Genomic DNA, 57,671 nt, shown 5'->3' with positions numbered 1-57,671 from the left:
CCCGGGGGCTGGGAGGCGTCGACGGCCTGCGGGATCACCTTGGCCCCGGGCCGGGCGCGCATCAGCCCGTTGACGATCACATTGTCCTCGGGCGCGAGCCCGCTGCGGACCACCCGCAGATGGCCCTGCAGCGGGCCGAGCTCGACGACCTTGGGAACGACGCCGTCGCCGTCGCCCACGGTCATGACGACCTTGCGCGTCTGGTCGGACTGGATCGCCACGTCCGGAACGAGCAGCGCCTCGTAGGGCGCGCTGGTGGCGAGCTGGACGCGCCCGAACAGGCCCGGGGTGATCATGCCGTCGGCGTTCGGCACGACGGCGCGCAGCTCCAGCGTCCCGCTCTGCGGGTCCAGGCGGATGTCGGCGAAGTCGATGGCGCCGTCCCGCTGGAACTCGGTCTCGTCGGAGAGCGCCAGCTTCACCGGGATCGGCTTGTCGGGGGTGCTGGAGCCCCCGCCGTTCCCGAGGCCGCGGCGGTAGCGCAGGTAGCTCTGCTCGTCGACGTCGAAGTAGAAGTAGATGGGATCGATGCCGACGATGGTGGTCAGCGGCGCCGCCCCGGCGCCGGCCGAGATCAGGTTGCCTTCCGTGATCAGCTTGCGCCCGATCTGGCCGGAGATCGGCGACTCGATGCGGGTGAAGCCCAGGTTGATCTCGGCCGCCTTGAGCGCGGCCTGGGCTGCCTGCAGGCTCGCCTGCGCCTCCAGGAAGGCCTGCTGGCGCTGCTGGAGCGCCGATTCCGAGAGCGACCCGCCCTGGCGCAGCTCCTGGCCGCGCCCGAGCTCCGAGCGGGTGAGATCGAAGCGCGTCTTCGCGACCTCGAGCTGGGCCCGCGCCTCGTCGACCGCCGCCTGGTAGGTCCGCGGGTCGATCGTGAACAGCAGGTCGCCCCGGCGCACGAAGGAGCCTTCCTTGAAGTGCACGGACTGCAGGGTTCCCGTCACCTGGGCCCGCACCTCCACCAGCGCCGAGGAGGCGAAGCGGCCCGTGAATTCCGAGAGGTCGGTCACCGTCCGGCGCACCGGGGGCGAGACGCTGACCGGCATCGGCGGTAGCTCCTGGGCGCGGGGCAGCGCAGGCAGCGCTCCGGCGACGCAGGCGAAAAGGCCGACCGCAAGCCCCGCACGAACCAGTGTACGGCTCATCCCACACTCCCTTGGACGGAAGCCGGCATAAGTGCCGGATCTGTCGCCGCATGTCGAGAGGTAGGATGGACAGGTCCTACAACAGTCTGTTGCATCGGCGGGGGCCTTGCCGATCGCGTAGGGCGCGCCGGGCTTCGCTTGCGCAGGCGCCGGGATCGGCTAGAGTCGGCGCCCGTTCATTTGCGGAGACCTCAGCCGTGACCGCGCTCGCCCAGACCCATGACGCATCGCTCGCCGCCGAGATGGAGGCGCTCGGCCGGGCCGCCAGGACGGCCGCGGCCGTCCTGGCGCAGGCGCCACGGGCGCGCAAGGACGCGGCGCTGCACGCCGCGGCGGTGGCCCTGCGCGCCGGCATTCCCGCGATCCTTGAGGCCAATGCCGCCGATCTCGCCGCGGCGCGGGCGCGGGGGATCCCCGCCTCCTTCATGGACCGGCTGTCGCTGGATGCCGGCCGCATCGAGGGCATCGCCCGCGGCCTCGAGGAGGTGGCGGCGCTGCCCGACCCCGTGGGCGATGTGATCGCCGAATGGACGCGGCCCAACGGGCTGCTGATCCAGCGGGTGCGCGTGCCGCTCGGCGTGATCGGCATCATCTACGAGAGCCGTCCCAACGTGACCGCCGATGCCGGGGGGCTGTGCCTGAAGGCCGGGAACGCCGCGATCCTGCGCGGCGGCTCCGAGAGCTTCCAGTCCTCGCGCGCCATCGTGGACTGCCTGCATGCCGGGCTGCGGGCGGCGGGACTGCCCGAGGCGGCGATCCAGCTCGTCCCGACCACCGACCGCGCGGCCGTAGGCATCCTGCTGTCCATGGACCGGCATGTGGACGTGATCGTGCCGCGCGGCGGCCGTTCGCTGATCGAGCGCGTCGCGGCCGAGAGCCGGATTCCCGTGATCAAGCACCTGGACGGCCTCTGCCACGTCTATGTCGACGGGGCTGCGGACGAGGCCAAGGCGCGCGCCGTGGTGCTGAACGCCAAGATGCGGCGCACCTCGGTCTGCGGCGCCGCCGAGACGCTCCTGGTCGACCGCGCGGCGGCGCCCCGCCTGCTGGCCCCTCTGGTGCGGGACCTGCTGGAGGCCGGCTGCGAGGTCCGCGGCGATGCCGCGGTTCAGGCGGTCGATGCGCGGGTGCGGCCGGCCGCCGAGGCCGACTGGGACACCGAGTACCTGGACGCGGTGATCGCGGCGCGGGTTGTCGACGGCGTGGAGGCGGCGGTCGAGCACATCGAGCGCCACGGCTCGCACCACACCGACTGCATCGTCACCGAGGACGCGCGTGCGGCCGAGATCTTCCTGAACCGCGTCGACAGCGCGATCGTGCTGCTGAACGCCTCGACCCAGTTCGCGGATGGCGGCGAGTTCGGCATGGGCGCCGAGATCGGCATCTCCACCGGGAAGATCCATGCCCGCGGCCCGGTCGGTGCCGAGCAGCTGACGAGCTACAAGTACATCGTCCGGGGTGACGGCCAGATCCGCCCGTGAGCACGCCGCGCCCGCCGCTCTTCCCCCCGCCCCGGCGCCTTGCCGGGCGGGCCTGGGACGGGCTCGCCGTCGGCCTGCTCGGTGGCTCCTTCAATCCCGCCCATGCGGGCCACCGGCACGCCAGCCTCGAGGCGCTGCGGCGGCTCGGCCTGGACGCCGTCTGGTGGCTGGTCAGCCCGCAGAACCCGCTGAAGGCCCGGGCGGGCATGGCGCCCCTGGCCGAGCGGCTGGCGGGCGCCCGCGCCGCGGCCCGCCATCCCCGGATCGTGCCCACCGCGATCGAGAGCAGCCTCGGCTCCGTCTACACCGCGGAAACATTGGCAAGGCTCCGAGCGTTCTTCCCGAGGACACGGTTCGTGTGGCTTATGGGAGCGGACAACCTGATCCAAATTCCGCGCTGGCAGCACTGGGAGCGAATCTTCCGGGATGTGCCTGTTGCCGTGATGGACCGGCCCCCATATTCTTCGAAGGCACTGGTCGGCAAGGCCGCCCAGCGCTTCCGCGGCCGGCGCCTCAAGGTGCCGCGGGCACGCCGGCTGGCCCGAACAGCCCCGCCGGCGTGGGTCTTCCTGACCCACCCGCTTCACCCGGCATCGGCTTCGGAGATCCGCAGGCGACGCGCGATCGCGTCCGCCCCAAACCGCGAGAGGTGAGCACATACCGACCGATACCCATACGGCGCCCGATTACGGCGCCATCGCCAAGCGCCTCAGCGACGTCGCCACGAAGTCGCTGGACGACGACAAGGCCGAGGACGTGGTCGTGATCGACCTGGCCGGCAAGACGACCATCGCCGATTACATGATCATCGCCTCGGGACGCTCGAACCGCCAGGTCGGCGCCATGGCCGAGCACCTGAACAGGAAGTTCAGGGAGGCCGGGGTCCACGCCGTGGAGGTCGAGGGCCTGCCGCAGGCGGACTGGGTCCTGATCGACGCGGGTGACGTGATCGTCCACCTGTTCCGGCCCGAGGTCCGGTCCTTCTACCAGCTCGAGAAGATGTGGGGCGTCGAGCCGCCTGCCATCGGCCAGACGGACGAGGCGATCTACCGCTACGCCTGAGCCGGAGGCTTGGCCGGAAGGGAGGCGGGCATGCGGGTCCTGGTGGCCGCGATCGGCAAGGCGCGGCCCGGCCCGGCGCGCGACCTCTATGAGGAGTACGCCGGGCGCCTGAGCTGGCCCCTGGCCCTGAGGGAGCTCGAGCTCCGCAGGAAGCTGCCGGCCGAGGAGGCCAAGCGGCAGGAAGGGGTGCTGCTGCTGGGAGCGGTGCCGCAGGGCGCGGTTCTGGTGGCGCTCGACGAGCGCGGCCGGCAGATGGGCAGCGAGGCCTTCGCCGCGCGCATCGGGACCTGGCGCGACGCCGGAGCGCAGGACCTCGCCTTCGTGATCGGCGGCGCGGACGGGCTGGATCCCGCGGTCACGGCGCGGGCCGATCTCGTCCTGGCGCTCGGCGCCATGACTTGGCCCCATATGATGGTGCGCGCCATGCTGGCGGAGCAGCTCTATCGCGCACAGACGATCCTTGCCGGACACCCCTACCATCGCGCTTGATTTTGGGCGCATATAGGTGCGCCGGGGGGCGCCCCGGCGGCCCGCGCCGCGACAACCAACCACCGGAAAAGATCATGGCCGCGACCTCAGACACTCGACGTCCCCGCCCTGTGATGCTCTGCGTGCTGGATGGATGGGGCTGGCGCGAAGAGACCGCGGACAATGCGGTGGCGCAGGCGCGCAAGCCCAACTTCGACCGGCTGTGGAAGGCCGGGCCGACCGCATTCCTCCAGGCTTCGGAAGAGGATGTGGGGCTGCCGCATGGCCAGATCGGCAACTCCGAGGTCGGGCACATGAATCTCGGGGCGGGGCGGGTGGTGTTCCAGGACCTGCCGATGATCGACAAGGCGATCGCCGGCGGCGAGCTCTCCCGCAATGCCGCGCTCGGTGCGCTGGTCGAGACACTGCGGCAGGGGCCGGGCACCTGCCACGTGATGGGGCTCGCCTCGCCGGGCGGCGTGCACAGCCACCAGAACCACATGGTGGCGCTGGCCAGGTTCGTCGCGGGAGCCGGGATTCCCGTGGCGCTCCACCTCTTTACCGACGGACGCGACGTCCCGCCGCAGAGCGCGCGCGAGCAGGTGGCCAAGCTGATGGCGGACCTGCGCGGGGTTCCGGGGGTGCGCTTCGCGACCGTGTCCGGCCGCTACTACGCCATGGACCGCGACAAGCGCTGGGAGCGCGTCGAGAAGGCCTATGCCGTGATCGCCGCGGCCCAGGGCCAGGCGGCCGCCGATCCCGTGGCGGCCATCGATGCTTCCTACGCGGCCGGGGTCAACGACGAGTTCATCCTGCCCACGGTGATCGACGGCTACACCGGCATGGTGGACGGCGATGCCGTGCTGATGACGAATTTCCGGGCGGACCGGGCGCGCGAGATCCTGACGGCGCTGCTGGATCCCGCCTTCAAGGGGTTCGAGCGCAACAAGCCCGTACGGATCTCCGCCGCGCTCGGCATGGTGGAGTATTCCGAGGCGCTGAACGCCTTCATGCGGGCGATCTTCCCGCCCAAGCAGCTCAGCCACACCCTGGGCGAGGTCGTGTCCGAGGCCGGGCTTGCCCAGCTCAGGATCGCCGAGACCGAGAAATACCCGCACGTCACCTTCTTCTTCAACGGTGGCGAGGAGCGCCAGTATCCCGGCGAGGAGCGCATCATGGTACCCTCGCCCAAGGTCGCGACCTATGACCTCCAGCCCGAGATGTCGGCGCCCGAGGTGACCGAAAAGGTCGTGGCCGCCATCGACAGCGGGAAGTTCGACCTGATCGTCCTGAACTACGCCAACCCCGACATGGTCGGCCATACCGGCGTCCTGGAGGCCGCGATCAAGGCCGTGGAGACCGTGGATGCCGGGCTCGGCCAGGTCGAGGCCGCGGTGCGGCGCCAGGGCGGCGCGCTCCTGGTGACGGCCGACCACGGCAATTGCGAGCTGATGCGCGACCCCGTCACCGGCGGGCCCCACACGGCCCATACGCTGAACAAGGTCCCCGTGATCCTGGTCAACGGGCCGGACGGGGCCCGGCTGCGCAACGGCCGCCTGGCGGACGTCGCGCCGACGCTCCTGTCCCTCATGGGGCTGCCGCAGCCGGCCGAGATGGACGGGCATTCCCTGATCCTGGACGACGCGGCGGCGAAGGCGGCCGAGTGAACTCCGGCCCCGCCGCGGCGGCGCTCGCGGGGCTGGCCCTCTGCCTGCCCGCAGCGCTTGCCGGCGCGGCGAAGGCGGCCGATCCCGGGGACCCGTCAGCCCAGCTCCAGCGTCTGGAGAGGGAGCTCTCGGCCGGCGGGCGCCGCGAGGCGGAGCTGGCGCGCGAGGCCGAGCGCCAGAACGCCGAGCTGGGCGCGCTGCGCAGCCGCCTGATCGAGGCCGCCGAGGCGGCCCGGCGCGCCGAGACCGAGCTGACCTCCTCCGAGGAGAAGCTTCGCATCCTGGAAGGCCAGGAGCGCGAGCAGGCCTCGCGCCTGGAGGCCGACCGCGAGCGGATCGCGAAGCTGCTGGAAGCGCTGGTGCGCGTCGCGCGCATGCCGCCCGAGGCCCTCGCCGCATCGCCTGGCAATCCCCTCGACACCTACCGGGGCGGCCGGCTGCTGGGTGCCGCGCTGCCCGACCTGCAGGCGCAGGCCGAGGGGCTGAGGCAGGCGCTGGACCGGTTCGCCGCGCTGCGGCGGAGCATTTCCGAGCGGCGGGTCCAGACGGCCCAGGGGCGGGACGAGCTGGTGCGCCGCCAGACCGAGCTCCGTCAGCTCGTCGCGGCGCGCGAGGCCGCCCTGGACCGCACGGAGCGGGAGCGCCGGCAGGCCGCTCAGCGCGTCGCGGCCCTGGCGGCGGAGGCGCGCGACCTGCGCGAGCTGATGGAGCGCCTGGAGGCCGAGCGCCGCGCCGAAGCCGCGCGCCGGGCCGAGGAGCGGCGGCGCCAGGCGGAGGCCGAGGCGCGCGCCGCGGCCGAGGCCCGGGCCGAGGCGACTCGTCGCGCGGAGGAGGAGCGCCGCCGTGGCGAGGCGGCGGAGCGGCAGCGCTCGGCGGCAAGGCCGCCCACGGCGCCGTCCCAGCAGGGGGCGCCGCTGCCGGCCGCCGGGCGCGTGGTGACGCGCTATGGCGAGGCCGATGCGCTGGGCGCGGTGAGCCGTGGGCTCACCATCGAGACCCGCGCGGGCGCCACAGTCACGTCACCTTTCGATGGTTCCGTCGTCTTCGCCGGCCCCTTCCGGGGCTACGGGCTCATCTTGATCGTCGAACACGCCAACGGATACCATAGCCTCATTGCGGGATTGGGCCGCATCGACGCACGGGTCGGACAGCAGGTTCTCGCCGGCGAGCCCGTCGGGGCCATGGCCTCGGCGGAGGGGAGCCCCGGCCTGTACTTCGAGTTGCGGCGCAACGGCCAGCCCATCAACCCGCAGCGCGGCATCGCCGTTTCGGATGGGAAAGGACAAGGCTAGATGATGAAGAAGCTTACCGCGGCGGGCCTCGTCGGCATCGCGTTCCTGCTCCCCGCCTGCATCGCGACGGCGGAGACGAACTCGTCCGAGACTTACCGTCAGCTCGACCTGTTCGGCGACGTCTTCGAGCGCGTGCGCTCGGAATACGTCGAGAAGGTCAGCGACGAGCAGCTGATCGAGAACGCGCTGAACGGCATGCTCAGCGCACTGGACCCGCATTCGAGCTACATGAGCCCGAAGAACTTCCAGGACATGCAGGTCCAGACCCGCGGCGAGTTCGGCGGCCTCGGCATCGAGGTCTCCATGGAGAACGGGCTGGTCAAGGTCGTCTCGCCCATCGACGACACCCCGGCCTTCCGCGCGGGCCTCAAGCCCGGCGACTTCATCACCCATCTGAACGGCGAGGCGGTTCTGGGCATGCAGCTCAGCGACGCCGTCGAGAAGATGCGCGGCCCGGTCGGCAGCGACATCAAGCTCACCATCCGCCGCGGCGACACCGCCGAGCCCTTCGACGTGACACTGCGGCGCGACGTGGTGCGGATCCAGTCCGTGCGCTCGCGGGCCGAGGGCGATGTCGGCTACATCCGCATCACCACGTTCAACGAGCAGACCCAGCAGGGCCTCGACCGCGCCGTCCAGCGCCTGAACGAAGAGATCGGCGGCAAGCTGATCGGGTACGTGCTGGACCTGCGGAACAACCCCGGTGGCCTGCTCGACCAGGCGGTCTCGGTGTCCGACAGCTTCCTCGACAAGGGCGAGATCGTCTCGACCCGCGGCAGGAATCCCGACGACGGGCAGCGCTACAACGCCAAGGGCGGCGACCTCGCGAAGGGCAAGCCCGTCGTGGTGCTGGTGAACGGCGGCTCCGCCTCGGCCTCCGAGATCGTCGCCGGCGCCCTGCAGGACCACAAGCGGGCGATCATCCTGGGCACCCAGTCCTTCGGCAAGGGATCGGTCCAGACCATCATCCCGCTGCGCAACCGCGGCGCGATGCGCCTGACCACCGCGCGCTACTACACGCCCTCCGGCCGCTCGATCCAGCAGCTCGGCATCACCCCGGACATCGAGGTGCAGCCCGCGAAGGTCGAGGAGATCGCCCAGGCCCAGTCCCAGCGGCGGCGCGAGGCGGACCTGCGCGGCTCGCTGCGCAACGACAACCCGACCGGACAGAGCCGGCCGCAGACGCCGCCCGGCGGGGCGGCGCCCACGCCGGGCACGCCTGTCCCGGTTCCCGGGGTTCCGGGCGCGACGGCCCCGGCCAATCCCCCGGCCAACCAGAACACGACGGCGCCGATGCCCGGCCAGCCAGGCAGCGATGACGTGGACTACCAGCTCGTTCGGGCGGTCGATCTGCTGCGCGGCGTGACCCTGTTCAACAGCGCCCGCCAGGGCGGCTGACCGGACCGGGGGGAGCATGGCTGCGGCCGTGGGCGCCGGGGGGCGCCGGAGAGCGGGGGGCGGCCTGCGCCGCCTGCTCCCGCTCCGCTGGCGCGGCGGCCGCACGGCCGAGGCGGCGGTGGAGCTCGACGAGCCGCCGAGCGGAAAGGCCCGGATAGCGCTGATCCTCGGCTTCGCTGCGGCCGTCGTGATCGGGGCCGGCGTGCTGTGGTACGTCTTCTCGGCCGGTGACGGCGCCGATTCCGCGGCCGAATCCACCGGCGAGACGGTGGAGCTCGAAGGGCCGCATGTGGTGGTGCCCGTCCAGGAGCGCCGGCCGCCCCCGCCCAAGCCGTCGCTGGCCGACATCAACCTGCCCGATGCGCAGGTGCCGCTGCTTGCCGCGCCCGCGGATGGGCTGGTCGAGCAGGGGCCGGCGGGACCGCTGCCGCGGGTCGCCGAGGACGGGCGGAGGCCGTGGCAGGCCTATGCGCGGCCCTTCGTGCAGGACGATCCACGACCGCGCATCGTGCTGGTGGTCGCGGACATGGGCGTCTCCGCCACCGCCACGGAGGCCGCGATCCGGCAGCTTCCGGGGGCCGTGACCATGGCCTTCCCGGCGGCGGCCCCCGGGATCCAGGCAGGCGTCGAGAAGGCCCGCGCCGACGGCCACGAGGTCCTGCTGGACCTGCCCATGGAACCGCAGGGCTATCCCGCCGACGATCCCGGGCCCAACACGCTGCTGACCGGGATCGGGGCGGACCAGAACCGCGAGCGCCTGCTCTGGGCCCTGTCGCGGGCCACCGGCTATGTGGGCGTCACCAGCCTGACCGGGTCGCGCTTCACGGGGCAGCGCGACGCGCTGCTGCCGGTCTCGCGCGAGATCGGGCAGCGGGGGCTGCTTGTCCTCGACGGCCGTGTGACCTCGCGCAGCCTTCTGGCGCGCCAGGCGACCGAGCTCGGAATTCCGCGCGCCCTGGGCGACGGCTTCCTGGACGCCGTACCGAGCGCCGCCGCGATCGACGCCGAACTGGGCGCCCTGGAGGAGATCGCCAAGCGCCGCACCGCCGCGGTCGGGATCGTCGGCGCCTATCCGCTGACGCTCCAGCGGCTGGCGGCCTGGATTCCGACGCTTCGGGACAAGGGCTTCGTCCTAGCGCCGGTCAGCGCCGTGGTGAACCGCCAGGCGGACCGCTGACCCGCACGGCGTAGCGCAAGACGCGATGAGAGGCCGATGACCAAAGCCGCCGATCTTCCCTACCGCCCCTGCGTCGGCATCATGCTTGCCAATGACGAGGGGCTCGTCTTCGTGGGCCGGCGCAAGGATACGCCGGAGGCCTGGCAGATGCCGCAGGGCGGCATCGACCCCGGCGAGACCCCCGGCCAGGCCGCGCTGCGCGAGCTGGAGGAGGAGATCGGAACCGCCAGGGCCGAGATCCTGGCCGAAACCCAGGGCTGGCTGCGCTACGACCTGCCGCCCGACCTGCTCGGCAAGGTCTGGGGCGGCCGCTGGCGAGGGCAGGAGCAAAAATGGGTGCTCTGCCGCTTCACGGGCCGCGATGCCGACGTGAACCTGGCCACCGCCCATCCCGAGTTCGACGCCTGGCGCTGGGTCCGCCCGGAGGAGACGGTCGAGCTGATCGTTCCCTTCAAGCGCGACATCTACCGTGCCGTCGTGGCCGAGCTGGCGCCGCGGATCCCGCGCTGACCCGTTCCTCGCCGATCGCTCCCGCGGACATGCGCCGCCCGCCGGCACCGCCTCGGGAACCCCGGCGCCCGGCGCGCGGTTGACCGGGCGAACCCTTCGCAGGAGGAGCGGCATGTCCCGCACGCCCGAGAACCCCGGCCCGACCCGCGCCGACGAGGATATCCCTGTCGCCACGATCCGCGGGCAGCAGCACACCTGGAACCACGAGGAGCGTCCCCAGAACGAGAAGGAGGGCAACGAAGCCTTCGGCGGCACCCGCAAGGGCGCCGAGAACGTGGAGTCCGGAAAGGTGGAAACCGGGGACGCCGGCAAGGACGGCTGAGGAGCGCCTGAGCCGGGATCAGGCGTCGGTCCAGCGGCGCCGTTCCCGGCGCCCCTCGAACCAGCGCGCCAGGGCGGCGATCGGCGGCCGCAGGACCGGCAGGTCGAGCGCGAGCAGCAGGACGCCGAGCGGCAGCATCCAGAAGCCCAGGATCGGCAGGAAGCCGAGGACGCCGCCCGCCATCAGCAGCACGGCCGCCGGCACCCGCACGCGCGTGCCGCGGCGGCCACGAAGCCAGCGGAGCCGGCCCGAGAAGCTCCGGGGCAGCCGGCGCTCGAGCCGCCGGAACAGCCCGTCTATCACCGCGTCATGATCCGTATACGCCAAGGGGTCCTCCTGCTGGGCGGAGGTGATGTGGGGGCTCGGCGCCCGTAGCGCCAGGGCGCGCGAGGTTGCGCAAGCGCGATCAAGGCCGGCCGGGCTAGGATCAGGTCCGTTTCGCAGGGGGCCCGCGGTGAGAAGCCGGATCACGACACGCCATGCGACCCGTATCGACTATGCCCGGAGGGTCGAGCGCGCGATCGCCCATATCGCCGCGCATCTGGACGCACCGCTGGACCTGGAGAGGCTTGCCGCCGTGGCCTGCTTCTCGCCCTGCCACTTCCACCGCATCTACCGCTACCTCGCCGGCGAGACGGCAGCCGAGACAGTGCGCCGGCTGCGCCTGAACCGTGCGGCCAAGGCGCTGGTCGACGGCGCGGAACCCGTCGGCGAGATCGCCAGGGGGGCCGGCTACGGCGACACCGTCGCCTTCACCCGCGCCTTCCGCTCGGCCTACGGCGTTCCGCCCGCGGCCTACCGCCAGCGCCGAAGGCTGGCCGTCCTCCATGGACAGGAGATCCACCCCATGTACCGCGTCGAGTTCCGCGAGATGGCGCCGCTGCGCCTGGCCGCCATCCGCCATGTCGGTCCCTATATCGGGATCGGACCCTGCTTCGACCGCCTCGGCGCCTGGGCCGAGGCCCGGAATATCACGCGCGGCGATGCGCGGATGGTCGGCATCTACCACGACGATCCCGGATCGGTGCCGGCGGCGGCGTTGCGTTCGGATGCCGGCGTGACGCTCGACGCGGCCGCGGAGGCCGCCGTCGCCGCGGAGTGCGCGGACGACGGCCCCATCCGCCTGCTGACCCTGGATGGCGGGCGCCATGCCGTGATTCTCCACCGCGGCCCCTATGCCGAGCTGGAGCGCGCCTATCGCTGGCTGTACCAGGACTGGCTGCCCGGCAGCGGTGAGGAGGCGGCCGACCGGCCCTGCTTCGAGGTCTACCTGAACAGCCCGCGCAGCCTGCCGCCCGCGGACTGGCTTACCGAGATCCACCTGCCCCTGGCCGGGACCGCGCCTCGGGCGGTCTGAAGAGGGGCCTCGTCCCGGCACGCCGGACGCGCTAGGTTGCGGCCAGGCGGGCGGGGTGGCATGGCGCAGTTCGATGTGGTGACGGCGAGGCTGGTCCTTGCCCTGGCTCGGGACGGGTCGATCGCCCGGGCGGCGGAGCGGGAGAGCATCGCGCCATCGGCCGTCAGCCGCCGCATCGCGGACCTGGAGGCGCGCCTCGGCGTCTCGCTGTTCGACCGCACGCCCCAGGGCGTGCGCCTGACCGATGCGGGGCAGGCCTATGCCGACGGCTGCCGTGCGATCCTGAGGCAGGTCGAGGACCTGGACGTCGTCATGGCCGACCATGCGACGGGGCGGCGCGGGTCCCTGCGGCTCGCCTCGACCAGCTCGGCCCTGTCCGGGCGCCTGCCCGAGCTGCTGGCGCTCTTCGCGCGCGAGCAGCCGACGGTCAGCCTGCAGATCCAGGAGATGACCGCGGCGGCGGCGCTCAGCGTGCTCGAGGACGCGCGCGCCGACGTGGCGATCGTCGCCGACTACTACGACTTCGCTGCCTTTGCGGTGGAGCCCTTCGAGGCCGACCGGGTCTGGGTGATCGCGCCGCCGGGCCATCCGCTGGCCGCGCGCATCGCCGAGGGCGGCGAGATCCCCTTCGCCGAGGCCACGGTCCACGAGGTCGTCGGGGTGCGGCAGACCGGCGCGCTCGACCGGCTGATCAACGAGGCCGCGCGCAAGCTGGGCCGGTCCCTGGGCGAGCGGGTGCGGGTCGACAGCTTCCCCGCCCTGGTCCGCATGGTCGAGGCAGGCTTCGGCATCGGCTTCCTGCGCCGCACCAGCCTTCACCTGCTGGCGGGAACCGACCTGGTCGCGGCGCCGCTGGGCGATGCCTGGGCCCAGCGGCGCCTGCTGATCGCGACCCGCAAGGATGCGCCGCTCGCCGCGCCGCTGCGGCGGTTCCTGGAACTCTGCCGCGAGACCCGCGATCCCGAGCTCGATCGCGAGGCCCCATAGGGCGGGGGGCCGTGGGATGAAGGCCCGCGCCGGCGGCCCGGGCATGAAAAAGCCCCGCCGGCAGGACCCGCGGCCCGGGCATGAAAAAGCCCCGCCGGCAGGACCGGCGGGGCGGGCAGGAAGGGGCCCCTTGCGGGGCCCCGGAAGGGCCGTCAGGCGGCCTTGACCATGTTCCGCAGCACGTACTGCAGGATCCCGCCGTTCTTGTAGTAGTCGACCTCGTCCAGCGTATCGATGCGGCAGGTGACCGCCAGCGTCTCGGTGCGGCCGTCGGCGCGGTGGATGCGCAGCGTCAGGTCCATGCGCGGCTTCAGCCCGGCCTCGACCCCCTCGATGTCGAAGGTCTCGGTGCCGTCCAGGCCCAGGGTCTGGCGGTTCACGCCGTCCTTGAACTGCAGCGGCAGCACGCCCATGCCGACCAGGTTCGAGCGGTGGATGCGCTCGAAGCTCTCGGCGATCACGGCCTTGACGCCCAGAAGGCGGGTGCCCTTGGCGGCCCAGTCGCGGGACGATCCGGTGCCGTACTCCTTGCCGGCGATCACCACCAGCGGCACGCCCTCCTCCTGGTAGCGCATGGAGGCGGTGTAGATCGGCAGCACCTCGCCCGAGGGCTGGTGCTTGGTGATGCCGCCCTCCTGGCCGGGGACCATCTCGTTCCGGATGCGGATGTTGGCGAAGGTGCCCCGCATCATGACTTCGTGGTTCCCGCGGCGCGCGCCGTAGGAGTTGAAGTCCGCCGGACGCACCTGATAGTCCATCAGGTACTCGCCCGCCGGGCTCGTCTTCTTGATGGAGCCGGCCGGCGAGATGTGGTCGGTGGTGATCGAGTCGCCGAGGATTGCCAGCGCGCGGGCGCGGTGCACGTCGCTGACGGGCGCGGGCTCGGGCTTCATGTCCTCGAAGAGCGGCGGCAGCTTCACGTAGGTGGAGCCGGCGGCCCACTGGTAAGTCTCGCCCGTCGCGGTCTCGATGCTCCGCCACTCGGCCGGGCCCTCGAAGACATTGGCGTAGCGGTTCCGGTACATCTCGGGCGTCAGGGCGCGCTGGATCGTCTCCTGCACCTCCTGGGCGCTCGGCCAGATGTCGGCGAGGTAGACGGGCTTGCCGTCGGATCCGGTGCCGATGGGCTCGCGCGTCAGGTCCAGCTTCACGTTGCCGGCGATGGCATAGGCCACGCAGAGCGGCGGCGAGGCCAGGTAGTTGGCGCGGGTGTGCGGGTTGACGCGGCCCTCGAAGTTGCGGTTGCCCGAGAGCACCGCCGCCACCACCAGGTCACCTTCCTCGACCGCCTGGGCGATCGGCTCGGGCAGGGGGCCCGAATTGCCGATGCAGGTGGTGCATCCGTAGCCGACCAGGTTGAAGCCGAGCTGGTCCAGGTAGGGCGTCAGGCCCGCGGCGGCCAGGTAGTCCGTCACGACCTGCGAACCGGGGGCCAGCGAGGTCTTCACCCAGGGCTTGCGCGTCAGGCCCTTCTCGGCGGCCTTCTTGGCGACGAGGCCCGCCGCCACCAGCACGCTCGGGTTCGAGGTGTTGGTGCAGGAGGTGATCGCGGCGATCACCACCGCGCCCTGGGGCAGGTCATAGCCCGCGCCATTGACCGGCGTCGCCTTGTCGTAGTCGGCGGCATTCATCTTGAAGGCGCCGGTGAACTCCTCCTTGAAGGAGGCGGAGACGTTCGAGAGCGGAACGCGGTCCTGCGGCCGGCGCGGGCCGGCGAGCGACGGCTCGACCGTCGCGAGGTCGAGCTCGAGCACGTCGGTGAAAACCGGCTCGGGCGAGGACGCGTCGCGCCACATGCCCTGGGCCTTGGCGTAGGCCTCGACCAGCGCGATGCGGTCGGCGTCGCGGCCGGTGAAGGCCAGGAACTTGATGGTCTCGGCGTCGATCGGGAAGATGCCACAGGTGGCGCCGTACTCGGGCGCCATGTTGGCGATCGTCGCCCGGTCGGCCAGCGGCAGGTTGTCGAGGCCGGGGCCGAAGAACTCCACGAACTTGCCGACCACGCCCTTCTTGCGCAGCATCTGGGTGACCGTGAGCACCAGGTCGGTGGCGGTCGAGCCCTCCTTCAGCCTGCCGGTCAGGCGGAAGCCGACGACCTCGGGGATCAGCATGGAGATCGGCTGGCCCAGCATGGCCGCCTCGGCCTCGATGCCGCCGACGCCCCAGCCGAGCACGCCCTGGCCGTTCACCATGGTGGTGTGGCTGTCGGTGCCGACCAGCGTGTCGGGATAGGCCACGGTCTTGCCGGTCTGGTCCTTGTCGGTCCAGACGGTCTGGGCGAGGTACTCGACGTTGACCTGGTGGCAGATGCCGGTGCCGGGGGGCACGACGCGGAAATTGTCGAAGGCGGTCTGGCCCCAGCGCAGGAACGCGTAGCGCTCGTTGTTGCGCTCGAACTCGAGCTGGACGTTCTTCTCGAAGGCCGTGGGATTGCCGAACTCGTCGACCATGACCGAGTGGTCGATCACCAGGTCGACGGGGCAGAGCGGGTTCACCTTCGAGACGTCGCCGCCCAGGGTCTTCACGGCCTCGCGCATTGCGGCCAGGTCGGCCACCGCGGGGACGCCCGTGAAGTCCTGCATCAGCACGCGCGCCGGACGGTAGGCGATCTCCGTATCGCTGCGGCGGTCCTTCAGCCAGGCAGCGCACGCCTTGACGTCGTCCACGGAAACCGTGCGCCCGTCCTCGAAGCGCAGCAGGTTCTCGAGCAGGATCTTCAGCGAGAAGGGCAGGCGGGACAGATCGCCCAGTCCGGCCGCCTCCGCAGCCTTCAGGCTGAAATAGTCGTAGGACTTGCCGCCCGCCTCGAGCGTGCGGCGCGTCTTGAGCGTGTCTTGGCCGGTGAACGTCGTCACTGTGGTTCCCCCAGTCTTCTGTAGGGCGGAGGTTCTGGTCGGCAGGCGACCTACCTTCTGCGGCCCGTCCTGTACCGCAGAATCGGGTGGAGTTCAAATGCCCCCATGCGCGGGGGGGCGTGCCGATCCGCGAAGGCCTGGGCGCGGGTGTGGGCGGCGCAGGAGCCGCGGAAATGCTTGGGTCCGGTGCCGGCTCAGCGGCCCTGTCCGGCCGCGGCACGGCCCCCGAGGACCTCGCCCGCGGCCTCGCCGCGGGTCTCGGCCGGGGCGCCGCTCTGCTGCATCAGAACCGCATCGGAGACGCGGCCGCGGTAGTGGATGGCCCCATCGGCGTCCATGAACGCCCAGTCGCCCGTGAGATAGTAGCGGGGGCCATGGCGGAAGCGGCGTGCCGTCAGCTCGGCGTCGTTGCTGTAGGCCTCGAACCAGAACAGCGGCGAGCGCTCCGTGTCGATGGCGATCTCGCCGGCGCCGCCGACCGGCGCCTCCCGCCCGTCCTGGTCGAGCACCACGATGCGGTAGCCCGGCATGGGCCGGCCCAGCGATCCCGCATCGGGCTGCGGCGCCCCGTCACGCCCGGACCTGTCGATTCCGTAGCGGTTGACGATGATGATTCCGGTCTCGCGCTGGCCGTACTGGTCGAGCAGCGGAACCTTCAGCGTCTGGGTCGCCCAGGTGATCAGCTCGGGCGGCAGCGGCTCGCCCACCACGGACATGATGCGCAGCGCCAGCTTGTGCGGGACCTGGAGCGGTCCCGCGCGGTGCCAGGCCCGAACCTGCGAGGGCGCTGCCGTCAGGTTGGTGACGCCGAACTTCGTCAGCATCCGGTAGCCCTGCCGCACGTCGTAGGGACCGTCGCAGAAGATCGTGGTGCGGCCCAGCAGCAGCGGGCCGACCAGCCCGTAATACGCGCCGTAGGCCCAGCCGGGATCGGCCATGTTCCAGTAGATGTCGTCGTCGCGGAGGTCGAGGCCGACGCGCATGTACTGCTCGATGCCGGCGAGTGCCTTGACGGGGACGCCGACGCCCAGCGGCTTGGCCTCGGCCTCCGAGGTGTAGATCTGCAGGAAGGCCTCGTCCTCGCCGTAGCGCGCCACGTGTTCGGCCGGCGCGGCGGTGTGCAGCGCCGACCAGAAGAGGACGGCATCGGTGCTCTCGCCGAGCACCTCCTCGTCCTCGACCGTCACCACGGCCGGCGGGCGCGCGTCCGGTGCGGCCGGCAGCTTCCGGCTCAGGAAGCCGTTGGTGACCACGGCCCGGGCTCCGCTGTCCGCCAGCCGGAACGAGATGGCGGCCGGGCTGTAGGTCGTGAAGAGCGGCGTGTAGACCCCGCCGAGCCTCCAGATCGCGAGGGCCGCGATCAGCAGTTCGGGCCCCTTGGGCAGCAGCACCGCCACCCGGTCCCCGCGGCCGACGCCGAGTCCGGCCAGGACGCTCGCGAAGCGCGCCGAATCCTGCGCGAGGCGCGCGAAGCTGAGCTCGGTCGTCTGCCCGGCGACGCTCTCGTGAAGAAGGGCAGGATGGGCTCCGCCGGCCCTGGCATGGCGGTCGCACAGCAGCTGCGCCAGGGCGATCGCGCCGCCGCGGTATTCCGGGCGCAGGAAGGCCGAGGAGGGCGCATCCGGGCGGGCCTCGCCGGGGGCGCCAGCCGGCGCCGGGCCGGGCGAGGCGGCGATAAGTCCCAGCGCGGCCAGCTCGGGGCCGAGATGATAGCGTCGGCTGCGCTCGTCCTGGCGCACGAGCCCCTCGCGGGCGAGCGCCGTCAGCAGCCGGTGCGCTGTCGGCTTGGACAGGCCGGCCGCGGCCATCAGCTCGACGAGGCGGGCGCCGTCGGGCGCGCGGGCCGCGACCGCGCGCAGAAGCGCGATGGCCCTTTCCAGGCTCTGGGTCCCACCGGCCGGTGATGCGGCTGTCGCGCTGCTGGTCGTCATGAAGGTCCATAATATGGACGTTCCTGGCCGTGTCACGCAGGAAAACTGCGAGCGCTGATTATCAGCATTGAAAACATTCCCGACGCGTGGCTATAGTTTTCCGAGCCGGCCGTCCCGGATGGTTCCATATCGTGGAACTCCGTCGTCGGATCGGCACCGGCACCCAGAAGGCCGGGCGAAACGGAACGGAGGAGACATGTCCGGCGAGCCCGTGAAGCGGCCTGGCGCATCCCCGCCCGCCCAGGCGACCGACCCCGTGGCCCCCATGGCCGGGGCGCCCATCTTCGAGGCCCGGGACGTCTCGCTCCGCTTCGGCGGCGTGCGCGCGCTGACCGAGGTGGGGTTCTCGATCCTGCCGGGCGAGCTGTTCTCGATCATCGGCCCGAACGGCGCCGGCAAGACCTCCATGGTCAACTGCATCTCCGGGCGCTACCGGCCGACGCAGGGGGCGGTCTTCTACAAGGGGCGCGACATCACCGCGCTGACGCCGAACCAGCGTGCCACCATCGGAATCGGCCGCACCTTCCAGAATCTGGCGCTGTTCGGGCACATGACCGTGCTCGACAACATCATGGTCGGGCGCCACCACCTGCTGCGGAACAACTTCCTGACGGGCTCGCTCTACTGGCTGAGCCGCGCGCGCCGCGAGGAGCTGGAGCACCGCCGGGCCGTCGAGGAGATCATCGATTTCCTGGACCTCCAGAACGTCCGCAAGGCGGTCGCGGGCACCCTGAGCTACGGCGTGCGCAAGCGGGTGGAGCTCGCGCGCGCCATGGCACTGAAGCCGGACCTGATCCTCCTGGACGAGCCCATGGCCGGCATGAACCTCGAGGAGAAGGAGGACATGGCCCGGTACATCGTCGACCTCAACGAGGAGTTCGGCATGACCGTCGTGATGATCGAGCACGACATGGGCGTCGTGATGGACATCTCGCACCGGGTGATGGTGCTGGATTTCGGCCGGAAGATCGCCGAGGGCCTGCCTGAGGCGGTGCTGCGCGACGAGCATGTCCGCCGCGCCTATCTCGGCGAGGAGGACGAGGTCCTGGTCGATCCCGAGGACGCGGCCCTGCGGCCGGGGAGGGTGGCGTGAGCGCGCCCCCGGAAATGCCGGACCTCCGCCGGCTAGACACGCTGCCGAAGCTGCTGGCCCACAACGCCCGCGCCCATGGCGCCGAGACCGCGCTGCGCGAGAAGCACTTCGGGATCTGGCGCAGCCTGACCTGGGCGCAGTACCACGACCGCGTGCGTGCCTTCGCGCTGGGCCTGCGGCGCCTCGGCATCGGGTCCGGCGACGTCGTGGCGCTGATCGGCGACAACCGGCCTGACTGGGTCTGCGGCGAGATCGCGACCCATGCCGCGGGCGCGATGAGCCTCGGCATGTACCGCGACGCCCTCGACGAGGAGGTTGCCTACCTCGTGAACTACGCCGAGGTGCGCCTCGTCTTCGCCGAAGACGAGGAGCAGGTGGACAAGCTGCTGGGCCTTGGCGACCGCATCCCGAGCCTGCGCCACATCGTCTATTCCGATCCCCGCGGCATGCGGAAGTACCGGGATCCCCGGCTTCTTTCGGTGGATGCGCTGGTCGGCTTGGGCGCGGAGGCCGAGGCCGCCGAGCCAGGCCTCTACGAGAGGCTGGTGGAGGCGGGGGACGGCTCGCAGGTCGCGATCCTGTGCACGACCTCGGGCACGACCGCCAATCCCAAGCTCGCCATGCTGACCTCCGCGGCCCTGCTGCGCCACTGCGCGAGCTACCTGAAGGCCGATCCGCGCGCGCCGGGCGACGAATACGTCTCCATGCTGCCGCTGCCCTGGATCATGGAGCAGATCTACGGGCTCGGTAAGGCGCTGCAGGCCCGGATGGTCGTGAACTTCGTCGAGGAACCCGAGACGGCGATGAACGACTTCCGCGAGATCGGGCCCAGCTTCGTGCTCTTCGCGCCGCGGGTGTGGGAGCAGATCGCGGCCGATGTCCGCTCGCGGGTTATGGATGCCTCGCCGCTGAAGCAGCGCCTGTACGAACTCGGCATGCGCCTGGGGCTGAAGGCCCTGGCCGAGAGCCGGCGCTCGCGCCTTGCCGAGCTGCTGCTGTTCCGCGCGTTGCGCGACCGGCTGGGCTTCACGCGGCTCAGGAGCGCCGCGACCGGCGGCGCCGCCCTCGGGCCCGACACCTTCCGCTTCTTCCAGGCCATGGGCGTCCCGCTGCGCCAGCTCTACGGCCAGACCGAGCTGATCGGCGCCTACACCGTGCACCGGGCGGGCGAGGTCGACTTCGACACGGTCGGCGTGCCCTTCGACGAGGGGATCGAGGTCCGCATCGAGAACCCCGACCACAACGGCGTCGGCGAGATCGTGACGCGCCACCCGCACATGTTCTCGGGCTACTACAGGAACGAGGAGGCGACCCGCGCGGACCTGCGCGGCGGCTGGATGCACACGGGCGATGCCGGCTACTTCGACGCCAAGGGCCACCTGGTCGTGATCGACCGGATCAAGGACATCGCGACCACGAGCGGCGGCGACCGCTTCAGCCCGCAATACATCGAGAACAAGCTGAAGTTCAGCCCCTACGTGGCGGAGGCGGTGATCCTGGGGGATGGGCGCCCGTACCTTTCGGCCATGGTCTGCATCCGCTTTCCCATCGTCTCGAAATGGGCGGAGAAGAACCGGATCGCCTTCACCACCTACACCGACCTCTCGAGCCGGGACGAGGTCTACGACCTGCTGCGCCGCGAGGTCGAGACGGTCAATGCCTCGCTCCCGGAATCCCAGCGCATCCGGAAGTTCCTGCTGCTCTACAAGGAGCTCGACGCCGATGACGGCGAGCTGACGCGCACCCGCAAGGTCCGGCGCGGCGTGATCGCCGAGAAGTACGGCGACATCATCGAGGCGATCTACGGCGACCGCGACGCGATCGACGTGGACACCACCATCACCTTCCAGGACGGGACGCGGCAGCGCATCCGCACGCGGCTCAAGGTCGTCGAGCTGGCGCCGGGGCCCGCGCGGCCGCGCGAGCCCGCGGTCGCGGCCTGAGCGGCGCGGGCGGAAAGCACCGAACAGAAAGCACCGGACGGAAAGCACCGGACAGAAAGCACAGGGGAGGAGCACCGCGTGAACACCGAGCTTCTGGGCCAGCTCCTGATCAACGGGATCGTCGTGGGGGCGCTCTACGGCGTCGTCGCCATGTCCTTCGTGCTGATCTACAAGGCGAGCCAGGTCGTGAACTTCGCCCAGGGCGAGTTCCTGCTGATCGGCGCCTGGACCTGCTGGTGGCTGCTGACGAAGTGGCAGCTTCCCTTCATCTGGGGCTTCGGCTTCACCCTCGTCTTCATGACGCTGTTCGGACTGTTGCTGCAGGTCGTGGTGCTGCGGCCGATGATCGGCGAGCCGATCATCTCGGTCATCATGGTGACGATCGGGCTCTCGATCTTTTTCCAGGCACTGATGAAGTGGATGTTCGGCGTCTTCGCCCAGCCCTTCCCGCCGATCTTCGAGACCGGGCAGGTGGACGTGCTCGGCCTCAGGATCCAGACGGTCTACGTGATGAGCCTGGGGATCTCGGTGGTGATCATGGCGGTCTTCGCCTGGTTCTTCAAATTCTCACGCATGGGGCTCGCCATGCGGGCCACCGCCTTCAACCAGCAGGTCGCGCAGAGCCTCGGCATCTCGGTGCGCACCGTCTTCGCGCTGAGCTGGGCCATCTCGGCCGTGGTGTCCTCGGTCGCGGGGGTGGTGGTGGCCGTGGTGAACGGCGTTTCCTCGGCCCTGTCCTTCTACGGGATCAAGGTCTTCCCGGCGGTGATCCTGGGCGGGCTCGACAGCGTGGTGGGCGCCGTGCTCGGCGGCCTGATCGTCGGCCTGCTGGAGAACTTCGCCCACTTCCTCGATGCCGAGTACCTGAACTGGGGCAACATGTATCAGGTGGCGCCCTTCTACGTGTTGATCGTGATCCTGATGATCAAGCCGTACGGCCTGTTCGGCACCAAGGACATCGAGCGGGTATGAGGACGGTGCCATGACGACCCTGATCCCCGCCGGCGACTTCAAGACCAGCTACGCCGCCGACACGACGATCTTCCCGACGGCGACCAGCCGGAACTTCGCGATCGCCGGGGTCGTGCTGCTGGCGCTCTGCCCGCTGGTGCTCGACAAGTATTGGCTGTCGATCATGATCCAGATCGGCTTCCTGTCCATCGCGGCGCTGGGGCTGAACATCCTCGTGGGGTTCACCGGGCAGATCTCGATCGGCCACGCCGCCTTCTTCGGCTTCGGGGGCTTCGCCTCGCCCTGGCTTTCGAATCATTTCGGCATCCCGGTCGCGCTCTCGATCCCGCTGGCCGGGGTGATGACGACGGCGGTGGGCCTGATCTTCGGCATCCCCGCGGCCCGGCTCAAGGGGCTCTATCTCGCCATCGCCACCCTGGCCGCGCAGTACATCATCGAGGACTTCCTGGGGCGGGCCGAATGGTTCACCGGCGGGGTCGCCGGCACCATCGCCGAGCCGTTCTCGCTGTTCGGCTTCGTCTTCGACACGGACGAGCGGTACTTCTACGTGGTGCTGGCCTGGATGGTCGCGATGTACGTCCTGGCGACCAACCTGATGCGCACGCGCGACGGGCGCGCCCTGGTCGCCGTCCGCGACCACTATCTCTCGGCCGAGATGATGGGCATCAACCTGACGAAGTACAGGACGATGTCCTTCGGCATCAGCTCCTTCTACGCGGGCATCGGCGGCGCGCTCTACGCCCACTACCTGCAGTTCGTGTCGGTCGAGGGCGTCACGATCCTGCTCTCGATCCAGTTCCTCGGCATGATCATCATCGGCGGGCTCGGCTCGATCATGGGGTCGCTGATGGGGACGGTGTTCATGGTCCTGCTGCCCGAGCTGATGGGGGCCGTCACCGACGCCCTTGCGGGCGGCGCCATCGACCGGGCGCTGAACCTGAAGGACAGCCTGTCCTACCTGCGGGAGATGGCGATCGGCCTCGCCATCATCCTTTTCCTGATCTTCGAGCCCGACGGCCTCGCGCACCGCTGGAAGCAGGTGAAGGCCTACTGGAAGCTCTATCCGTTCTCGCACTGAGGCGACGGACCGGAAGATTCCGCAGCGAACCACAACCAGAAAAGCACGGAGAGGAGGCGTTCAATGACCCTGAAGACGGTTCTCGCGGCCGCGACGGCCACGGTGGCGCTCGGCGCGGCGTTCGCGGGCGCTCCGGCCACGGCGCAGGAGAAGATTTCGGTCGGCCACCTGGCGGACTACAGCGGCGCGACCTCCGACGTGGGCGTGCCCTTCGGCCAGGGCGTGGCCGACGCTCTGGCCTACATCAACAAGCAGGGCGGCGTCGCGGGCCGGCAGATGGCGGTCGAGACCTACGACTACGGCTACCAGGTGCCGCGTGCCATCAGCCAGTACAAGAAGTGGTCGGGCCGCGACAAGGTCCCGGCCATCCAGGGCTGGGGCACCGCCGACACCGAGGCGCTGATCACCTTCGTCGCCAAGGACGAGATCCCGTACTTCTCCGGCTCTTACGCGGGCGCGCTGACCGATCCCAATGGCAAGGGCGAGCGTTCCGAGAAGGCGGCGCCCTACAACTTCTTCTACGGGCCCAGCTATTCCGACGGGCTGCGCGCCATGCTGATGTGGGCGGCCAAGGACTGGAAGGCGAAGGGCGGCCAGGGCGCGCCGAAATACGTCCACATGGGCGCCAACCATCCCTATCCCAACGCGCCCAAGGCCGCGGGCGAGGAGCTGGCCAAGCAGCTCGGCTTCGAGGTGCTGCCGGCGATCCAGTTCGCCCTGACCCCCGGCGACTATACGGCCCAGTGCCTGACCCTGAAGACCAGCGGCGCCAACTACGCCTATCTCGGCAACACCGCGGGCTCCAACATCTCCGTGCTGAAGGCCTGCGAGACGGTCGGGGCCAGCGTCCAGTTCCTCGGCAATGTCTGGGGCATGGACGAGAACGCCGCCAAGGCCGCCGGCAAGGCCGCCGACGGCGTGGTCTTCCCGCTGCGCACCGGCGTCACCTTCAGCGAGAGCGCGCCGGGCATGCAGCTCGTGCAGGAGATCTCCAAGGTCACCGACGCGGCGGGCACCGCCTACCGGCCGGTGCACTATCTCGCCGGCATCTGCTCGGCCTACTACATGAAGGAGAGCATGGAGTGGGCCGCCAAGAACGGCGGCATCACCGGGCCGAACATCAAGAAGGGGATGTACCAGAAGAAGGACTGGGTGCCCGCCGGCCTCGAAGGCGTCTGCTTCCCGTCCTCCTGGACCGCCGAGGACCACCGCGGCACGACGACCGTGGCGCTGTACCGCGCGAAGGTGTCGGGCCCGACCGAGGCGCCGGTGTCCGAGCTCGTGAAGAGCGGCGCCATCAAGCTCGAGAAGGTCGACACCGTCCAGCTCGAGCGCAAGCCGGAATGGCTGGGCTGGTAGGCCCCGCGCGCTGAGCGCGGCCCCCGTCCCGTCGACGGGCCGGGGGCCGCCCTTCGCCGATCGGAACCCCACGCGAAGCAGGGAACGCCATGTCCGTCACGACCGATGCGGGCGCCCGCCCGTCCGAACGACCGGCGCAGGGCGCGGCCAAGCCGCCGCTGCTCTCGGTCAACAACATCGAGGTCGTCTACAACGACGTGATCCTGGTGCTGCGCGGCCTCAGCCTCCAGGTGCCGGAGGGCGAGATCGTCGCGCTGCTGGGGGCGAACGGGGCCGGGAAGTCGACCACGCTGAAGGCGATCTCGGGCCTGCTGAAGACCGAGGACGGCGAGGTGACGCGCGGCGAGGTGGTCTTCGCCGGCGAGCGCATCGACGGCACCGACCCGGACCGCATCGTCCGCAAGGGCATCTTCCAGGTGATGGAGGGGCGCCGGATCATCGCCGACATGACCTGCCTCGAAAACCTGCGTCTGGGCGCCTTCACCCGCCGCGATGCGGGGGTGAAGCAGGACATTGAGATGGTCTACGAGTACTTCCCCCGCCTGAAGGAGCGCACGGGGCTGGCGGGCTACCTGTCGGGCGGCGAGCAGCAGATGCTGGCCATCGGGCGCGCGCTGATGGCGCGGCCGCGGCTGATCCTGATGGACGAGCCGTCCATGGGCCTGTCGCCGCTGCTCGTGAAGGAGGTCTTCGGCATCATCCGCCAGATCAACCGCGACCTCGGCGTCACGATCCTGCTGGTCGAGCAGAACGCCCGCATGGCGCTGCAGGCGGCGAGCTACGGCTACATCATGGAATCGGGGAAGGTCGTGCTCGACGGCACCGCGTCCGAGCTCGAAGGCAACGAGGACGTGAAGGAGTTCTACCTCGGCGGCGGCGATGAGCGGCGCAGCTTCAGGAACCTCAAGAGCTTCAAGCGCCGCAAGCGGTGGCTCTAGGCGTCGATCCTGGCGGGAAGCCACCGATGGGTGAAGCGCCGCGCATCCTCGGCCTGCTGGAATCGGAAGCCGTATTGCCGGCGCCCGGACCAGTCCATGGTGCTGAAGTGCAGGACGCGTCCGCCGACCTCGCGCTCGACCCAGCTCAGGATCGCCTTGCGCGTCGGCAGATCGGGCGTCTCCGCGAATTGAACTGTCGTCCAATCTTCCAAGGCAGCCTCCCCATTCTGAGAGTCCTTGCAGCAAGGGTACGAATACCACTCCCGAAAGGCAAAGTTTTTCGAATCCAATCCTGAGCGACTTAGTTTCGATTTAAATTCGATTTTTACATTTCAGCCGAGGACCGCCCGATGGAACGCCCCTTCTACGACGAGCTGGAGTCGCGCCCGGCAGACCGGCGCGAGGCAGCGCTGCTGGAGGCGCTGCCGGGGCATGTCGCGCTCGCCAAGGCGCGTGCGCCGGGCTGGGCCCGGATCCTGGCGGATATCGAGCCGGAGGGCGTCCACACGCGTGCCGACCTCGCGCGGCTTCCCCTGACGCGCAAGTCCGATCTGGCGGAACTGCAGCCCAAGGAGCCGCCATTCGGCGGCCTTGCCGCCACGTCGCCGGGTGCGCTCGCCCGGGTCTTCGCCTCTCCGGGCCCCATCTTCGAGCCCGAGGGGAGGCGGCCGGACTACTGGCGCTTCGCGCGCGCGCTGTGGGCCGCGGGGCTGCGACCGGGGCAGGTCCTGCACAACTGCTTCTCCTATCACTTCACCCCGGCCGGCCTGATGATGGACGGGGCGGCGCAGGCCCTGGGCGCCGCGGTCTTCCCCGCGGGAACCGGGCAGACCGAACAGCAGGTCGAGGCGATCGAGGCCATCCGCCCGCACTGCTACACCGGCACCCCGGACTTCCTGAAGGCGATCATCGAGAAGGCCGAGGCCACCGGCCGTGACGTCTCCTCCATCCGCTCCGCCCATGTCACCGGCGGGGCCTTCATGCCTGACGTGCGACGCTTCTACGCCGAGCGGGGGCTCGACGTGCTGCAGAGCTACGGCACCGCCGATCTCGGCCTCGTCGCCTACGAGACCGCCGCGCGGGAGGGGCTGGTCCTGGACGAGCACGTGATCGTCGAGATCGTGCGCCCCGGCACCGGCGATCCCGTTCCCGACGGCGAGGTCGGCGAGATCGTCGTCACGGTCCTGAACCCGGACTATCCCCTGGTCCGCTTCGCGACCGGCGACCTGTCCGCGATCCTTCCGGGCGCCAGCCCCTGCGGCCGCACCAATGCCCGCATCAAGGGCTGGATGGGCCGCGCCGACCAGACCACCAAGGTCAAGGGCATGTTCGTCCACCCCAGGCAGGTAGCCGAGGTCGTGGCGCGCCACGACGGCCTCGGGCGGGCACGGCTAGTGGTCGCGCGCGCCGACGGCGCCGACGCCATGACCCTGCGCGCCGAGGCGCCGGCACCGGACCCGGCGCTGGCGGAGGCGGTCGCGGGGTCCCTGCAGGCCGTCACCAAGCTGCGCGGGCATGTCGAGCTGGTACCCCCCGGTAGCCTGCCGAACGATGGCAAGATCATCGACGATCAGCGCCGGTACGAGTAGGTCCGCCGCAGGGGGATGCGCCGGCCCCTCCTTTGTTGCTGCGGCGGTGATCGGGGAGGACGGGCAGAATTGCCCCAGCCGAAGCGGCGCGACCCGCCACCTGGGCGCCGGCGCCATCCCAGCCGGACGCCGCGATGCTGAGGAGGCCGGACCGATGGATCCTTCCGAGGACGACGGCATCGAGCGGATCCTCGAGCTCATGAGCGGCCATGCGATCGTGCGCTCGATAGCCGTGGCGGCTGATCTCGGCATCCCGGATCGGCTCTCGGGCGGCCCCGTGTCCGCGGAGACCCTGGCCGCCCAGGTCGGAGCGGATGCCGGCGCGCTGCTCCGCCTGCTGCGTGCGCTCGCCGCCGTCGGCCTCTTTTCCGAGGACCGGTCCGGGCGGTTCGGTTTAACACCGGTTTCCGCGCGCATGCGCTCGGACGTTCCCGGAAGCTTGCGCGACTTCGTTCGCCTGCGCGGGAGCCGGATGTACTGGGAGGCCTGGGCCGAGCTGCCGCATGCGATCGCCACCGGCCAGTCCGCCTTCTCCGCGGCGCACGGGATGACCCATTTCCCCTATCTAGAGCACCACCCGGCCGATGCGCGCCTGTTCGGCGACGGCATGCAGGCATTATCGGCGCAGATGCACGAGGCGATCCTCGACGCCTACGACTTTCCGGGCAGCACATCCATTGCCGATGTCGGCGGGGGGCGGGGCGGCTTCCTGGCGGCGATCCTGCGCCGCCATGCCGGGCTGTCCGGGGTGCTGCTGGAAACCGCGGCCGTGGCGGCCGACGCCCGGGCGGCGCTGGCGGAAAGCGGGGTCGGGGACCGGATCCAGGTCGTCGCCGGCGATTTCTTCGCAGGGGTGCCGCAGGGCTCGGATGCGATCCTGCTCAGCCGGGTGCTCCACAACTGGGGCGACGAGCAGTGCCAGCGCATCCTCGCGAACTGCCGGGCGGCGCTGCCTGCCGGGGGGCGGGTCCTGATCGTCGAGTTTATCGTTGCGGACGGGCCGGCGGGACGCGCCGCCAAGCTCTTCGACCTCCAGATGCTCGTCTATATGGGCGCGGGCCGCGAGCGCACGGAGGCCGAGATGGACGGGCTCGTCCGACGGGCCGGGTTCGAGCCGGCCGGCCTCATTCCCACGCGCGCGGGCATATCCGTCTACACCGCTGTCGCCGCCTGAACCCGCGCCCCCTGGCGATCCGGACGCACCGGACGCCGAACCGACCGGCCCGGGCCGGCGGCTCCGCGAGCCCTGGAGGACCCGGGATGCGCGTTCGCGCGCCTCTGCCGGTGTGAGGGCAGGGCGCGGTCACCGATCCCTGGGGATGATGGAGATGCCGCCGCTCGTCTCGACGATGGCGTACTTTATCTGCTCCATCCGTTCGAGACCCTGGGACTGCCGGGCGGCCGTCATGACGTCCGCCTCATCGACCCGGGCCTTGCGCATGCGGTCGCGCAGCGGCTTGCCGTCCGCGACGATCACCATCGGCACGCCCTGGATCAGCTTGGCGATCCTGCGCGAGCGCTGGGCGGCCCAGGAGAGCAGGACATCCAGGAGGATGAGCGTCGCGATCACCAGGATGGCGTTGGTCAGCGAGAAATCCTCGCCCAGCAGCGCCTGCTGGGTCGCCTCGCCAATGACGAGGAGCAGGACGAAATCGAAGGCCGTCATCTCGGACAGCGTCCGCCGGCCAGCCGCGCGGAACAGCACCAGAAGGATCAGGTAGATTGCCGCGGCGCGGAGGATCGAGTCCATCGACCGCCTCAGGGGTAGACAAAGGCGCGGATCGGCACGGGCTGCCGCCCCTCGGCGGCGATTTCGCCGTCGAGCCATCCCACCGTCTCGGGCCGGAGCTCCATCCGGATCAGGCTTGGTGCCTGCCGGTCGCGAACCGGAAAACGAAGCGCCCATCCGTCCTCGGCGAGGCGGCTCTCCAGCGGTTCGGGACTCAGGTTCCGGAGCTGGAGGTCGCGCAGCATTGGGCCGCGCAGGAGCAGTTCGACCTGATCGCCGGCGGTCGCGCCGCGTGCGAGCTCGATCTCGATCGAGGAGGCCGCGTCGTCGCGGAGAAAGCGATCGTAGGTGATGCGCAGGATGCCGTCGGGATCGCTCGCCACCGCCTTGCTGAGCGGCCCGCGCGAGAACGCGCCGAGCAGCGCTGCGAGCACGAGCAGCGCTAGCAGGCTCCACGAGATGCGTTCGAACGTCCAGTCGCGGCGCTGGAACCGCATGTCCTCGTCGATCTCGAGGCCCGTCCAGCCTACCTGGGCCGGTTGGTCTTGGTTCCGCCTTGCCATTCGGCACCTCCCTCGCCGCACCTGACGGTGTGTAGGCGCCGAGGGGACTAGGGGGCTCGGCGGACCGGGGCCACCGAATATCACGGATCCCGCCATGACGTGGAGCGAGACAGTCGGATTAGGATGGACGCGCGATCGCGCAGGACCATCCGCCTCAGCCTCCGTGCCATCCGCGGAAACGGATAGGACTAAGGTCCGCGAGAAAACGATAGTGGTAGCCGTGGATCCTTTCCGCGCCACCCGCGTTCATCGGGGTAACCACCGCCGTGCAGCCGAATGCGACGGAGGGGGCGACCGCCGGGACCGCTCTTTGTCACCACCCCGGATGGTGGTCATCTCTCCGAAATCGTTGCTGAAAGCTTAACGGACGGGTAAGGTTAACCATCGATTAACGATGCGCGGGACAGCGAACGATGGACATGGATCTCAACCTGCTCGCCCAGAACGGCATCGTGACGGGCGCGGACTTTGATCCCGCCCTGCTGGCCGCGCTGAGCGGCAAGGCCGCGCCCGCCCCGTGGGAGGCGCCGGTGCCGGCCGCCTCCCGCGCCGAGGAGGCGACGGTCGATGGCCTGGATCCGCAGCTTGCCGCCTACTGGATGTGGAACTACGGCGCGACCGCGCCGGCAATCGCCGCGGCCGCGGTGGTGACGGAGTACGTCGCCACGGTCAGCGGCCGCTGCGGCCGCGACTTCATCGACGGGACGGATTACCTGACCGAGATCCAGCTCCGCGATTACCTCACCCGTGACGTCGCCAACGAGAACTGGCTGCTGCGCCGCGTGAAGTGACGCTATGGTGGGAGCCCCGCCCGAGCGGCTTCCACAGGAACACGATGTTCGCCATCGCACCGGTCGCCGGTACCAAGCCGGACATCTATGAAGAGGCTGCCCGCCAGCTCCAAGGCCTGCTGGCGGGCGAGCGTGACCCGATCGCCAACGCCGCCAATGCGTCGGCCCTGATCTGGCATCTCCTGCCCGACCTGAATTGGGCCGGCTTCTACCTGATGAAGGGGGGCGAGCTGGTTCTCGGGCCCTTCCAGGGCAAGCCCGCCTGCGTGCGCATCCCCGTCGGCCGGGGCGTCTGCGGGACGGCCGCCGAGCGACGGGAGTCGGTCCTCGTGCCGGACGTGCACGATTTCCCCGGCCATATCGCATGCGACGCGGCATCCCGGTCGGAATTGGTCGTCCCGCTGGTCAGCGACGGCCGCGTGATCGGCGTCCTGGACCTGGACAGCCCGCTCCCGTCGCGCTTCGACGAGGACGACCGCCGCGGCTGCGAGGCCCTGGCCGCGATCCTGGTCGCCGGCACGGACTTCTGACCCTTGTTCCCGACGCGGCCGGTCTGAGAGCGCCTGACTGAGGCCGCAGGCGCGGGACGGCGCGCGCCGCAACTTCGCCCTTCCGTCCCGATCAAGGGGCCCGATTGGATGGCCCGATTCGGTGGCCGGGCCGGCCCTTTCCGCCCGATCCGGCGCGAATAGGCGAGCAGGAGACGCTTTCAGGCACCGGACTGCCGCGGCGCCCGCGCCCGCCCGGCGAGCGCGCATGCAGCCTTGCGGCCGAATAGTTGGTAAAGCGGACTTTCCACTTGTCCGAAAATCCCTCGAATGTACTTTTGTAGGGCTCGTGTCTGGGAAGAGGCCGTGGGGCAGAGGTCCCGCCGCCGTCTTGGGCTGTTCGGCAAAGCCGTACGGAGTTGGAAAAGAGCTTTGCGGATCGCGAAGCGAGATGGCCGGCAGTTCGATCGAGCTTGCTTCTCGAAATCATAATCAGGGAGTGAAGCCATGAAGAAGCGCCGTTACTCCGTCTTGAATTCGGTTTCCAGGCCTGCCGAAGCGGCAGGCCCCGGCGTTGGGCGCCGCCGCTTCCTGCGGGGGCTCGGTCTCGGCGGCGCAGCCGCGGTGGGGGCCGTCGCGATGCCCAACGTCTCCAGGGCGCAGACCGTGACCTGGCGCTTCCAGAGCACCTGGCCCCAGAAGGACATCTTTCACGAATTCGCCCAGGACTTCGTGAAGCGCGCGAACGAGATGGGCGGGAGCCGGCTCAAGCTCGATCTGCTGGCGGCAGGCGCCGTCGTCGGCGCCTTCCAGATGCAGGACGCGGTGCATGCCGGCGCCCTGGACGGCGGGCACGGCGTCGCCGCCTACTGGTACGGGAAGAACAAGGCCTTCTCGCTGTTCGGCACGGCGCCTCCCTACGGGTGGGACGCCAATCACCTGCTCGGCTGGTTCTATTACGGGGGCGGCGAGGCCCTCTACCGCGAGCTCGTCAACGACATGCTGAAGCTGAACGTCGTGGGCTTCATGTCGGGCCCGATGCCGACGCAGCCGCTCGGCTGGTTCAAGCGCGAGATCAACTCGGCCGATGACCTCAAGAATCTCAAGTACCGGACGGTCGGCCTCGCGGCCGATCTCATGAAGGAGCTCGGCGTCGCCGTCACCATCCTGCCGGGCGGCGAGATCGTGCCTGCGATCGACCGCGGGCTGATCGACGGCGCCGAGTTCAACAACCCGTCCTCGGATCGCGTGCTGGGCTTCCCGGACGTCGCGAAGAACTACTACCTGCAGAGCTTCCATCAGCGCGTCGAGTGCTTCGAGATCATCTTCAACAAGCAGAAGTTCGATGCGCTCGCCGCCGAGCAGAAGGCGATCCTTCGCTATGCCGCCGAAGCGGCGTCGGCGGATATGGGCTGGAAGCAGCAGGACCGCTATTCCAAGGACCTGCAGGAGATGCAGCAGCAGAAGGGCGTCAAGGCCGTCCCGACGCCGAAGCCCGTGCTGGAAGCCCAGTTGAGGGCCTGGGACAAGGTGATCGACAGCCTGTCGGGCGACCCCTACTTCAAGAAGGTCGTCGAGAGCCAGAAGGCCTGGGTCCAGCGCGTCGCCGGCTTCTACAACCTCTATGACGCCGACGCGAGGATGGCCTTCCAGCACTTCTTCAAGGCCTGACGCGGGATCGCTCGGTCAGGAGCGGTTGCGCTCTCGTCCGGAGGGGCCGGCCGCATGCCTGGCCGGCCCTTCATCGGCGTCCGCGAGGCGTGCAGCGGTTGGAAACGAACGGGGCCCGGGATGGTTCAGCGCCTTCTGCTTGTCATCGACGGTATCAACACTTGGGTCGGCAAGGCCTTCGCGTGGTGCATTCTCCTCCTGACCTTCGCGATCGGCTACGAGGTGTTCTCGCGGTACCTGCTGGGCGCGCCGACCACCTGGGCGTTCGATGCCAGCTACATCCTCTACGGCACCCTGTTCATGATGGCGGGCGCCTATACGCTGTCCCGCAATGGTCATGTCCGGGGCGACTTCCTGTACCGCAAGTGGTCGCCGCGCGTTCAGGCGAGCCTGGATCTCGTCCTCTACATCGTCTTCTTCTTCCCCGGGATCCTGGCGCTGATCTATGCCGGCTGGGGCTTCTTCCACCTGAGCTGGCTGATGAACGAGCGGTCGTCCTTCAGCCCTGACGGCCCCATCCTGTGGCCGTTCAAGGGGCTGATCCCGCTGGTCGGCGTGCTGATGCTCCTGCAGGGGCTGGCGGAGGTCACCCGCTGCGTCATCTGCATCAGGACCGGCGAGTGGCCGCAACGGCTTCATGACGTCCAGGAGCTCGAGCTGGTCATCCTCGAGCAGGCCGCGCAGAAGCAGGCCGAGGACGAGCGCCCGATGCTCGTCGGGGAGGCCGCGCGATGAGCGATCCCGCCCTCGGCGTCCTGATGCTCGCGCTGTTCGTCGGCGCGATCCTCCTCGGCTTTCCGATCGCCTTCACGCTGATGGCCCTCGGCCTGTTCTTCGGCTACCTCGGCATGGGCGACATTATCTTCAACCTGTTCGTGCAACGCACATTCGCGGTGATGTCGAACGACGTGCTGATCTCGATCCCGCTCTTCGTCTTCATGGGCTACATCGTCGAGCGCGCGAACATCCTGGACCGCCTGTTCAGGTCCGTTCAGCTCGCGGCCGGAAACCTTCCGGCCTCGCTCGCCGTCGCGACCATGCTGACCTGCGCCATGTTCGCAACCGCGACCGGCATCGTCGGCGCCACGGTGACGCTGATGGGCCTGCTGGCCTTTCCGGCGATGCTGCGCGCGGGCTACGACGTCCGGCTCGCGGCCGGCACAGTCTGCGCGGGGGGATGCCTCGGCATCCTGATCCCGCCCTCGGTCATGCTGATCCTCTACGGAGCCACGGCGGGCGTCTCGGTGGTCCAGCTCTATGCCGCCGCGTTCATTCCGGGCCTGATGCTGACCGGCCTCTACATCGCCTACATGATCGTGCGCGCCTGGCTGAACCCGGCGCTGGCGCCGAAGCTCCCGGCCGAGGAGCGAAACGTTCCCTTCACCACCGTCTTCCTGGCGCTGCTGACCTCGTTCGTGCCGCTCGCGCTCCTGATCTCGTCCGTGCTCGGGGCCATCCTGATGGGTCTCGCGACGCCGTCGGAGGCGGCGGCCATGGGCGTCATAGGCGCGCTGATCCTGGCCCTTGCCTACCGGACACTGACCTTCGAAGGGGTCAAGGAATCCGTGTTCCTGACGGCCCGCACCTCCGCGATGGTATGCTGGCTTTTCGTCGGCTCCTTCGTCTTCTCGTCGGTCTTCGGCTATCTCGGCGGGCAGCAGGTCGTCGAGAATTTCGTGGTCTCGCTGAACCTCGATCCCATCACCTTCCTCATCGTGACGCAGGCGATCATCTTCGTGCTGGGGTGGCCGCTCGAATGGACCGAGATCATCGTGATCTTCGTGCCGATCTTCCTGCCCCTGCTGGACAATTTCGGCATCGACCCGCTCTTCTTCGGGATCCTCGTCGCGCTGAACCTGCAGACGTCGTTCCTGTCGCCGCCCGTCGCGATGGCGCCGTTCTACCTGAAGGGCGTCGCGCCCAAATCGGTGACGATCGAATCCATCTTCGCGGGCGTTATGCCCTTCCTGTACATCGTCGTCTTCAGCCTCGTGCTCGTCTACGTGTTTCCGGGAATCGTGCTGTGGCTGCCGAACGCGCTCTACAACTGAGCGATGCGCGGATCCGGCTCAGCTTCGGCGGGGTCCCGGAGCCTTTCAGGCCCGGCGGGTCCTCAGGGCCCTGACGATCGCCCGCCCGGGATGCAGCGCCTCTGCCACCTGACGCGGCACGGGCCAGGGCTCGCCCGAGACCTGGGCGGCGACCAGCTCGGCGCAGAGGGGCGCGGTGGTGAGGCCGCGCGCGCCCAGGCCCGACAGCACCATGACGCCGTCGTGCAGGGTTGGCGGCGGGGCAGGGCGGCGGCGGTCGCCGGTACGCAGCGCCGCATAGTCCGCGAGCCAGGCTTCTCGGTCGGGCAGGGGTCCCGCGAAGGGCAGGTGGTCCGCAGTGGTCGCGCGCAGCCCCGCCCGGGCCTCCAGGACCTCCGTCCCGGACGCCAGGCCGGGCGCCATGGCGGCCAGGGCAGCCAAGTTCCGCCGGTCGTCTCGGTCCTGCGGCGCCTGGACCGGTGCGGGCACGGCATCGGCCACGGGATCGAAGGTCGCCCCGACGAGCAGGCGCCCGTCGGCCAGGGGCACCAGATAGGAGCCCCCGCCCAGCACGCAGCGCGGGGCGGCGCCCGGCGGGGGCCGCAGCAGCGTGACCTGGCCGCGGCGCGGAACCAGCGGAAGCCAGGCGGCCTGCTCGATCAGACGCAGGTCGGGCCCGCCGGCCAGCACCACCAGCTCGGCCTCGGCCAGGGCCGTGTCCCCGGCGCCGCGGGCCAGCCAGCCACCCGCCATGCGCTCGATCCGAAGCACCGGCGTCACCAGCAGGACGCGCGTCCCGATCGTCAGGCGCGCGATCTCCTCCCGCGGGTCGAGCCACCCGGCCGCCGGAAGCCAGAGGCCGCCTTCAGGGAGCGCCGCTCCAGCGAGCGCGCCCGCCTGCGCGGCATCGACGGCCTCGATCCAGCCCGGGGGCAGGATCCCGGCTTCGGCCAAGCGCGGGTCGCCGCCCAGATGCAGAACGCCGGTCCGCCGATAGGCCGGGGAGGATCCATAGGTCCGGACGGCGTGCTGGAAGGCCTGGGCATGGAAGGCGCGCTCCGGCCCGTCGCCGAGCACGAGGCGCGGCATCACGATGCCGCCGGGATTGCCCGATGCCTCGCCCCCCAGGCCGGAGCCCCGCTCGGCCAGCGTCACCTCCCAGCCACGGCGCGACAGTGCCCTCGCGGCGCAGGCGCCGGCGATGCCCCCGCCCAGGACCAGGGCCCGCCCGGGCTGGCGCGCCGGCGCCGCGGCGAACCAGGGCGTATGCCGCGTGCCGCGTGCCTCGGGCGCCGGTCCATCGAAGACCGCACGGATCATCTCGCGCTTGCGGCCGTGCCCGGGGACCTTGGCGCAGCGGAAGCCCGCGGCCTCCAGCCCGCGGCGCACCCGGCCGGCGGCGGTGAAGGTGCCCAGCCGCGCTCCAGGCCGGCTCAGCCGCGCGACGGCGGAGAAGACGCCCTCCGTCCACATCTCGGGGTTGCGGGCAGGGGCGAAGCCGTCCAGGAACCATGCGTCGAGCCGGGCCTCGAGCGCCGCCAGCATCGGTTCCACCGGACCCAGCAGCAGCGTCAGGCTGACGCGCCCGTCCGCGAACGCCATCCGGTGGAAGCCCGGATGCGGCTCCGGCCATGCGGAGGCCAGGGCATCGGCGTGGCCGGCCAGCTCGGGCCAGCGGGAAAGGGCTCTGGCCGCCTCCTCGCGGGCGAGGGGAAATCCCTCAACCGAGACGAAGTCGAGCCTGTCGGGGCGGCCGGGGTCGCGCGCCCAGAGGTCCCAGGCCGCCAAGAAGTTCAGCCCGGTGCCGAAACCCGTCTCGCCGATGGCGAAGCGCCGGCGCCCCCGCCAGGCCTCGGGCAGGCCCACGCCTGCCAGGAAGACGGCGCGCGACTCCGCAAGCCCGTCCTGGGCCGAGAAGTAGACGTCATCGAAGCGTGTGGAGAAGGGCACGCCGTCGCGCCAGCCGATCTCGGCCCGCGGCGGCTGCGCCCAGCGGGGCTGCTGCGTCATGGCGGCGGGTCTTGCGCCGACCCGCGCGCGCAGTCAAGTGAACCGACGCGCCGACAAGTCTGTGACGGCGCGCATAGGGGCCGGGCGGGCGAGTGGATAAATTTACCTTCGCCGTGGTATAGACCACGGAAGACCGGTCCCCGGCACTTGGGCCAAATTGACGCCACGGGCGTCGCTGAATCGGGATCTCGCCATGTCGTCCCTTGAAGGCTCGGCCGCCTTTGTCGCCGCGCCGGGATTCCGCACCCCACGCACGCCGACCGTGTCGGTCGTGATCCCCTGCTACAACGAGGCCCAGAACATCACCGCCCTGTTCGAGCGGCTGCTGCCGGTTCTCGACGCCATGCCCGTCGCCTGGGAAGTCGTCTGCGTGAACGACGGCAGCCGCGACGACACGTTGGCACGGCTGATGGAGGTCCATCACCAACGTCCGCAGGTCAAGGTCGTCGACCTGTCCCGCAACTTCGGGAAAGAGGCCGCGTTGAGCGCCGGCCTGGCCCACGCGCGGGGCGACGCCATCATTCCCATGGACGCCGACCTGCAGCACCCGCCCGAGCTGCTGCCCGAGCTCGTCGCCCGCTGGCAGGAGGGTTATGACGTCGTCATCGCCGTGCGCCATGCCCGCGTCGGCCAGAGCCTGCGCCACAGGGTGATGGCTCGGGCCTTCTACTGGGCCTTCGATCGCATGTCCGAGGTGCCGCTGCCCCGGGAGGCCGGCGACTTCCGCCTGATGGACCGCAAGGTCGTCGACATCGTGAACCGGATGCCCGAGCGTACGCGCTTCATGAAGGGCATCTTTGCCTGGGTCGGCTTCCGCCAGACCTCGATCCGTTACGAGCAGGGCGACCGGGCGGGCGGCAAGACCACGTGGAACTTCCTGAGGCTGCTGCGCTTCTCGCTGGACGGGCTGACGGCCTTCTCGGTCTTCCCCCTGCGGGTCTGGGGCCTGATCGGCGGCCTGATCTCGCTCTTCGCGTTCGTCTACATCGTGATCCGCCTGCTGCGCACGGCGATCTTCGGCATCGATGTGCCGGGCTATGAATCGATCATCGTCACCGTCCTGTTCCTGGGCGGCATCCAGCTCCTGACGCTTGGGATCATCGGCGACTATCTCGGCCGGGTCTTCAACGAGGTGAAGGGCCGGCCGCTCTATATCGTCCGTTCCGCCCACGGGCTCGACTCCCCCGATGTCGATCCCATAGCCGCCGCCGATGCGGCGGCCGTCCGCGCCGCCGAATGAGCCCATCCCCGTGAGCCAGCAGACCGCCGACTTCATCGGCTTCGACACCAGCATCGGCGCCTCGCCTGCGCGGTCAATCCCGCAGGTCCAGCGCTCGGCCTGGGACCAGTGCGCCCGGCTGCTGCTGCTGGCGCTGCTCGTCCTCTCCTGCATGACCTTCCTCGACTACGGCGTGACGACCGACGAGGAGGTCCAGCACATCTACGGAAAGCGCCTGCTGTCCTTCTACCTCTCGGGGTTCCAGGACATGTCGGCCTTCACCTTCAAGGACCTGTTCCGGTACGGCGGGTTGTTCGACCTGATGGTGGCGGTCCTGATCCCCGTCTCGCCGTTCGAGGAGTACGAGACGCGCCACCTGCTCTCGGCGCTGTTCGGCGTCGTCGGCGTCGCCGGCACCTGGCGGCTGGGCCGGCTGGTCGCGGGTCCGCGCGCCGGCTTCATGGCGGCGCTGCTGCTGGCCCTGAGCGGGGTCTACTACGGGGGCATGTTCAACAACACGAAGGACGTCCCCTTCGCGGCCGGGATGGTGTGGTCGCTCTACTATGCAACGCGTCTGGTGCTGCTCCTGCCCCGGCCGCGGCTGGGCCTCGTGCTGCGCTTCGGCGCGGCCGTCGGCCTCACCCTGGGCATCCGGGTGGGCGCGCTGTTCCTCGGACTCTATCTCGGCGTCGCGATCCTGGCCCATCTCGTCCATGTCTGGCGCCGGGGCGGCTTCGGGGCGGCCCTGGGCGACGCCTGGGGGACGGTGGTCGCGCTCTGGCCCTGCCTCCCGGTGATTTACGCGCTGATGGCTGCGCTCTGGCCCTGGTCGGTGTTCGAGCCGCTGAATCCGATCGTGGCGCTTCAGGCCTTCTCGCACATCCCGTTCACGCTGCAGACCCTGTACTTCGGCGAGCTCGTCTACGCCAGCGATCCGCCGGCCCTGTACCTGCCGGCCTATCTCCTGATCAAGCTGCCCGAGGCGCTGGTGATCGGGACCATCCTGGGGGCGCTTCGCGGCGCCATCTGGCTCGCGGCTTCGCGCCGCGGCGGCTGGGCCGCGGCAAGACCCTGGCTGATGGTGGGGCTGGCCGCCTTCCTGCCAATCGTGCTGTTCATGATCTTCAGGCCGACGATCTACAACGGCATCAGGCACTTCCTCTTCATCGTGCCGCCCATGGCCGTGATTGCCGCGCGCTTCTTCGACGACGCCTGGGCGGCGGTCGAGCGTCTCGGCCGGCGCGCCGGCCAGGCGGCCGCGGCGGTGCTTGCGACCGTGTGCCTGCTGTACGCCTTCCAGCTTGGCAAGATGCATCCGAACCAATACGTGTACTACAACCAGTTCGTGGGTGGCATCCAGGGCGCCTACGGCCGCTTCGAGATGGACTACTGGGGGAACTCGCTGCAGGAGGCGACCCGCGAGTTGGTGGCGCTGGTCGAGCGCGAGAACGACGGCAATCCGCCGGACCGCACCTACACGCTCTCGATCTGCGGAAACCCGCTGGCCGTGCGCGGCGAACTGCCTTCCTGGCTTCGCATCGTCGACGGGACGGCCGAATGGCGCAACGCCGACTTCTTCATGGCCTTCACCCAGGTCCGCCGCTGCCCGCAGCTCCTGGACGGGCAGCCGGTGATCGAAATCTCGGCCGAGGGCGTGCCGCTCTCGGTCGTCAAGGACCGCCGCGAGCCGCAGGAATGATGCGGCGGGCCGGGTCTCCCGCGGAAGACCCAGCCCGCCGTGCCATTCAGGCGTCCTGGGCCAGGCGGATGCCGGTCATGCAGTGGCGCATTTGCGGCGCAAGGGCTTGCCGGAAGGTCGGCCGCATCAGCTCGGCCGGGGTCAGGCAGGACCCGCCGCGCAGGACCATCAGCCCCGACAGGAAGCGCCCGTTCCATTCGGCGAAGCCCTCGTGGCTCGCCTTGAAGCGCGGGTAGGGCGCGTAGGACGAGACCGTCCATTCCCAGCAGTCGCCGAACATCTGCCAGGGGCCCTCCTCGGCGCAGCTGGCCGGGACGGGATGGAGCCGGTCGTTCTGGAGCAGGTTGCCCTCGACCGGGCGATCCTGGGCGAACAGCTCCCATTCGGTCCCGGTCGGCAGGCGCTTTCCGGCCCAGCGGGCGAAGGCGGCGGCCTCGTAGAAGCTGACGTGGCATACGGGCTCGGCATCGGCCAGGGGGCGCAGCCCGGCCAGCGTGAAGACCGCCCACTCGCCGTGGCGCTTCTGCCAGTAGAGCGGCGCGCGCCAGCCCTCGCGCTCGGCCAGCGCCCAGCCCTCTGCAAGCCAGAGCGAGGGCTTCTCGTATCCGCCGTCGTTCACGAAATCGCGGTACTCGCCGCAGGTGACGAGGCGTCCCGCGAACTTGTAGGGATCCTGCCAGGCGCGGTGCCGCGGCCCCTCGTCGTCGAAGGCGAAGCCGGGTCCCTCGTGCCCGATCTCGACGAGGCCTCCCGCCTGGGTGATCCAGCGCTGTGGCATGGCGTTGCCCGACGGTCCGCCGGGAGCGTCGCGCAGCGCCGGCTGCTGGGGCAGCGACCACAACGCGTGCTTTGCGTCGGACAGCATATGCTCCTGATGGCGCAGTTCGTGCTGGACGGCGATGGTCACGGCCCGCTCGACCGCGTCCAGGCGCGCGCCGGGAACCTGCCGGATCAGCCGGACGACGGCGGCATTCACGTGGTCACGGTAGCGTGTCACCTCATCCAGCGAGGGGCGCGATAGCCGCCCGCGCTGGTCCGCGGAAAGGTGGTGGCCGCCGCGCCGCTGGTGCCCGTCGAAGAGGTAACCGTAGGAATCGTCGAAGGCGGTGTAGCCCTGGCACTGGCCGACCAGCACCAGGTGCTCGAGAAGCCATGTCGTATGCGCGAGATGCCATTTCACCGGGCTCGCCTCGGGCATCGACTGGATCATCTTGTCCTCGGCGCTGAGTGCCGCGACGAGCCCCGTGCTCCGGGCCCGGACGCGCTGCAGCAGCCGCATCAGCCGTTCGCGTCGTTCCTCCTCGGACTTGCGGGTATCAAACCGCGCAATCTTCTCGGAACGGGTGAGGTCCAGTGCCGTCTCAGCCATTGGTGCTGCTCCCTAGAACGCGCAAACAGCGTAACCCGGCGGCCGTGCCTCCAGCGCATCGCCGTGGGCTTAATCCTTCCGTGGTCGTTACATTCGGCCATCCGGCCTAATTGCGGAGTTGCCGAACGGCCGGGCCCCTGTCCGCATGCCAGAGGCCCCAATGACCGCCCAGTCCCGCCTCCTCCACGTCCTTCCACGGCTGGTCGAAGCCTTCCAGCCAGTACCATTCGAGGTCCGTCCCGCGCGTCGCGTCCCGCCAGAGATCCAGGAAGAGCTCCTGGTTCCCAGGGCTCGGGACCGCGCCCCCGCGCACCGGCCCCTGCCGCGGCCATCCGATCTCGGTCACCACGACGGGCTTTCCGGGATATGCTCTGCGCAGCTCCTCGATGCGGCCCAGCAGGTAGGCTGGCGCCTGCTCGGCGGGAACACCGTCCCAGTACGGCAACAGGTGAACGGCAAGGAAGTCAGCAGCCTCGGCCAGGGCGGGTGTCTTCAGCCAGACATGCCATGGCTCCGAGGTCGAGACCGGCAGCCCGGTCCGCGCACGCGCCTGGGCCATCATCGCGGCGAGCTCGTCCGGCCGGACATCGGCCCGCCAGATCGCTTCGTTGCCGACGAGCAGCCGCGTCACCGCCCCCGGATGGTTTCTGGAGAGCGCGACCAGCCGGTCGAGCTCGGCCGCGTTCCAGGCGGGCTCGTGGGAGATCCAGGCGCCCTGGACGACCCGAAGCCCCTCGCGTGCCGCGGCGGGAGGCACGTGCTGCGAGCCGTTGCTGGCGGCATAGGTCCGCAGCCCGCGGCAATGCGGCGCCATCAGCGCGACGTCGCGCGCGACCTGCTCCGCGGTCGGGGCGTCGCCCCGGTTGGGATCCTGGCCTCGCTGATAGGGAGCATAGCTGATCCCGGAAAGGCCGAGCCGGGGCGTCGCCATCTCGGTGGGCCGTGTCTCGGCACCCCGTGTCTCGGCGCCCTGGACCGTTGCCGCGATGGGCAGTAGGACGGTCGATGCCATGACCAGGGACCGGAGAAACCTCATGTTCACTCTCCACGAACGTCTTGCGTCGGATACGGCGCCTGTGGCGGCGCTGACGCTATGCGAGGTGCTGCTGATGGACAACGCCGCATGGCCCTGGCTGATCCTGGTGCCGCGCCGCCCGGGCCTGCGCGAGATCCACGATCTCGCCGCCGCCGACAGGACCCTCCTGGTCGAGGAGACCGCGGCCGCCTCGCGCGTTCTCCAGCGCCTCCACGCCCCCGACAAGCTGAACGTCGCTGCCATCGGCAACATCGTCGAGCAGCTCCACGTCCACGTAGTGGCGCGCCGGAAGGACGACCCGGCCTGGCCAAACCCCGTCTGGGGCTCGGGGCTCGGAGAGCGCTACGCGCCCGATGCCCGCGACGACGCCGCTGCCCGGCTGCGCGCGGCCTTCACCGATGGCCCGCTTGGCTGATCCGCAGGTTCCATCGGGGACCGCGCACCGCCTGGGACCGGCGGCCGTCGCATGCGCCCTGCTCCTGGTGGGGTGCGGCATCGACGATGGGCAGGCGCGCATATGCCGATCCCTGATCGCGGCTTTCGAGGACGATCCGGCCGCCCTGTCCTGGCGCCCGGCCGAGCCGCACCCAACGGCGCCGCATGGGGTGCGCCTGCCCTATGCGGCGCCCGGCCCGGCAGGTGGCGAGCATTGGATCGCCTGCAGTTTCAGGGGCGGCGCGTTCTCGGAAGGGCGCCTCGCGCTGGAAGGCGTGGCGACCGACCGGACTGGCGCCCTGAACCCCGCCCAGATGCGGTTCATGGAAATCGCGCTGGCGCCGCCGCGCGCGCCCTTGGCGCTGCCAGGACCCTCGGCTGATCAGGCCGCTCGTCCAGCGGCAGCCGGACGGTCGGCGCTTTATCTCGCCCAGCAACTCCTGAACGCGACCGGTCTCTGCTGCGTCTACGGTCTGCTGGCAATGGGCTATTCCCTGGTCTACGGCGTCCTGCGCCGGGTCGACTTGGCCTTCGGCGGGCTCCTGATGACCGGCGCCTATGCCGCAGTGATCCTCGTGGTGCTGCTCGGCATGGCCGGCCTTGGCGGGCAGCCGCTCCTGCTCGCGCCTGTCCTGGCCCTGGTCATGGGCCTGGTGGGGCTGCAGGGCTGGGCCGTCGAGCGGCTCGTGCACCGGCCGCTGGTCGGCACGCGTGGCCAGGCGCCGCTGGTCGCCTCCCTCGGCCTTGCCATCGCCCTGTCCGAGGGTGTGCGGCTGCTCCAGGGCACCCGCGACCGCTGGCTGGCGCAGCCCTTCTCCGGCACGCTGGTGCTGGTGGACGCGCCCGGCTTCCCGCTGACCGTCACCCTCGGCCAGATCGCGGTGCTGGCCCTGACCGCCGCCCTCGCGGGCGGCGTGCTCTCCCTGCTGCGCCGGACGGGCCTCGGACGCGCCCTGAGGGCCTGCGCGGACGATATGGGCGCCGCGGCGCTGGTCGGCGTCGATACCCGGCGCGCCGTTGCCGCCGCCTTCGCGCTCGGCGGCGCGCTGGCCGCGGCGGCGGGACTGGTGGTGGCGCTGCACTACGGCGGCGTGAACTTCTTCATGGGCTGGGCCATCGGGTTCAAGGCCCTGGCCGCTGCGGTCGTGGGCGGGATCGGATCGGTCCCGGGGGCGCTGCTGGGCGGCGTGCTGATCGGCCTGCTGGAGACTCTCTGGACGGGCTACTTCGACACCGGGCAGAAGGATATCGCCATCTTCGTCCTGCTGACCGCGTTCCTGATCCTCCGCCCCGACGGCCTGCTCGGGCAGGCGCGGGACCGGGGTGACTGAGGGGCGGGGGGAGGCGCATCGCGGCGGCTGCCTGGGACAAAAGCGCGACCGAATGCGGACAGGGGCGCCGCCGCAGCCGCAGCCTGTTAGTTTTGGGTAGGAATACCCCATTCGGAGTAGCGGCATGGAGCCGGGACCCACCCCGCCGCAGGCCCTGTTCGACGTGCTCGAGGATTTCGTGAAGCGTGCCGACGAGGACCGCCGCGCGTCCTTCGTCATGGCGGTCACGGCGCTGAGCCTCATGATCGATGCCGGCGTCGCCACCACGGACCAGACAGTCGCGCGCATCGACCGGATCCGCGACAGCCTGCCCCCCGCCCTGCGGACGGAGCGGCTCGACCGCCAGGTGGAGCTGGTGCAGGGCTGGCTGCGCTTTCGCGCGGGAACCGAGGAGAGCGGCGCCGGGACGGGCCCCGTAGGGAAGGCCCGGCCCGGGCCGCGCTGGACGCCCGAGGTGATCCCGGGCGGCGGGTCCGGGCCCGACCGCGGCTAGTGGTGCGAAGCGGACTTCCGGGCAAGAAAAAGGCCCGCCAGGTGGCGGGCCCTTCCTCGTCTCGCTCGATCAGCCCTCGGCGGCCTGGCGCTCGGCCTTCTTGCGCTCGTTCGGGTCGAGCAGGCGCTTGCGCAGCCGGATCGACTTGGGCGTGACCTCGACCAGCTCCTCGTCGTTGATGTAGCTGAGCGCGCGCTCCAGCGTCATCTTGATCGGCGGCGTCAGCTTCACCGCCTCGTCCTTGCCGGCGGCGCGGATGTTGGTGAGCTGCTTGCCCTTCAGCACGTTCACCTCGAGGTCGTTGCCCCGGGTGTGCTCGCCGATGATCATGCCCTGGTAGACCGGAACGCCGGCGTCGATCAGCATCGGCCCCCGATCCTCAAGGTTCCACAGCGCATAGGCGACCGCCTCGCCGTCGCCGTTGCTGATCAGCACGCCGGTATGGCGCGATGCGATCGGGCCCTTGTACGGGGCGTAGCCGTGGAACAGGCGGTTCATCACCCCCGTGCCGCGCGTGTCCGTCAGGAACTCCGAGATGTAGCCGATCAGGCCGCGCGACGGAGCATGGAAGACCAGCCGCGTCTTGCCGCCGCCCGAGGGACGCATCTCGATCAGGTCGGCCTTGCGTTCGGAGAGCTTCTGGACGACCGCGCCCGAGTACTCCTCGTCCACGTCGATCACGACCTCCTCGATGGGCTCGAGGCGCTGGCCGCTGACGGCATCGGACTTGAAGAGAACCCGCGGGCGCGAGATCGACAGCTCGAAGCCCTCGCGGCGCATGGTCTCGATCAGGATGCCGAGCTGCAGCTCGCCGCGGCCGGCCACCTCGAAGGCGTCGCCGTCCGGGGTCGGCGTGATGCGCAGCGCAACGTTGCCCTCGGCCTCGCGCAGCAGGCGGTCGCGGATCATGCGCGAGGTCACCTTGTCGCCCTCGCGGCCGGCCAGCGGGCTGTCATTGACCGAGAAGGTCATGGCGAGGGTCGGCGGATCGATCGGCTGGGCCGGGATCGCCTCGGAGACCGCGGGATCGCAGATCGTGTCGGCGACGGTCGCCTCCTGCAGGCCGGCCAGGGCGACGATGTCGCCGGCCTCGGCCTCCTCGATGCCGACGCGCTCCAGGCCGCGGAAGGCCAGGACCTTGCTCACGCGCCCGGTCTCGATGACCTTGCCGTCGCGCGACAGGGCCTTGATGCTCATGTTCGGGCGGACCTTGCCCGAGGCGATGCGGCCGGTCAGCAGCCGTCCGAGATAGGGGTTCGCCTCCAGCGTCGTCGCCAGCATGGTGAAGGGCGCGTCGGGATCGACCTTGGGCGCCGGGACGTGCCTGCGGACGAGCTCGAACAGCGGCCGCAGGTCCTTGCGCTCGCCATTCTCGAGGTCGTCGGTGGCCCAGCCGTTGCGGCCCGAGGCGAACAGCGTCGGAAAGTCGAGCTGCTCGTCGCTGGCGTCCAGGCTCGCGAACAGGTCGAAGATCTCGTCATGGACCTCGTGTGCGCGGGCGTCGGGACGGTCTACCTTGTTGATCACGACGATCGGACGCAGGCCGAGCTTCAGCGCCTTGCCGACGACGAACTTGGTCTGGGGCAGGGGGCCCTCGGCCGCGTCGACCAGCACCACCACGCCGTCGACCATGCTCAGGATGCGCTCGACCTCGCCGCCGAAGTCGGCGTGGCCCGGCGTGTCCACGATGTTGATGCGCGTGCCGTCCCAGAGGACCGAGGTGGCCTTGGCCAGGATGGTGATGCCCCGCTCCCGCTCGAGGTCGTTGCTGTCCATCGCGCGCTCAGCGACCTGCTGGTTCTCGCGGAAGGCGCCGGACTGACGCAGCAGGGCGTCGACGAGGGTGGTCTTCCCATGGTCGACGTGGGCGATGATGGCGATGTTCCGCAGATCCATGTATCGGGTCTCTGTCCTGGCCGTGGCTGGTGCGCGCGGCACCGGGCCGCATAAAAAGAAACAACCGGCCTCGATGGACTCGGGCCGGGTTCCTGCTGCGGCGCAGTATATGAATCCTGCGCATTGTTGCAAGCCGCGCGCGCCACAGATTGTCCCTGGCGGCCCGGGTGACAAGGGGCTTTTTTCAGGAACATGGCGGGCCAGGCGGTGTTTTCGCTCAAATGTCATAACAAAGGGGAGGACTTGGTGGCGGGACCGCTGCATCCGATGCGACTGGCGGCGGTGTTCGCCGTGCTTGCCCTCTGCTTCGCCGGTGCGCCAGCCCGGGCCCAGCAGACGCCCTACGAGCCCACGCTGACGGGGGTCGACGACGGCGAACTCGCCGATCTGATCCGCTCGACCGCCTCTCTGTTTCGCCTGCGCGACGAACCGCCTCCCTCTCCCGTCGGCCTGCAGCGCCGCGCCGATTCCGACCGAGACAGCATGGTCGCGGCGCTCCGCTCCTTCGGCTATTACGAGAGCGCGATCGACATCCGCATCGATACGGCGGCGAGCCCGGCGAAGGTCGAGGTCGCCATCGAGCCGGGGCCGCTCTATCGCTACGACGACCTCGCCGTCACCGGCCCGGAGGACGAGGCCGTTCCCGAGCTCGAGATCGACCGGCGGGCGCTCGGCCTCGAGGAGGGGGAGCCGGCCCGCGCGCGCAACGTGGTCGATGCGGAGGGGCGCCTGACGGGGCAGCTCGCCGGCAAGGGCTTCGCCTTCGCGAAGGTTGCCGACCGGCGCGTCGTGATCGATCGCTCGGACAAGACCATGGACATCACCTATGTGGTCGAGCGCGGGCCGCTGGTGCGCTTCGGGCCCGCCACGATCACCGGCCTCGAGCAGGTCGAGGAGCGCATCGTCCGCAACCGCCTGCCCTGGACCGAGGGCCAGGTCTACGACGCCGCCCTGGTCGAGGAGGCGCGCCAGTCCATCGCGGCGCTCGGGCCCTTCGGGGCAGTGCGGGTCGCGCTGGCGGAAGAGCCCGGGCCCGAAGGGGTGACGCCGCTCTCGATCACGATCGACGAGCGGCCGCCCCGGGTGATCGGCTTCGGCTTCGAATACTCCTCGATCGACGGGTTCGGCGCGAACGCCCGCTGGGGCCACCGCAACCTGTTCGGCGGCTCGGAGAGCCTCGACGCCAACATCCGCTGGTCGCGCATCGGGCTGGATGCCAGCACCGACAGCGTCGAGGACTCGAACTTCTCGGCCGAGGTCGCCTTCCGCAAGCCGGACTACCTGCTGCGGAACCAGACCCTGCTCCTGGGCATCCAGGTGCTGCGCGAGAACGCCGAGGCCTATATCCGCGACGCGGTGGTGCTGAACGCGGGCTTCGAGTACCGGCTGACGCCCGACCTGTCGGTGCGCTACGGCATCCAGGGCGACAAGTACCGCGATCGCGCCAACGAGTTCAGGACCTCGGGCACGCTGGTGGGGCTGCCGCTCGGGATCGCCTGGGACAAATCAGACGACCTGCTAAATCCGACCCGCGGCTTCCGCACCGACCTGGAGGTGACGCCGCTGAAGCAGCTTGCCGAGGGGTCGGACTTCGTGGTCGGGCGCTGGACGACCTCGGGCTACCATGACATCGCCGCGGATGGGAACTACGTCCTGGCGGGCCGGGTCAGCCTCGGGTCGATCGTCGGATCCTCGCTCTCGGGAATCCCGCCGCACCGGCGCTTCTTCTCCGGCGGCGGCGGCTCCATCCGCGGCTACGGATACCAGGAGGTCGGTCCGCGGGACAGCTTCGGAGACCCGCGCGGCGGGCTCAGCCTGTTCGAGAGCAGCATCGAGCTCCGCTACAAGCTCACCGAGAGCATCGGCGTCGTGCCCTTCGTGGATGCAGGCAACGTCTACGACACCAACTTTCCGAAGATCGGGTCGGACCTCAAATACGCGGCCGGCCTGGGCGCGCGCTACTACACCGGCTTCGGCCCGCTGCGCGCCGACGTTGCCGTCCCGCTGAACAAGGAGCCCGGCGATGCGAGCTGGGCCTTCTACATCAGCATCGGCCAGGCGTTCTGACATGCCGTTCCCCCCGGCGCGCGGACGCGGAAATCCCGTGAACCGTGGAAATCCCGTGAACCCAGGCGTTCGCCCGCGGTTGGTAGAGGCGCATCGCTCTTGCCGTGCCGCAGGCCTGCCGCACTCCTCCGCGAAAGTCGCTTCGTGAAAAGCCTGAAACCCCTTCTCATCGTCCTTTCGCTGGCCGTCGTTCCCGCAGCGGCGCTCGCCCAGGAGGACGGCAGCGGCTGGTTCGGCCGCGGCTGGCTGGGCGGCCGGATCCGCGGCCTCCTGGCCGGCCAGGTCGAGAACGCCGTGCCAGGACTGAAGATCGGCAGCCTGGACCGCGCCTCGCTGACGGGCTTCGATGCCCGCGACATCACGCTTGCCGACGGCACCGGAATCTGGCTGCGCATCGACCGGGCCCGGCTCTCGCTGCATCCGACCGAGCTGGCGCGGGGAACGCTGCACATCGAGGCCATGGAGGCCGGGACAGTCGCCATCGAGCGCCTGCCCGAGGGCGGGCAGCAGCCCGAGCCTCAGCCCGAACCCGGCGGACGGCCGGGCCTTCCCCAACTTCCCGACCTGCCGGTCAACGTGGTGATCGACCGGATGCAGCTCGACCGGCTCGACCTCGGGGCGCCGGTGCTGGGAGAGCCTGCAGCGCTGCGCCTCGCCGGGTCCGCGCGGCTCGGCGACCCGGAGCAGGGGCTCGGTGCGAAGCTGACCGGCGAGCGGGTGGACGGGCGCACAGGCAGCCTGAACCTCGATCTCGTCTATGCCCCGGCCAATAACCAGCTCGACATCGACCTCCGCGCGCAGGAGCCCGAGGGCGGGCTCGTGGCGGGCCTGATCGGGCTCGAGGGGCGTCCGCCCGTCTCGCTGGCCCTGGCCGGCCGCGGCCAGCTCTCGGACTGGGCCGGCCACCTGGAGGCGGAGGCCGGCCCCGGCCTGGGCGCAAGCGCCGACGCGACCGTCCGGCGCGAGGGCGAGAACTACCGGCTGACCGTTGCCGGGACGGGACGGGCCGACGCCGTCCTGCCCGATGCCGCGAAGCCGCTGGTGGGCGCCGATCCGCGCCTGGACGCCCAGGTCGTCTTCCCGCCTGCGGGCGGCATCCGCCTGGACCCCGCGACGCTACGCCTGGCCGCGGGACTCGCAAACTTGCGCGGCGACCTGGATACGGCGGCTGGGACGCTTGCGATGGACTGGCGCATCGAGGCCGGGGCCGATTCCGCGCTGCGGGCGCTTGCGCCCGATGCGCGCTGGGACAACGCGGTGCTGGCTGGCCGCGCCGAAGGGCGAATCGACATGCCTGCCGTGACCGCCACGGCCGAGCTCCAGGCCCCGGGATACGGACCCTATGGGGCTTCCGGGGCGCGCGTCGCCCTGTTCGCGCGCCCAGTGGAGGGTGCCGACGGCCGGATCGCCTTCACGGTCGACGGCGCGGTGCAGGAGGTCGCTGGGCTGGACCCGCAGCTCGCCCCGCTGGTGGGCGAGGCCCCGACGCTCACCGGGCGGGGCGAGGTCGACCTCGCCAGCGGCGATATCCGTCTCGACGATTTCCGCACGGCCTTGGCCGCCGGTTCGGTGAGCGGGACCGGCTCCGCCGCGGCATGGGGGCGCACGGCCCGGCTGCAGGCGCGAACCGAGGTGCCGCAGCTCGCCGCGCTCGCCCCGCTGGCCGGCCTGCCGCTCGAAGGCGGTCTGGCCCTCACGGCCGATGCCACCCTCGACGAGGGGCGCGCCGAGGCCAGGCTCGGCGGAGGCGCCACCGGGCTGCGGACCGGGATCGCCCCGGCCGATGCCCTGCTGGACGGCAGGCTCGACCTCGCGGCCCGGGTCCTCAGGACGGCCGAGGGGGCGCTTGCGGTCGAGGATCTCGCCCTCGATGCCGGGCATGCCAGGCTGACCGGCCAGGCCGGGCTGTCGGACGGGCGCATCGAGGCCGGCTGGCGCCTTCAGGCGCCCGACCTGCGCCCGCTGGGCCAGGCGCTCGGGACGGACCTGTCGGGCGCGGTGGCGCTGGACGGCACGGCAAGCGGCCCGCTCGACGCCATCGGGGTCCAGGCCCGCGTCGAGGGGCAGGACCTCGTGGCGGCGGGAACGCCGCTCGGGGCACCGACCGTCACGGCGACCGCGGCCGGCCTTCCGGCGGCGCCGCGCGGACGGGTGGACGCGCGTCTGAGCTATGCCGACCAGCCCGTGGAGCTCGGCGGCGACTATGCTCTCGACGGGCAGCGCCTGGCGCTTTCGGAGCTTGGGCTCGGAATCGGCCCCGCGCGCCTTGCCGGGCGCGTCGACGTGGATCTCGCCGGGGCCTCCGGGCCCGCGGCCATCGGCCGGCTCGATGGCCGCGTGGCCGATCTCGGCGCCTTTTCGGGGCTCGCGGGACAGCCCCTGGGCGGGGCGGGAACATTGGCCCTCGTGCTCTCGGCGCCCCAGGGCCGCCAAGCCGCGGAGCTGACGGTGGCGCTCTCGGACCCAAGGCTCGGGCCGGTCGGAACGCCGACCGCCGGGGCGCGGCGCCTCGACCTCGCCGCCAGGGCCTCGGACCTGCTGGGCAGGCCGCAGGGCCGGGTCGAGCTCCAGGGCGCCGACGTGGCGGCGGGCGGGCTCGCCTTCCCGCGGCTGACCGCGCAGGCCGAAGGGTCTGCCGCCGATGCCAGATTTTCCGCCGATGCCGAGGGGCAGACCGCGCTGTCGGTCGCGGGAGCCTATTCCCAGGTGCGGGAGGGCCCGCGCATCCGGCTGGATCGCCTGCGGGCCCAGGTGCCGGACCAGAGCTTCACCCTGGTGCGGCCGGCGACCATCACCGCCGGGAACACGCTGGTCGTCGACGACCTGACGGTCGAGGCATCGGGCGGCGGGCGCATCTCCGCCCGGGCGAGGCTCGGCGAGCGGCAGCTCGACGGGCGCATCGCGCTGGAGCGGGTTCCCCTGGCGCTCGCGCGGCTGGTGAGTCCCGGCCTGGCGCTGGAGGGCGCGGTCGAGGGCGAGGCCACGCTCTCCGGGACGCGGCAGGATCCCCGCGCAGCGCTCGACCTCCGGGTCGCCGGGGCGAACCAGGCAGCATTGCGCGGTACCGGCGTGCGGCCCGTCGATGCGACGTTGAGCGCGCGGCTGGCCCGTGGCCGGCTCGACGGCGACCTGTCTCTGCGCTCCGAGGATCGCGCCGTCGACCTGCGCGCGAATGCGGGGCTTCCGGTGCGTGTCGGCCCGGACCTCGTCCCCGTCCTGTCGCAGGCGGCGCCGCTGACCGGCACGGTCACGGGTGGCCTGCGGCTGGAGCCGCTGAACGACCTGCTGGCCGCGAGCGGCGACAGGGTGGCCGGGCGGGCGTCCGTGGACCTGCGCGTCGGCGGGACGCTCGCCGACCCGGCCCTCTCCGGCACCGCCGATCTGACCGGCGGCCGCTACCAGAACCAGGCGGCGGGAACGGTGATCGAGGCCATTGAGGCACGGCTGGTGGGGTCCGGGCGGGCGCTCCGCATCGAGCGCTTCACCGGCAATACGCCCGAGGGCGGAACGGTGCGCGCCGAAGGCGCGCTGGACCTCGCGCCGGGCGCGCCGCGCCCCATCGATCTCCGCGTCGTTCTCGACCAGGCGCGGGTGGTGCAGAACGAGCTTGCCATCGTCACGACCGATGCGGACGTGACCGTCCGCGGCACCTTCGCCCGCAGCGAGGCCCGGGGCACGGTCCGCGTCCGGCGGGCCGAGATCTCGGTGCCCGACCGGCTGCCGCCGAGCGTGGTCTCCCTGGACGTGATCGAGGTCGATCGGAGCGGGGCCAATGCGCCGCGCAACCTGCGCACGGCCTCGCTGCCGATGCCGCCACGGCGCAAGCCCCAGGCCGGGGCCGGGGGAGCGGCCGCGGGCGGACCGGCGGGGCAGGGCGGGGCGCCGCAGGGTGCCTTCGTGCTGGCGCTCTCCATGGTGGTCGAGGCGCAGAACCAGATCTTCGTGCGCGGGCGCGGTCTGGACGCCGAGCTCGGCGGCCGGCTGAACATCGACGGCACGGCCGCCGACCCGGCGATCAACGGGGCGCTGTCGCTGATCAAGGGCGAGATCAACGTGATCGGGAAGCGGTTCGTCTTCGACCAGGGCAGTATCAATTTCGTTGGAGACACCACCCCGGTGCTGGATCTCGCGGCCGAGGCCGATGCGGGTGACGTGACGGGTCGCGTCACCGTGACCGGACGCGTCGCGTCGCCCGAGATCACATTCACCTCGGACCCGCCCCTGCCCCAGGACGAGGTGCTGGCGAGGGTCCTGTTCGGAAAGGGCGTGAATGAGCTCTCGGCCTTCGAGGCCGTGCAGCTGGCCCAGAGCGCGGCCCAGCTCGCGGGCATCGGCGGCGGCGGCTCGGGATTCCTGGACCGTATCCGGCGCGCGGTCGGAGTCGACCGGCTGGAGGTGACCGGCGGCAGCGGCGGCCAGTCGGGCGGCTCGGCGGTCGAGCCGGGCCTGGCGGCCGGACGCTACGTCAGCGACCGAGTCTATGTGGGTGTGGAGCAGGACGTGGGCGGCGGAAGCCGCGCGACGGTCGAGATGGACGTCACCGACACCACCAAGCTGGAGGCCGACCTGGGCGGCCGGAAGGGCAGCTCGGTCGGCGTCCAGTTCGAATGGGAGTACTGAGATTCCGGAGGGCTTCCCCGGCGGGGTCAGCCCTTGGGCTTCGCAGGCTCGGCCGCCGGCGGCGGCGCGGCGGCAAGCCTGCGGACCACGCCCGCGATGTCGTCGCGGATCTTGACCGCCTGGGCCTTCTCGGCCTCGCCGGCCTCGTTGAAGAACACCGTGAAGAGGCGGTTCTTGGTCAGGTAGAACAGCATCGCCACCGTGATCTGGCGGCCCTGCTGGTCGCAGGTCGCCTCGGCGGTGCGGATGTCGATCCCGGCCACGGTGCTGGTGGCCGCCGGGTTCGCCACGAAGGGCCCGGGGCAGCGTTCCTTCAGGCCGCCGAGATAGACCTCGCTGAGCTTGTCGAGCGTGGCGTCCGGCGGGGCCTGGATCTCGCGTACGCCGCTGTAGACGGGGCCCACGCGCCATGCGAAGTCGGCCGGGCGCTGCTCGGGCGGCAGGCGCGACAGGTCGAGAAGCTGGATCTGCTCGATCCCCGCCTGGACCAGCAGCATGCGCAGCGCGTCCGGGATCGGCGGCGGGCCGGGGGGCTGGCCCTGCTGGGCGCCGGCACTCCGCGCGCCGGCAGGCTTGCCGCCGGCCCCGCGCTCGGAGCAGGTCCTGAGCTCGCCCAGCGCCTTCCCGGTGCCCTTGAGCTGGAACACGGCCGTGTCCTGCGGCCCCTGGATGCTGAGCCGGTTGCCGCGCCGCATCCCGTCGAAGAGCTCGCTGTCGGTGCCGGTGGGCACCACGATCAGGTCCTGCTCGTTGGCGACGCCCTCGAGCCGACGCTGGATCTTCCCGTCCAGCGAGACCGTCAGCGGGAACTTGGTGCCCTTGGTCAGCCCGGCCTTGGGGATGCCGACGGCGAGGTTGACCTCGCCGCGCGGCGTGCGCGCGACGATCAGCGCCAGGCCGTTGGAATAGCGTGCCTCGGCGACGCAGTAGGCCAGGGCGCCGCCCTGGCCCGCGACCTGCGTGATCCGCCAGTCGGCCGCGGGCGCCGCGGGCTCGGCCGGCGCGGCGGCCGCCGCACCCTGGGGGCGGGTTGGGGACTGGGCGCCCTGGCCGGCAGTCTGCGCCTGGGCCGCGGCGGCCCCGAGCAGGATCCAGGAGGCGGCGGAAAGAAGCGCGATGTGTCTCACGGCGGCTCTGGGGTCCGGGGCTGGGTCGGGGCACCCTAGTGCAAGTCGCGGCACGATTTGAACCGCTAATTGGGCCGGCATGCCCAGGGGCCGGTCCATCGGGGGGCACCGGTGGTCCAGTGACCGCGGTCCGTGGTGCGGCCGAGTCGCGGCCGGGACCGCTAGGGCGCCTCGGGCAGCCTCGCCAGAAGCCGCCCGCGCGCCGGCTCGTCCAGGAAGGCACCCTCAAGCGCCGTGCGGGTCGCCGCCAGAAGCGCGGCTTCGGTCCAGCCGAAGCCGGCGCGCGCGAAGGCGTATTCCCCGCCGATCGTCGTGCCGAAGTAAGGCGGGTCGTCGCTGTTCAGCGTGACCGCGCAGCCGGCGTCGCGCAGCCGGTTCAGCGGATGGGCCGCGGCATCCGGGTAGACGCCCGTGCGCAGGTTGCTGGTGGGGCAGACCTCCAGCACGGTCCCGGCGGCGGCGAGCCGGTCGAGCAGGGCGGGGTCCTCGGACGCCCGGACGCCGTGTCCGATCCGGGACACCGGCAGATGATCCAGCACGTCGCGCACGCTGTCGGGTCCGGCCGCCTCGCCGGCATGGGCGGTGCAGCCGAGGCCGGCTTCCTCGCGCGCGATGCGGAAGGCCGGCGCGAAGGCTGCCGCGGAATGCCGGTTCTCGTCACCGCCCATTCCGAAGCCGGTCAGCAGCGGATGCGGGTTCCGGGCGCAGGCGCGCGCCAGCTCGATCGCGCGCTCCGGCCCGAAATGGCGAACGCAGGTGACGATGATCCTCGCCTCGATCCCATGGGCCGCGCGGGCATCCTCGATGCCGGACGCGACGCCCGCCAGATGCGCCTCGAAGGACAGGCCGGCGAGCGCGGCATGATCGGGCGAGGCCATCACCTCCACATAGATCGCGCCCTCGGCCGCGCAGTGGCCGAGATACTCGCGCGTGACGTCGCGGTAGTCCTCCTCCGTGCGGATCGCCGAGGCCGCGTCGTCATAGGCCCGCAGGAAATGCAGGAAGCCCGTCCACAGGAACCGCCCGTCCGCGGAGAAGAGCCCCTCTGGCAGGCTCATGCCGTTGCGCGCGGCCAGGCGCCGGACCAGCGTCGGCGTTGCGGTACCCTCGAGATGGACGTGCAACTCGGCCTTGGGAAGCCTGTCGTCCGTCGGGAGGCTCGGCTGCGCGTCCAAGGCGGCGCTTCAGAACGGGTGCTCGGCCGTCGCCGCGCCAGCGCGCAGGGCGCGGTGCCGCACGGCCTCGCGGTGGACGATGTAGAGTCCGGCCGCCGCCACGATCCCGGCCCCGACGAACACGATGGAATCCGGCCATTCGCCGAAGAACAGCCAGCCGAAGCTGATGCCCCAGAGCAGGCCGGTATACTCGAACGGCGCGAGGGTCGCCGCCGGGGCCCGGCGGAACGCGTTGGTCATGAGGAGCTGGGCGAGGCCGCCCACGATGCCCGTGCCCACCAGCATGGCGAGGTCGGCGGCGCTGCGCGGGGTCACCCAGGCCGGCAGCATCGCGGCGGCGCCCGCGAGGGTGCAGGTCAGCGTGAAGTAGAAGACGATGGAGACCGTCGTCTCGGTCGCGCTCAGCTTCCGGATCGTCACCATCGCCAGGGCATAGAGCACCGTGCCGGCCAGGCACAGCAGAGCCGCGGCGGAAAGGACATCGGAGCCCGGGCGCAGGATCACGAGGACGCCCGCGAAGCCGACCAGCACCGCGCACCAGCGCCGCCAGCCGACCTGCTCGCCCAGCATCGGCCCGGCGAGCGCGGTCAGCATCAGCGGGGCGGCGAAGGCGATCGCGTAGACCTCGGCCAGCGGCAGGCTCGCGTAGCTCGCGAAGAAGCAGGCCATGGAGCCGAGGCCCGCGCAGGACCGCGCCACATGGGCCAGCGGGCGCCGCGTCTTCAGCATCCCCAGGCCGCCCGACCGGGCCACGGCGACCCCCAGCGGCAGAAGCGCGAAGCAGGAGCGGAAGAAGACGAGCTGGGCCGTCGGGTAGGCCGAGGCCAGCGCCTTGATCATGGCGTCCATCACCCCGAACAGGGCGATCGCCAGCAGAATGCTGACGATACCTCGCAGGGTTTCCGAGGCGGCGGGCGCGGCGCCGGCGGAGGGCATTGCGGTCATCGTCCGACCATACCCGTCCCCGCGCGCGGAAACGAGGCGGCGCCCGCGCAACCCAGACCCGACCCTTCCTGTTGAGGCCGGCACCGAGGACCCGCACGACCCGACCGGGAGGATGCCATGGACGAGGATGCGATCCGCCGCCGCGCCTACGAGATCTGGGAGCGCGAGGGGCGGCCCCAGGGGATGGAGGCCGAGCATTGGAACCGGGCGCGCCTGGAACTCGCCGACGAGAACGGCAGCCGCAGCGGCACCGGAGGCGGCACCGGATGGACGATGCCGGTCGATGCCGAGGCCCTGCACGGCAGCGATGCCGTCGACCGGCCGGCTGAGGACCGGCCGGCCGAGGGAGGCGGCGCGCCGGAGCGGGTCGACGTGGGCGGGCGGAAGGCGCGCCGCCGGGCTCCCGAGCGCGACATGGGCGAGGGCGGCGGCGCCTGACCTGGTTCTGACCCGGGGGCATGCGCCGGAGCGCCGCCGGCAGGGCCCGCGCCTCAGGTCGGGGTGGCCCCCGCATACTGCCCCGGCGTTGCCGCGACGTGGCGCTTGAAGACGCGCTGGAAATGGGCCTGGTCGGCGAAGCCGGCCTCCAGCGCGACCTCGACGATGGGCCGGCCGCGCCGCAGCTCCTGCTGTCCGAACCTGATGCGCCGGTTCGTCTGGTAGGCGTGCGGGGTCAGCCCGTAGCGGGCCTTGAACGCGCGGACGAGATAGGACGGCGACAGGCCGGAGGCCTCGGCGATCTCCTCGAGCCGCAGCGGACGCGTGCAGTTCATGGCGATGAAGTCGGCCGCCCGCGACAACGCCAGGTGACCGGCCGTCCCTTCATCCTTTCCGGCGAGCCGGCCGTCCAGCGCGGCGAAGAAGGCGGTTGCCGCGTCGTTCTTGGCCGGAGCCCCGGTCGTAGCATCGAAAAGGACGTCGAAAAGGCGGTTCAGGGCCGCATGGAGGGCCGGGCTGGTGCTCACGGCCGGGCCGAGGGGCTGGAACTCCGCCCTCTCCTGGACCTCCGCCAGCCAGCCGGGATCCACATAGAGCATGCGATAGGACCAGGGCAGGTCCCCCAGCGGGTTGCAGGCATGGACCTCGTCGGGGTTCATCAGAACCACGGCGCCGGCCGCGACCTCGTGGCGGGCGCCGCCGATGCGGAATTCGTTTTGCCCGCCGGTGATGGCGCCGATGGAGAAGGTCGGGTGGCTGTGCGGGTCGTAGCAGGTCGCGCGGCCGTTCGAGACCTCCCGCGCCTCCAGATGCGGCAGGCCGGGATCGCGCCAGAAGCGATGGGGATCGACGGGACGGCGGGGCATGGAGGCTGCTTCCACAGGGGGCTGATCGCGATCCGAAGGGCGATACTGGGCCGGCCTCCTGCGCGGCGCAAGCCGGCCGACGGTCTATGGCTACGGCCCGGCCGCCATGCCGGCGGCCCCGAGCGCCAGCAGCACCGCCATGGCCCGGTTGAAGAGCCGCATGCGGCGCGGATCGGCGAGCAGCTCGGCCAGACGGGCGCCGGCATAGGCCCACAGGGCGATCGATCCGTAGCAGATCACGAAGTAGAGCGCGACGAAGCTCCAGACCAGGACCGCGCCGCCCCCGGAGGCAAAGGCGCCCATGCCGGCCATCGCGGCGATCCAGGCCTTGGGATTCAGCCATTGCAGCGTCGCTCCTGCCAGCAGCGACGGCGGGGATGCCGCGGTGCCGGCCGAGACGCGCCCGGAGGCCCGCCAGAGCCGCCACGCCATGTGGAGCAGGAAAGCGATCCCGGCCACGCGCGATGCGTCCGCCAGCGCGGGCGCACGCACGAGCGCCTCGGCGAGGCCAAGGCCGGCAACCAGCAGCAGCGCCGCGAAGCCGACCGTCGCCCCCGTGACGAAGGCGATGCTGCGGCGGAAGCCATGGTGCACGCCGCTCGCGAGCGCGAGGGCATTGACGGGGCCCGGGGAGATCGAGGCGGCCAGTGCGAAGGACGCCATGGCCAGAAGGAGAGCGACCGACATGACGCATCTATCTCATCAGAGGCAGATGGCCGGTCAGCGAGCGCACCAGCGCCGCCGGGCCATGGAGGCCGAGGCCGAGATAGCGCAGCCCGTCGCGGCGGATGTCGGCGATATCCGCCGTGTAGTCCTGGTAGGTCTTCGCGCGCTGCGCGGTCTCCGTGACGTCGACGAGGTACAGCCCGGCCGGCTCCTGCCGTTCCGCCCTGGCGCGCAGGTCGCGCAGCCCCTCCGCATCGGCGGCGAGAATCGGCAGCACGACCGTGGTGATCCCGGGATGGCGCAGGCCGTCCCCGTCGAGCACGTCCGGCCCGACGAGTTCGGGGCGGGCCCGGCCCAGCGACATTGCCAGGATGGCGGCGGTG

50 protein-coding genes (2 of these 50 running past the window's edge) are annotated in these 57,671 nt (G+C 70.9%); 33 read left to right on the top strand and 17 right to left on the bottom strand.

The window, feature by feature from the left end:
* Positions 1–1,145: the 5' portion of an efflux RND transporter periplasmic adaptor subunit gene (locus JUB13_RS06120; protein WP_207477899.1), read on the bottom strand. The gene continues 37 nt to the left of window position 1, outside the view; 1,145 of the gene's 1,182 nt are visible here — the first part of the coding sequence; it begins with the start codon at positions 1,143–1,145; its stop codon lies beyond the left edge, outside the window.
* A gap of 197 nt (positions 1,146–1,342) precedes the next feature.
* On the opposite strand from JUB13_RS06120, the gene JUB13_RS06115 reads away from it, so the two are divergent.
* From JUB13_RS06115 to JUB13_RS06070, 10 genes are all read left to right on the top strand, one after another.
* On the top strand, positions 1,343–2,626 hold the full coding sequence (locus tag JUB13_RS06115) for a glutamate-5-semialdehyde dehydrogenase (protein ID WP_328702876.1): 1,284 nt from the start codon (positions 1,343–1,345) through the stop codon (positions 2,624–2,626).
* Positions 2,623–3,279: a nicotinate-nucleotide adenylyltransferase gene (locus JUB13_RS06110; protein ID WP_207477897.1), complete on the top strand. Its 657-nt coding sequence runs from the start codon at positions 2,623–2,625 to the stop codon at positions 3,277–3,279. The genes JUB13_RS06115 and JUB13_RS06110 overlap by 4 nt, the downstream gene beginning before the upstream one ends.
* A 109-nt stretch (positions 3,280–3,388) precedes the next feature.
* Entirely contained in the window at positions 3,389–3,688 is a 300-nt protein-coding gene (rsfS, locus tag JUB13_RS06105) for a ribosome silencing factor (protein ID WP_407928086.1), read from the top strand.
* Positions 3,689–3,718: 30 nt separating this feature from the next.
* Positions 3,719–4,177, top strand: a complete 459-nt coding sequence (gene rlmH, locus JUB13_RS06100; RefSeq protein ID WP_207477896.1) for a 23S rRNA (pseudouridine(1915)-N(3))-methyltransferase RlmH — start codon at positions 3,719–3,721, stop codon at positions 4,175–4,177.
* Between the two features lie 74 nt (positions 4,178–4,251).
* Positions 4,252–5,823, top strand: coding sequence for a 2,3-bisphosphoglycerate-independent phosphoglycerate mutase (gene gpmI, locus JUB13_RS06095; RefSeq protein ID WP_207477895.1), 1,572 nt, complete (start codon positions 4,252–4,254; stop codon positions 5,821–5,823).
* Positions 5,820–7,115 carry a murein hydrolase activator EnvC family protein gene (locus JUB13_RS31985; RefSeq protein WP_207477894.1) on the top strand — a complete coding sequence of 432 codons (1,296 nt, stop codon included), beginning with the start codon at positions 5,820–5,822 and terminating at the stop codon, positions 7,113–7,115. The genes gpmI and JUB13_RS31985 overlap by 4 nt, the downstream gene beginning before the upstream one ends.
* Entirely contained in the window at positions 7,116–8,513 is a 1,398-nt protein-coding gene (locus JUB13_RS06085) for a S41 family peptidase (RefSeq protein ID WP_207477893.1), read from the top strand.
* A 16-nt stretch (positions 8,514–8,529) separates the two neighbouring features.
* A complete protein-coding gene (locus JUB13_RS06080; protein WP_207477892.1) occupies positions 8,530–9,690 on the top strand; it encodes a divergent polysaccharide deacetylase family protein in 1,161 nt (386 codons plus the stop codon).
* A gap of 36 nt (positions 9,691–9,726) precedes the next feature.
* Positions 9,727–10,200, top strand: coding sequence for an RNA pyrophosphohydrolase (locus JUB13_RS06075; RefSeq protein WP_207477891.1), 474 nt, complete (start codon positions 9,727–9,729; stop codon positions 10,198–10,200).
* 112 nt (positions 10,201–10,312) lie between these two features.
* Complete coding sequence (locus JUB13_RS06070) at positions 10,313–10,522, top strand: hypothetical protein (RefSeq protein ID WP_207478120.1); 210 nt, start codon at positions 10,313–10,315, stop codon at positions 10,520–10,522.
* Between the two features lie 18 nt (positions 10,523–10,540).
* On the opposite strand, the gene JUB13_RS06065 is transcribed toward JUB13_RS06070, so the two are convergent.
* The gene (locus JUB13_RS06065) at positions 10,541–10,849 is read right to left on the bottom strand and encodes a hypothetical protein (RefSeq protein WP_207477890.1); all 309 of its coding nucleotides are present in this window, start codon (positions 10,847–10,849) and stop codon (positions 10,541–10,543) included.
* A 127-nt stretch (positions 10,850–10,976) separates the two neighbouring features.
* On the opposite strand from JUB13_RS06065, the gene JUB13_RS06060 reads away from it, so the two are divergent.
* Complete coding sequence (locus JUB13_RS06060; protein WP_328702875.1) at positions 10,977–11,879, top strand: AraC family transcriptional regulator; 903 nt, start codon at positions 10,977–10,979, stop codon at positions 11,877–11,879.
* A gap of 60 nt (positions 11,880–11,939) precedes the next feature.
* On the top strand, positions 11,940–12,866 hold the full coding sequence (locus JUB13_RS06055) for a LysR family transcriptional regulator (protein WP_207477888.1): 927 nt from the start codon (positions 11,940–11,942) through the stop codon (positions 12,864–12,866).
* Positions 12,867–13,018: 152 nt separating this feature from the next.
* On the opposite strand, the gene acnA is transcribed toward JUB13_RS06055, so the two are convergent.
* Together acnA and JUB13_RS06045 are read right to left on the bottom strand one after the other, a co-directional pair.
* Complete coding sequence (gene acnA / locus JUB13_RS06050) at positions 13,019–15,721, bottom strand: aconitate hydratase AcnA (RefSeq protein ID WP_207477887.1); 2,703 nt, start codon at positions 15,719–15,721, stop codon at positions 13,019–13,021.
* Between the two features lie 194 nt (positions 15,722–15,915).
* On the bottom strand, positions 15,916–17,652 hold the full coding sequence (locus JUB13_RS06045; RefSeq protein WP_207477886.1) for an AMP-binding protein: 1,737 nt from the start codon (positions 17,650–17,652) through the stop codon (positions 15,916–15,918).
* Positions 17,653–17,848: 196 nt separating this feature from the next.
* On the opposite strand from JUB13_RS06045, the gene JUB13_RS06040 reads away from it, so the two are divergent.
* The 6 genes from JUB13_RS06040 to JUB13_RS06015 all read left to right on the top strand — a co-directional run bounded on the left by JUB13_RS06040 (position 17,849) and on the right by JUB13_RS06015 (position 25,035).
* Positions 17,849–18,745, top strand: coding sequence for an ABC transporter ATP-binding protein (locus tag JUB13_RS06040; RefSeq protein ID WP_207477885.1), 897 nt, complete (start codon positions 17,849–17,851; stop codon positions 18,743–18,745).
* 14 nt (positions 18,746–18,759) lie between these two features.
* Positions 18,760–20,688: a long-chain fatty acid--CoA ligase gene (locus JUB13_RS06035; protein WP_207478100.1), complete on the top strand. Its 1,929-nt coding sequence runs from the start codon at positions 18,760–18,762 to the stop codon at positions 20,686–20,688.
* Between the two features lie 78 nt (positions 20,689–20,766).
* Positions 20,767–21,660, top strand: coding sequence for a branched-chain amino acid ABC transporter permease (locus JUB13_RS06030; protein ID WP_207477884.1), 894 nt, complete (start codon positions 20,767–20,769; stop codon positions 21,658–21,660).
* Between the two features lie 10 nt (positions 21,661–21,670).
* A complete protein-coding gene (locus tag JUB13_RS06025) occupies positions 21,671–22,738 on the top strand; it encodes a branched-chain amino acid ABC transporter permease (protein ID WP_207477883.1) in 1,068 nt (355 codons plus the stop codon).
* 63 nt (positions 22,739–22,801) lie between these two features.
* Positions 22,802–24,097 carry an ABC transporter substrate-binding protein gene (locus JUB13_RS06020; RefSeq protein ID WP_207477882.1) on the top strand — a complete coding sequence of 432 codons (1,296 nt, stop codon included), beginning with the start codon at positions 22,802–22,804 and terminating at the stop codon, positions 24,095–24,097.
* An 89-nt stretch (positions 24,098–24,186) separates the two neighbouring features.
* Complete coding sequence (locus JUB13_RS06015; protein WP_207477881.1) at positions 24,187–25,035, top strand: ABC transporter ATP-binding protein; 849 nt, start codon at positions 24,187–24,189, stop codon at positions 25,033–25,035.
* On the opposite strand, the gene JUB13_RS06010 is transcribed toward JUB13_RS06015, so the two are convergent.
* Complete coding sequence (locus JUB13_RS06010; protein WP_207477880.1) at positions 25,032–25,247, bottom strand: hypothetical protein; 216 nt, start codon at positions 25,245–25,247, stop codon at positions 25,032–25,034. The two genes, JUB13_RS06015 and JUB13_RS06010, sit on opposite strands and share 4 nt — an antisense overlap.
* A gap of 138 nt (positions 25,248–25,385) precedes the next feature.
* On the opposite strand from JUB13_RS06010, the gene JUB13_RS06005 reads away from it, so the two are divergent.
* Both JUB13_RS06005 and JUB13_RS06000 read left to right on the top strand, forming a co-directional pair.
* Positions 25,386–26,624 carry a phenylacetate--CoA ligase family protein gene (locus JUB13_RS06005; RefSeq protein WP_207477879.1) on the top strand — a complete coding sequence of 413 codons (1,239 nt, stop codon included), beginning with the start codon at positions 25,386–25,388 and terminating at the stop codon, positions 26,622–26,624.
* Positions 26,625–26,778: 154 nt separating this feature from the next.
* Complete coding sequence (locus JUB13_RS06000; protein WP_207477878.1) at positions 26,779–27,798, top strand: methyltransferase; 1,020 nt, start codon at positions 26,779–26,781, stop codon at positions 27,796–27,798.
* A 129-nt stretch (positions 27,799–27,927) separates the two neighbouring features.
* Here JUB13_RS06000 and JUB13_RS05995 read toward each other — a convergent pair whose 3' ends face one another.
* Both JUB13_RS05995 and JUB13_RS05990 read right to left on the bottom strand, forming a co-directional pair.
* Complete coding sequence (locus JUB13_RS05995) at positions 27,928–28,374, bottom strand: DUF421 domain-containing protein (protein ID WP_207477877.1); 447 nt, start codon at positions 28,372–28,374, stop codon at positions 27,928–27,930.
* 8 nt (positions 28,375–28,382) lie between these two features.
* The gene (locus JUB13_RS05990; RefSeq protein WP_207477876.1) at positions 28,383–28,916 is read right to left on the bottom strand and encodes a hypothetical protein; all 534 of its coding nucleotides are present in this window, start codon (positions 28,914–28,916) and stop codon (positions 28,383–28,385) included.
* 413 nt (positions 28,917–29,329) lie between these two features.
* On the opposite strand from JUB13_RS05990, the gene JUB13_RS05985 reads away from it, so the two are divergent.
* From JUB13_RS05985 to JUB13_RS05965, 5 genes are all read left to right on the top strand, one after another.
* A complete protein-coding gene (locus tag JUB13_RS05985; RefSeq protein WP_207477875.1) occupies positions 29,330–29,707 on the top strand; it encodes a hypothetical protein in 378 nt (125 codons plus the stop codon).
* A gap of 44 nt (positions 29,708–29,751) precedes the next feature.
* Entirely contained in the window at positions 29,752–30,237 is a 486-nt protein-coding gene (locus JUB13_RS05980) for a GAF domain-containing protein (RefSeq protein ID WP_207477874.1), read from the top strand.
* A gap of 465 nt (positions 30,238–30,702) precedes the next feature.
* Entirely contained in the window at positions 30,703–31,866 is a 1,164-nt protein-coding gene (locus JUB13_RS05975; RefSeq protein WP_207477873.1) for a TRAP transporter substrate-binding protein, read from the top strand.
* Between the two features lie 120 nt (positions 31,867–31,986).
* Entirely contained in the window at positions 31,987–32,601 is a 615-nt protein-coding gene (locus tag JUB13_RS05970) for a TRAP transporter small permease subunit (RefSeq protein ID WP_207477872.1), read from the top strand.
* Complete coding sequence (locus JUB13_RS05965) at positions 32,598–33,917, top strand: TRAP transporter large permease (protein ID WP_207477871.1); 1,320 nt, start codon at positions 32,598–32,600, stop codon at positions 33,915–33,917. Before JUB13_RS05970 ends, JUB13_RS05965 begins: the two co-directional genes overlap by 4 nt.
* A gap of 45 nt (positions 33,918–33,962) precedes the next feature.
* Here JUB13_RS05965 and mnmC read toward each other — a convergent pair whose 3' ends face one another.
* The gene (gene mnmC / locus JUB13_RS05960) at positions 33,963–35,906 is read right to left on the bottom strand and encodes a bifunctional tRNA (5-methylaminomethyl-2-thiouridine)(34)-methyltransferase MnmD/FAD-dependent 5-carboxymethylaminomethyl-2-thiouridine(34) oxidoreductase MnmC (RefSeq protein WP_207477870.1); all 1,944 of its coding nucleotides are present in this window, start codon (positions 35,904–35,906) and stop codon (positions 33,963–33,965) included.
* A gap of 193 nt (positions 35,907–36,099) precedes the next feature.
* Between mnmC and JUB13_RS05955 the strand changes: the two genes are divergently transcribed.
* Positions 36,100–37,146: a glycosyltransferase family 2 protein gene (locus JUB13_RS05955; RefSeq protein WP_207477869.1), complete on the top strand. Its 1,047-nt coding sequence runs from the start codon at positions 36,100–36,102 to the stop codon at positions 37,144–37,146.
* Positions 37,147–37,156: 10 nt separating this feature from the next.
* Positions 37,157–38,824, top strand: coding sequence for an ArnT family glycosyltransferase (locus JUB13_RS05950; protein ID WP_328702874.1), 1,668 nt, complete (start codon positions 37,157–37,159; stop codon positions 38,822–38,824).
* 46 nt (positions 38,825–38,870) lie between these two features.
* Here the strand turns inward: JUB13_RS05950 and egtB are convergent, their stop codons facing one another.
* Both egtB and JUB13_RS05940 read right to left on the bottom strand, forming a co-directional pair.
* Positions 38,871–40,193 carry an ergothioneine biosynthesis protein EgtB gene (gene egtB / locus JUB13_RS05945; protein ID WP_236024751.1) on the bottom strand — a complete coding sequence of 441 codons (1,323 nt, stop codon included), beginning with the start codon at positions 40,191–40,193 and terminating at the stop codon, positions 38,871–38,873.
* A 106-nt stretch (positions 40,194–40,299) separates the two neighbouring features.
* On the bottom strand, positions 40,300–41,229 hold the full coding sequence (locus JUB13_RS05940) for a glycoside hydrolase family 17 protein (protein ID WP_207477867.1): 930 nt from the start codon (positions 41,227–41,229) through the stop codon (positions 40,300–40,302).
* Between JUB13_RS05940 and JUB13_RS05935 the strand changes: the two genes are divergently transcribed.
* From JUB13_RS05935 to JUB13_RS05925, 3 genes are all read left to right on the top strand, one after another.
* On the top strand, positions 41,228–41,644 hold the full coding sequence (locus JUB13_RS05935) for an HIT domain-containing protein (RefSeq protein WP_207477866.1): 417 nt from the start codon (positions 41,228–41,230) through the stop codon (positions 41,642–41,644). The genes JUB13_RS05940 and JUB13_RS05935 overlap by 2 nt on opposite strands.
* A complete protein-coding gene (locus tag JUB13_RS05930) occupies positions 41,637–42,995 on the top strand; it encodes a branched-chain amino acid ABC transporter permease (RefSeq protein WP_236024750.1) in 1,359 nt (452 codons plus the stop codon). The genes JUB13_RS05935 and JUB13_RS05930 overlap by 8 nt, the downstream gene beginning before the upstream one ends.
* A 124-nt stretch (positions 42,996–43,119) precedes the next feature.
* Positions 43,120–43,488, top strand: coding sequence for a hypothetical protein (locus JUB13_RS05925; protein WP_207477864.1), 369 nt, complete (start codon positions 43,120–43,122; stop codon positions 43,486–43,488).
* Between the two features lie 69 nt (positions 43,489–43,557).
* Here JUB13_RS05925 and typA read toward each other — a convergent pair whose 3' ends face one another.
* Positions 43,558–45,384: a translational GTPase TypA gene (typA, locus tag JUB13_RS05920; protein WP_207477863.1), complete on the bottom strand. Its 1,827-nt coding sequence runs from the start codon at positions 45,382–45,384 to the stop codon at positions 43,558–43,560.
* A 246-nt stretch (positions 45,385–45,630) separates the two neighbouring features.
* Here typA and JUB13_RS05915 point away from each other — a divergent pair, with 246 nt between their 5' ends.
* Positions 45,631–47,451, top strand: coding sequence for an autotransporter assembly complex protein TamA (locus JUB13_RS05915; RefSeq protein WP_328702873.1), 1,821 nt, complete (start codon positions 45,631–45,633; stop codon positions 47,449–47,451).
* A gap of 144 nt (positions 47,452–47,595) precedes the next feature.
* Entirely contained in the window at positions 47,596–52,071 is a 4,476-nt protein-coding gene (locus JUB13_RS05910) for a translocation/assembly module TamB domain-containing protein (protein ID WP_207477862.1), read from the top strand.
* Between the two features lie 26 nt (positions 52,072–52,097).
* Here JUB13_RS05910 and JUB13_RS05905 read toward each other — a convergent pair whose 3' ends face one another.
* From JUB13_RS05905 to JUB13_RS05895, 3 genes are all read right to left on the bottom strand, one after another.
* Positions 52,098–53,198, bottom strand: a complete 1,101-nt coding sequence (locus JUB13_RS05905) for a hypothetical protein (protein ID WP_207477861.1) — start codon at positions 53,196–53,198, stop codon at positions 52,098–52,100.
* A gap of 161 nt (positions 53,199–53,359) precedes the next feature.
* Positions 53,360–54,373 carry an adenosine deaminase gene (add, locus tag JUB13_RS05900; protein ID WP_207477860.1) on the bottom strand — a complete coding sequence of 338 codons (1,014 nt, stop codon included), beginning with the start codon at positions 54,371–54,373 and terminating at the stop codon, positions 53,360–53,362.
* Positions 54,374–54,382: 9 nt separating this feature from the next.
* Positions 54,383–55,318 carry a DMT family transporter gene (locus JUB13_RS05895; protein ID WP_207477859.1) on the bottom strand — a complete coding sequence of 312 codons (936 nt, stop codon included), beginning with the start codon at positions 55,316–55,318 and terminating at the stop codon, positions 54,383–54,385.
* Between the two features lie 117 nt (positions 55,319–55,435).
* Between JUB13_RS05895 and JUB13_RS05890 the strand changes: the two genes are divergently transcribed.
* Entirely contained in the window at positions 55,436–55,756 is a 321-nt protein-coding gene (locus JUB13_RS05890; protein ID WP_207477858.1) for a DUF2934 domain-containing protein, read from the top strand.
* 53 nt (positions 55,757–55,809) lie between these two features.
* Here JUB13_RS05890 and JUB13_RS05885 read toward each other — a convergent pair whose 3' ends face one another.
* From JUB13_RS05885 to JUB13_RS05875, 3 genes are all read right to left on the bottom strand, one after another.
* Positions 55,810–56,622, bottom strand: a complete 813-nt coding sequence (locus JUB13_RS05885; protein WP_207477857.1) for a helix-turn-helix transcriptional regulator — start codon at positions 56,620–56,622, stop codon at positions 55,810–55,812.
* A 90-nt stretch (positions 56,623–56,712) separates the two neighbouring features.
* On the bottom strand, positions 56,713–57,309 hold the full coding sequence (locus tag JUB13_RS05880; protein WP_207477856.1) for a LysE family translocator: 597 nt from the start codon (positions 57,307–57,309) through the stop codon (positions 56,713–56,715).
* Positions 57,310–57,316: 7 nt separating this feature from the next.
* Positions 57,317–57,671, bottom strand: partial view of a DUF2000 domain-containing protein gene (locus JUB13_RS05875; RefSeq protein WP_207477855.1) — the 3' portion only. The gene runs 56 nt beyond the window's last position; only the last 355 of its 411 coding nucleotides appear in the window; its start codon lies off the right edge, out of view; the stop codon is at positions 57,317–57,319.

Origin of the sequence: Arenibaculum pallidiluteum (assembly GCF_017355985.1) — a bacterium.
GTDB lineage: Bacteria > Pseudomonadota > Alphaproteobacteria > Azospirillales > Azospirillaceae > Arenibaculum > Arenibaculum pallidiluteum.
This window is presented reverse-complemented; position numbering and strand designations above follow the sequence as displayed.

Coding starts and splice junctions, on each gene's coding strand:
- JUB13_RS05990 (WP_207477876.1), bottom strand. CDS start 28,916: ATGGCAAGGCGGAACCAAGACCAACCGGCCCAGGTAGGCTGGACGGGC.
- mnmC (WP_207477870.1), bottom strand. CDS start 35,906: ATGACGCAGCAGCCCCGCTGGGCGCAGCCGCCGCGGGCCGAGATCGGC.
- JUB13_RS05975 (WP_207477873.1), top strand. CDS start 30,703: ATGAAGAAGCGCCGTTACTCCGTCTTGAATTCGGTTTCCAGGCCTGCC.
- JUB13_RS06035 (WP_207478100.1), top strand. CDS start 18,760: ATGCCGGACCTCCGCCGGCTAGACACGCTGCCGAAGCTGCTGGCCCAC.
- JUB13_RS06000 (WP_207477878.1), top strand. CDS start 26,779: ATGGATCCTTCCGAGGACGACGGCATCGAGCGGATCCTCGAGCTCATG.
- JUB13_RS05890 (WP_207477858.1), top strand. CDS start 55,436: ATGGACGAGGATGCGATCCGCCGCCGCGCCTACGAGATCTGGGAGCGC.
- egtB (WP_236024751.1), bottom strand. CDS start 40,193: ATGGCTGAGACGGCACTGGACCTCACCCGTTCCGAGAAGATTGCGCGG.
- JUB13_RS06025 (WP_207477883.1), top strand. CDS start 21,671: ATGACGACCCTGATCCCCGCCGGCGACTTCAAGACCAGCTACGCCGCC.
- JUB13_RS05895 (WP_207477859.1), bottom strand. CDS start 55,318: ATGACCGCAATGCCCTCCGCCGGCGCCGCGCCCGCCGCCTCGGAAACC.
- JUB13_RS05980 (WP_207477874.1), top strand. CDS start 29,752: ATGTTCGCCATCGCACCGGTCGCCGGTACCAAGCCGGACATCTATGAA.
- JUB13_RS06015 (WP_207477881.1), top strand. CDS start 24,187: ATGTCCGTCACGACCGATGCGGGCGCCCGCCCGTCCGAACGACCGGCG.
- JUB13_RS06005 (WP_207477879.1), top strand. CDS start 25,386: ATGGAACGCCCCTTCTACGACGAGCTGGAGTCGCGCCCGGCAGACCGG.
- JUB13_RS05970 (WP_207477872.1), top strand. CDS start 31,987: ATGGTTCAGCGCCTTCTGCTTGTCATCGACGGTATCAACACTTGGGTC.
- JUB13_RS05965 (WP_207477871.1), top strand. CDS start 32,598: ATGAGCGATCCCGCCCTCGGCGTCCTGATGCTCGCGCTGTTCGTCGGC.
- JUB13_RS05935 (WP_207477866.1), top strand. CDS start 41,228: ATGTTCACTCTCCACGAACGTCTTGCGTCGGATACGGCGCCTGTGGCG.
- JUB13_RS05955 (WP_207477869.1), top strand. CDS start 36,100: ATGTCGTCCCTTGAAGGCTCGGCCGCCTTTGTCGCCGCGCCGGGATTC.
- JUB13_RS06075 (WP_207477891.1), top strand. CDS start 9,727: ATGACCAAAGCCGCCGATCTTCCCTACCGCCCCTGCGTCGGCATCATG.
- JUB13_RS06070 (WP_207478120.1), top strand. CDS start 10,313: ATGTCCCGCACGCCCGAGAACCCCGGCCCGACCCGCGCCGACGAGGAT.
- gpmI (WP_207477895.1), top strand. CDS start 4,252: ATGGCCGCGACCTCAGACACTCGACGTCCCCGCCCTGTGATGCTCTGC.
- JUB13_RS06080 (WP_207477892.1), top strand. CDS start 8,530: ATGGCTGCGGCCGTGGGCGCCGGGGGGCGCCGGAGAGCGGGGGGCGGC.
- JUB13_RS05880 (WP_207477856.1), bottom strand. CDS start 57,309: ATGTCGGTCGCTCTCCTTCTGGCCATGGCGTCCTTCGCACTGGCCGCC.
- JUB13_RS06040 (WP_207477885.1), top strand. CDS start 17,849: ATGTCCGGCGAGCCCGTGAAGCGGCCTGGCGCATCCCCGCCCGCCCAG.
- rlmH (WP_207477896.1), top strand. CDS start 3,719: ATGCGGGTCCTGGTGGCCGCGATCGGCAAGGCGCGGCCCGGCCCGGCG.
- JUB13_RS05925 (WP_207477864.1), top strand. CDS start 43,120: ATGGAGCCGGGACCCACCCCGCCGCAGGCCCTGTTCGACGTGCTCGAG.
- JUB13_RS05985 (WP_207477875.1), top strand. CDS start 29,330: ATGGACATGGATCTCAACCTGCTCGCCCAGAACGGCATCGTGACGGGC.
- JUB13_RS06055 (WP_207477888.1), top strand. CDS start 11,940: ATGGCGCAGTTCGATGTGGTGACGGCGAGGCTGGTCCTTGCCCTGGCT.
- JUB13_RS05995 (WP_207477877.1), bottom strand. CDS start 28,374: ATGGACTCGATCCTCCGCGCCGCGGCAATCTACCTGATCCTTCTGGTG.
- JUB13_RS06045 (WP_207477886.1), bottom strand. CDS start 17,652: ATGACGACCAGCAGCGCGACAGCCGCATCACCGGCCGGTGGGACCCAG.
- JUB13_RS05940 (WP_207477867.1), bottom strand. CDS start 41,229: ATGAGGTTTCTCCGGTCCCTGGTCATGGCATCGACCGTCCTACTGCCC.
- JUB13_RS06085 (WP_207477893.1), top strand. CDS start 7,116: ATGATGAAGAAGCTTACCGCGGCGGGCCTCGTCGGCATCGCGTTCCTG.
- typA (WP_207477863.1), bottom strand. CDS start 45,384: ATGGATCTGCGGAACATCGCCATCATCGCCCACGTCGACCATGGGAAG.
- JUB13_RS06020 (WP_207477882.1), top strand. CDS start 22,802: ATGACCCTGAAGACGGTTCTCGCGGCCGCGACGGCCACGGTGGCGCTC.
- JUB13_RS05885 (WP_207477857.1), bottom strand. CDS start 56,622: ATGCCCCGCCGTCCCGTCGATCCCCATCGCTTCTGGCGCGATCCCGGC.